The sequence below is a fragment of the Paenibacillus nanensis genome (assembly GCF_003583765.1).
Lineage (GTDB): Bacteria > Bacillota > Bacilli > Paenibacillales > Paenibacillaceae > Pristimantibacillus > Pristimantibacillus nanensis.
Genome location: NZ_QXQA01000023.1, coordinates 1 through 57671, shown reverse-complemented (window position 1 = coordinate 57671; position 57671 = coordinate 1). Strand labels below are relative to the sequence as shown.

Annotated in this window: 51 protein-coding genes (1 of these 51 running past the window's edge); 3 read left to right on the top strand and 48 right to left on the bottom strand. The window is 49.7% G+C overall.

The annotated features are described in order from the left end of the window. Positions 1–2628: the end of an SdrD B-like domain-containing protein gene (locus tag D3P08_RS25265; protein ID WP_119602906.1), read on the top strand. Its footprint begins 3498 nt before the window's first position; 2628 of the gene's 6126 nt are visible here — the last part of the coding sequence; its start codon lies beyond the left edge, outside the window; it ends in the stop codon at positions 2626–2628. A 63-nt stretch (positions 2629–2691) separates the two neighbouring features. On the opposite strand, the gene D3P08_RS25260 is transcribed toward D3P08_RS25265, so the two are convergent. The 5 genes from D3P08_RS25260 to ftsE form a co-directional block, all read right to left on the bottom strand. Next, entirely contained in the window at positions 2692–4086 is a 1395-nt protein-coding gene (locus D3P08_RS25260) for a PDZ domain-containing protein (protein ID WP_240647744.1), read from the bottom strand. 14 nt (positions 4087–4100) lie between these two features. Continuing rightward, on the bottom strand, positions 4101–5564 hold the full coding sequence (locus D3P08_RS25255; RefSeq protein ID WP_119602904.1) for a S41 family peptidase: 1464 nt from the start codon (positions 5562–5564) through the stop codon (positions 4101–4103). A gap of 150 nt (positions 5565–5714) precedes the next feature. Continuing rightward, the gene (locus tag D3P08_RS25250) at positions 5715–6947 is read right to left on the bottom strand and encodes a murein hydrolase activator EnvC family protein (protein ID WP_240647743.1); all 1233 of its coding nucleotides are present in this window, start codon (positions 6945–6947) and stop codon (positions 5715–5717) included. Positions 6948–6962: 15 nt separating this feature from the next. Then, positions 6963–7880 carry a permease-like cell division protein FtsX gene (gene ftsX, locus D3P08_RS25245; RefSeq protein ID WP_119602903.1) on the bottom strand — a complete coding sequence of 306 codons (918 nt, stop codon included), beginning with the start codon at positions 7878–7880 and terminating at the stop codon, positions 6963–6965. Then, positions 7870–8556 carry a cell division ATP-binding protein FtsE gene (gene ftsE / locus D3P08_RS25240; RefSeq protein ID WP_119602902.1) on the bottom strand — a complete coding sequence of 229 codons (687 nt, stop codon included), beginning with the start codon at positions 8554–8556 and terminating at the stop codon, positions 7870–7872. Before ftsE ends, ftsX begins: the two co-directional genes overlap by 11 nt. 210 nt (positions 8557–8766) lie before the next feature. Here ftsE and D3P08_RS25235 point away from each other — a divergent pair, with 210 nt between their 5' ends. Continuing rightward, on the top strand, positions 8767–10212 hold the full coding sequence (locus D3P08_RS25235; protein WP_119602901.1) for a VanW family protein: 1446 nt from the start codon (positions 8767–8769) through the stop codon (positions 10210–10212). Positions 10213–11009: 797 nt separating this feature from the next. Here D3P08_RS25235 and D3P08_RS25230 read toward each other — a convergent pair. Next, on the bottom strand, positions 11010–11423 hold the full coding sequence (locus D3P08_RS25230) for an Lrp/AsnC family transcriptional regulator (RefSeq protein WP_119602900.1): 414 nt from the start codon (positions 11421–11423) through the stop codon (positions 11010–11012). Positions 11424–11551: 128 nt separating this feature from the next. Here D3P08_RS25230 and D3P08_RS25225 point away from each other — a divergent pair, with 128 nt between their 5' ends. Next, a complete protein-coding gene (locus tag D3P08_RS25225) occupies positions 11552–11986 on the top strand; it encodes a hypothetical protein (protein ID WP_119602899.1) in 435 nt (144 codons plus the stop codon). Between the two features lie 74 nt (positions 11987–12060). Here the strand turns inward: D3P08_RS25225 and argH are convergent, their stop codons facing one another. The 42 genes from argH to D3P08_RS25015 form a co-directional block, all read right to left on the bottom strand. Then, a complete protein-coding gene (gene argH / locus D3P08_RS25220; protein WP_119602898.1) occupies positions 12061–13476 on the bottom strand; it encodes an argininosuccinate lyase in 1416 nt (471 codons plus the stop codon). 192 nt (positions 13477–13668) lie between these two features. Then, entirely contained in the window at positions 13669–14904 is a 1236-nt protein-coding gene (locus tag D3P08_RS25215; RefSeq protein WP_119602897.1) for an argininosuccinate synthase, read from the bottom strand. A 32-nt stretch (positions 14905–14936) separates the two neighbouring features. After that, on the bottom strand, positions 14937–15893 hold the full coding sequence (gene argF, locus D3P08_RS25210) for an ornithine carbamoyltransferase (RefSeq protein ID WP_119602896.1): 957 nt from the start codon (positions 15891–15893) through the stop codon (positions 14937–14939). 211 nt (positions 15894–16104) lie between these two features. Then, positions 16105–17286 (bottom strand): acetylornithine transaminase, encoded by a 1182-nt coding sequence (locus tag D3P08_RS25205; protein WP_119602895.1) that lies wholly within the window; start codon positions 17284–17286, stop codon positions 16105–16107. A gap of 3 nt (positions 17287–17289) precedes the next feature. Further along, positions 17290–18093, bottom strand: a complete 804-nt coding sequence (gene argB / locus D3P08_RS25200; RefSeq protein ID WP_119602894.1) for an acetylglutamate kinase — start codon at positions 18091–18093, stop codon at positions 17290–17292. Between the two features lie 34 nt (positions 18094–18127). Then, positions 18128–19372 (bottom strand): bifunctional ornithine acetyltransferase/N-acetylglutamate synthase, encoded by a 1245-nt coding sequence (argJ, locus tag D3P08_RS25195; protein ID WP_119602893.1) that lies wholly within the window; start codon positions 19370–19372, stop codon positions 18128–18130. Between the two features lie 48 nt (positions 19373–19420). Further along, positions 19421–20470, bottom strand: a complete 1050-nt coding sequence (gene argC, locus D3P08_RS25190) for an N-acetyl-gamma-glutamyl-phosphate reductase (RefSeq protein ID WP_119602892.1) — start codon at positions 20468–20470, stop codon at positions 19421–19423. Between the two features lie 208 nt (positions 20471–20678). Next, on the bottom strand, positions 20679–21548 hold the full coding sequence (locus D3P08_RS25185) for a YitT family protein (protein WP_119602919.1): 870 nt from the start codon (positions 21546–21548) through the stop codon (positions 20679–20681). A 132-nt stretch (positions 21549–21680) separates the two neighbouring features. After that, positions 21681–22788, bottom strand: a protein-coding gene (prfB, locus tag D3P08_RS25180; protein ID WP_119602891.1) for a peptide chain release factor 2 whose coding sequence is annotated in 2 segments (ribosomal slippage) — positions 21681–22715 and positions 22717–22788 — 1107 coding nt in all. Because the reading frame shifts where the segments join, the coding sequence is not laid out codon by codon here. A gap of 24 nt (positions 22789–22812) precedes the next feature. Continuing rightward, positions 22813–25326, bottom strand: coding sequence for a preprotein translocase subunit SecA (secA, locus tag D3P08_RS25175; RefSeq protein WP_119602890.1), 2514 nt, complete (start codon positions 25324–25326; stop codon positions 22813–22815). 156 nt (positions 25327–25482) lie between these two features. Next, entirely contained in the window at positions 25483–26028 is a 546-nt protein-coding gene (gene hpf / locus D3P08_RS25170) for a ribosome hibernation-promoting factor, HPF/YfiA family (protein WP_119602889.1), read from the bottom strand. A gap of 208 nt (positions 26029–26236) precedes the next feature. Continuing rightward, positions 26237–27130 carry a polysaccharide deacetylase family protein gene (locus D3P08_RS25165; RefSeq protein ID WP_119602888.1) on the bottom strand — a complete coding sequence of 298 codons (894 nt, stop codon included), beginning with the start codon at positions 27128–27130 and terminating at the stop codon, positions 26237–26239. A 303-nt stretch (positions 27131–27433) separates the two neighbouring features. Beyond that, complete coding sequence (locus tag D3P08_RS25160; RefSeq protein WP_087569424.1) at positions 27434–27631, bottom strand: cold shock domain-containing protein; 198 nt, start codon at positions 27629–27631, stop codon at positions 27434–27436. Between the two features lie 146 nt (positions 27632–27777). Further along, positions 27778–28491 (bottom strand): phosphocholine cytidylyltransferase family protein, encoded by a 714-nt coding sequence (locus D3P08_RS25155; protein ID WP_119602887.1) that lies wholly within the window; start codon positions 28489–28491, stop codon positions 27778–27780. An 8-nt stretch (positions 28492–28499) separates the two neighbouring features. Then, positions 28500–29654: a phosphonopyruvate decarboxylase gene (gene aepY / locus D3P08_RS25150; RefSeq protein ID WP_119602886.1), complete on the bottom strand. Its 1155-nt coding sequence runs from the start codon at positions 29652–29654 to the stop codon at positions 28500–28502. Next, entirely contained in the window at positions 29655–30956 is a 1302-nt protein-coding gene (gene aepX / locus D3P08_RS25145) for a phosphoenolpyruvate mutase (RefSeq protein WP_119602885.1), read from the bottom strand. A gap of 15 nt (positions 30957–30971) precedes the next feature. After that, on the bottom strand, positions 30972–32099 hold the full coding sequence (locus tag D3P08_RS25140) for a phosphonoacetaldehyde reductase (RefSeq protein ID WP_162848599.1): 1128 nt from the start codon (positions 32097–32099) through the stop codon (positions 30972–30974). 4 nt (positions 32100–32103) lie between these two features. Continuing rightward, positions 32104–34188, bottom strand: a complete 2085-nt coding sequence (locus tag D3P08_RS25135; protein ID WP_119602883.1) for a sulfatase-like hydrolase/transferase — start codon at positions 34186–34188, stop codon at positions 32104–32106. Positions 34189–34211: 23 nt separating this feature from the next. Continuing rightward, positions 34212–34919 carry an acylneuraminate cytidylyltransferase family protein gene (locus D3P08_RS25130; protein ID WP_119602882.1) on the bottom strand — a complete coding sequence of 236 codons (708 nt, stop codon included), beginning with the start codon at positions 34917–34919 and terminating at the stop codon, positions 34212–34214. A 1-nt stretch (position 34920) separates the two neighbouring features. After that, positions 34921–35970, bottom strand: coding sequence for a nucleotidyltransferase family protein (locus D3P08_RS25125; protein ID WP_119602881.1), 1050 nt, complete (start codon positions 35968–35970; stop codon positions 34921–34923). Positions 35971–36103: 133 nt separating this feature from the next. After that, positions 36104–37174: an N-acetylneuraminate synthase gene (neuB, locus tag D3P08_RS25120; protein ID WP_119602880.1), complete on the bottom strand. Its 1071-nt coding sequence runs from the start codon at positions 37172–37174 to the stop codon at positions 36104–36106. Then, the gene (gene neuC, locus D3P08_RS25115) at positions 37171–38349 is read right to left on the bottom strand and encodes a UDP-N-acetylglucosamine 2-epimerase (protein ID WP_119602879.1); all 1179 of its coding nucleotides are present in this window, start codon (positions 38347–38349) and stop codon (positions 37171–37173) included. The genes neuB and neuC overlap by 4 nt, the downstream gene beginning before the upstream one ends. Before the next feature lie 21 nt (positions 38350–38370). Continuing rightward, positions 38371–39546 (bottom strand): LegC family aminotransferase, encoded by a 1176-nt coding sequence (locus tag D3P08_RS25110; protein ID WP_420819058.1) that lies wholly within the window; start codon positions 39544–39546, stop codon positions 38371–38373. A 12-nt stretch (positions 39547–39558) separates the two neighbouring features. Beyond that, positions 39559–40566, bottom strand: coding sequence for an NAD-dependent 4,6-dehydratase LegB (locus tag D3P08_RS25105; protein ID WP_119602878.1), 1008 nt, complete (start codon positions 40564–40566; stop codon positions 39559–39561). Positions 40567–40589: 23 nt separating this feature from the next. After that, positions 40590–42839, bottom strand: coding sequence for a motility associated factor glycosyltransferase family protein (locus D3P08_RS25100; protein WP_162848598.1), 2250 nt, complete (start codon positions 42837–42839; stop codon positions 40590–40592). Positions 42840–42874: 35 nt separating this feature from the next. Beyond that, complete coding sequence (locus tag D3P08_RS25095; RefSeq protein ID WP_162848597.1) at positions 42875–45124, bottom strand: motility associated factor glycosyltransferase family protein; 2250 nt, start codon at positions 45122–45124, stop codon at positions 42875–42877. Positions 45125–45238: 114 nt separating this feature from the next. Further along, positions 45239–45565 carry a hypothetical protein gene (locus D3P08_RS25090; protein ID WP_119602875.1) on the bottom strand — a complete coding sequence of 109 codons (327 nt, stop codon included), beginning with the start codon at positions 45563–45565 and terminating at the stop codon, positions 45239–45241. Further along, the gene (fliS, locus tag D3P08_RS25085) at positions 45565–45963 is read right to left on the bottom strand and encodes a flagellar export chaperone FliS (RefSeq protein WP_119602874.1); all 399 of its coding nucleotides are present in this window, start codon (positions 45961–45963) and stop codon (positions 45565–45567) included. The genes D3P08_RS25090 and fliS overlap by 1 nt, the downstream gene beginning before the upstream one ends. Before the next feature lie 32 nt (positions 45964–45995). Continuing rightward, a complete protein-coding gene (gene fliD / locus D3P08_RS25080) occupies positions 45996–47474 on the bottom strand; it encodes a flagellar filament capping protein FliD (protein ID WP_119602873.1) in 1479 nt (492 codons plus the stop codon). A gap of 18 nt (positions 47475–47492) precedes the next feature. Next, positions 47493–47849 (bottom strand): flagellar protein FlaG, encoded by a 357-nt coding sequence (locus tag D3P08_RS25075; RefSeq protein ID WP_162848596.1) that lies wholly within the window; start codon positions 47847–47849, stop codon positions 47493–47495. Positions 47850–48000: 151 nt separating this feature from the next. Beyond that, the gene (locus D3P08_RS25070; protein ID WP_119602871.1) at positions 48001–48768 is read right to left on the bottom strand and encodes a flagellin N-terminal helical domain-containing protein; all 768 of its coding nucleotides are present in this window, start codon (positions 48766–48768) and stop codon (positions 48001–48003) included. Positions 48769–49097: 329 nt separating this feature from the next. After that, the gene (locus D3P08_RS25065) at positions 49098–49865 is read right to left on the bottom strand and encodes a flagellin N-terminal helical domain-containing protein (protein WP_119602870.1); all 768 of its coding nucleotides are present in this window, start codon (positions 49863–49865) and stop codon (positions 49098–49100) included. Between the two features lie 200 nt (positions 49866–50065). Then, positions 50066–50308: a carbon storage regulator CsrA gene (gene csrA / locus D3P08_RS25060; protein WP_119602869.1), complete on the bottom strand. Its 243-nt coding sequence runs from the start codon at positions 50306–50308 to the stop codon at positions 50066–50068. Positions 50309–50310: 2 nt separating this feature from the next. Then, entirely contained in the window at positions 50311–50754 is a 444-nt protein-coding gene (fliW, locus tag D3P08_RS25055; protein WP_119602868.1) for a flagellar assembly protein FliW, read from the bottom strand. Between the two features lie 92 nt (positions 50755–50846). After that, complete coding sequence (locus D3P08_RS27135; protein WP_147381853.1) at positions 50847–51416, bottom strand: DUF6470 family protein; 570 nt, start codon at positions 51414–51416, stop codon at positions 50847–50849. 3 nt (positions 51417–51419) lie between these two features. After that, on the bottom strand, positions 51420–52343 hold the full coding sequence (flgL, locus tag D3P08_RS25045) for a flagellar hook-associated protein FlgL (RefSeq protein WP_119602866.1): 924 nt from the start codon (positions 52341–52343) through the stop codon (positions 51420–51422). A gap of 26 nt (positions 52344–52369) precedes the next feature. After that, positions 52370–53908 carry a flagellar hook-associated protein FlgK gene (gene flgK, locus D3P08_RS25040; protein ID WP_119602865.1) on the bottom strand — a complete coding sequence of 513 codons (1539 nt, stop codon included), beginning with the start codon at positions 53906–53908 and terminating at the stop codon, positions 52370–52372. A gap of 15 nt (positions 53909–53923) precedes the next feature. Next, entirely contained in the window at positions 53924–54421 is a 498-nt protein-coding gene (locus D3P08_RS25035; protein ID WP_119602864.1) for a flagellar protein FlgN, read from the bottom strand. 17 nt (positions 54422–54438) lie between these two features. Next, complete coding sequence (flgM, locus tag D3P08_RS25030; protein ID WP_119602863.1) at positions 54439–54717, bottom strand: flagellar biosynthesis anti-sigma factor FlgM; 279 nt, start codon at positions 54715–54717, stop codon at positions 54439–54441. Positions 54718–54813: 96 nt separating this feature from the next. Further along, on the bottom strand, positions 54814–55230 hold the full coding sequence (locus D3P08_RS25025) for a TIGR03826 family flagellar region protein (RefSeq protein ID WP_119602862.1): 417 nt from the start codon (positions 55228–55230) through the stop codon (positions 54814–54816). A 102-nt stretch (positions 55231–55332) separates the two neighbouring features. Then, on the bottom strand, positions 55333–56271 hold the full coding sequence (locus tag D3P08_RS25020) for a ComF family protein (RefSeq protein WP_119602861.1): 939 nt from the start codon (positions 56269–56271) through the stop codon (positions 55333–55335). A 4-nt stretch (positions 56272–56275) separates the two neighbouring features. Continuing rightward, positions 56276–57671: ATP-dependent helicase ComFA (locus D3P08_RS25015; protein ID WP_119602917.1), on the bottom strand; the 1396-nt coding region annotated here is incomplete at its 5' end.

Here is a 57671-nt window from a genome sequence, read left to right as displayed (position 1 = left end):
GATTACGTCGTTGAATTCCAGTGGCCTTACGATTACGAGCTTACGAAGGAAGTTTCCGGATCTCCTGATACGGACTCGAATCCTCTGGACGACGATAACAAAACGAATATCATTACATTGGACAGCAGCAACAATTTTACCGATTGGACAATCGACTTGGGGCTTGTAGCCAAAGGCGAAATCGGCAACTATGTATGGCTCGACCGTGACCGCGACGGTCTGCAGGATGCCGGGGAACCAGGACTTAATAACATTGAGGTTATTTTGTTCAAAGAAACCGGCGGCGTCCGGACCGAGGTCGCGCGGACGATCACAGCCAACAGTCCGTCCACAAATACACCGGGTTACTATCTGTTTGACCAGCTCGTATCCGGCGATTATTACGTCCAATTTAACGTGCCGATAAGCTATGAAGTGACAACGGCAGAAGCAGGGTCGGATGACGAGCAGGACTCCAACGCAACGGACCCGGCCGGCGTCACCGACAAAATCACGATCGGACCTGGCAGCTGGATCGACCATAGCATCGATCTGGGTCTTCAAGGCAAAGGCAAAATCGGCGATTATGTATGGTTCGATACGAACGATAACGGCGTACAAGACAGCGACGAGGACGGTATCGCGGAAATCGAAGTAAGACTGTACAAAGAGAACGGAAGCGGAACGCGTGAGCTGATCGAGACGCAAAAAACCGACAGCAACGGCTGGTACTTGTTCGATCATCTCGAGCAAGGCGACTATTATGTATGGTTCCAGACGCCTTCGATCTATAAGCTGGCGAAGTCTGAATCGGCAGCCGCTACGCCTGCAACCGACTCGAACAAAATTCACGAAACGGGCTCCGACCAAGGCTTCACCGTGAACAAAATTACGATCGGCGGGCTGCAGCCTTGGGAAGATTTGACGATCGACCTTGGCTTCACCGGCAAAGGCGCGATCGGCAACTATGTATGGCACGACCGGAACCGCGACGGCATTCAGAACGAAGGAGCCGAGCACGGCATTAACGGCGTTACCGTTTCCCTTTATAAGGGTTCGCCAACCGGCACGCCGTACCGGACGGATGTGACCAAAACCGAAAACGGCCAGCCGGGCTATTACAGCTTCACCGAGCTGCCTGAAGGCACTTATTATGTGAAATTTGATTATCCGGAGCAATACGAACAAACGATAGCGGAAAGCGACGAGGATGCGGAGAACGGATCCAACGCGCTGAACGCCTCCAATACGACCGGAGCCATTGTTATCGGGGAAAATGCCAGCCCGTTCGGCTGGGTAAACCCGAGCATTGACCTGGGGCTTGTCGCGAAAGGCAGCATCGGCAACTACGTTTGGCTCGACCGCAACCGCAACGGCATCCAGGACGAGGCAGCAGAGGAAGGCTTAAACGGCATTACGGTTAAGCTTTATAAAGACAGCGCATCCGGAACCGCTTATGCGGAAACCGTAACGGCCGACGGACCGGACGGCAAACCGGGCTACTATCTGTTCGATAATCTGGCCAGCGGAGACTACTACGTGCAAATCATGCTGGATGACAGCCACGAAGTAACGCTGGCGAACCAAGGCAGCGGGGATCAAGCCGATGGCAGCGATTCGAACGACGTTAATGCGCAGGGCTTCACCTCCGTTATTCCAATTGCCGAGAACGGGCCAAAAGGCTGGAACGATTTGACGATCGACTTTGGAATCGTCCGCAAAGGCTCGATCGGCGACTACGTCTGGTTAGACAGCAACACTAACGGCAAGCAAGACGAGAATGGGGACGCAGGGTTTAACGGCATAACAGTCAAACTCTACGATTCGAACAAGACGTTAATTGCCGAAACAAAAACGGCTACCAAAGCCGGAAAACAGGGTTACTATTTATTCGATCATCTGGTTGAAGGCGACTACTACGTACAATTCGATACGCCAGCCGGTTATATTACGACCACAGCAGGAGCGAACGGCGTTCAACCGGACGAAGACTCCAATCCGGTCTTCAACGGATTTACGGAAGTTATTTCGATCGGTCCGGGCACGACTTGGGGCGATATGACCATCGACCAAGGATACTATTTTATCCCGTTTATTCCAGGACCGGCACCGACGCCGACACCGACTCCGACTCCGGGACCGGAGGAGAGCGTACCGCCGGGAGAAACGGAAGAGCCAAGCGCAACTCCGTCTCCTACGCCAACGCCTGCTCCTACGCCGACACCGGGAGGAACACCGAAACCAACTGTACCGTCTCCTACTCCAATTACGGAAACGACGAAGGAGGAAACACCGGTCCAAGGCGAGGTGGACGTTCCGAAAGGCGGCGATACCAAAATCGGAACGCCTCCAGCGAACGGCAATGTGACCGTAACGCCTGACGGCAAATGGGTGTACACCCCGAAACCGGGCTATACCGGAAAAGACCGCTTCTCTGTCATTGTCCGCAACGAAAGCAATGAAGAAGAAGAACTATGGTTTGAAATCGATGTCGACCCGATTCCGAAAGGCACGGTTGACGTGACGCCGGACATCGATAACCTGCCGAAAACCGGCCAGACCGACTATACGCTACTGTACTTGCTTGGCGCAGCCTTAATTGGCGGCGGCGTATTGCTCAGACTGTACGGAAAACGCAGAACTCGTTAATCATTCGCTTAATAAACAAGAACAAGGGCCGCTCCAGTGGAGCGGCCCTTGTTTTATTTTTGATTACAAATTCGAGGCTTCGGATTCCGTCCGCCCTCTTCGGTTCGCGGCCTTCAGCCCGCGGATCAGCGCCAGCAAGGATGCCGGTCCGTTCGCTGCGTAATAATTCGCCTGTTCGTCCGGCGCCAAAATAACGCCAAGCTGATGATGCTCACCCGCATATCGGGCGCGCTGCGCAAACTTCAGTTCGCCTTCCGTGTTGTAGACCTCAAGCTTGCAGAACGCCGAGTTGACGGCAAGCGCCTCGTACAGCTCTTCCTTCGAGAAGACGCGTCTACCGTTCACTTTATGCAAAGTCTCTCCGGCGAGCAGTCCCATCGCTTCCGCGGGCGTCCCCGGCACGATGCCCAGTATGCGCAGCCCGCGCGCGTCATGGACATACAGCGGCGTTCGCTTTGACTCCGCCAGCTTGCTGCGCCATATTAGCGCCTCATGCAGCACGAAGGACAAGACCGCGGCCAGCGGCAGGAGCGCCGGCTGCCACCAAGCCGCTATTGCCGCGGCTCCCAAAATTATGCTGTAAGCAAGCAGCCCCTGCGCCGCATGCTTGGCTTTCGCCTTCGGAAGCATGGCGCGCGTCATTTCCGTCATCCCAATGACCATCGGGAGCGCCACTATCGTCCACCCCTGCGACCAGTCCGCGCCGAACAACGGCGTCCATGGCAGCGTTAATGTGGACGCATGGCCCGCGGCAGCCGAATCGGCAACCGGCGCTAGAAGGAACAGCGGCACCGGCCAGAAGCCCTGCAGCATATAGCCGCCGACCAGCTTGCCGCGCTTGCCTTCAAGGAACAGCGGCGTTGACAGCCGGTCGCCATGCAGCTTTACGAGAAGCGCCTCCGCCAAATGAAGGAGCGCGACGAGCAGCAGCAATCCGGAGCCGTCGATGCCCTCAAGCGAGGCTGCCGCAGCGCCAAGCCAGTCCGCCCGCTCCGCAAGGGGCGTAAAGCCGACGATCCACTGCAGCAGAAGGATGATCCCCGCGCTATAGGCGAAGCATAGATATCGTATCCGAATGATCATAAGCAGCGCGGCCACTGCCCACAGCCATATGACGGCGGTTCCCGACAGCGTCGCGCCGATAAAAGCGCCCGCAAGCGACGCCGCGAGCCCCGCCAACAAGCCCATCAGCACCGCCTTCGCCGTGAGGCCGATCCAATTATGAAGCTTAACGGCAAACAGCTGCCGTTCCATTCTCATTTGCCTGCTGTACTGAAGGATGATGAATAAAACCGCGATATAATAAAAAGGTTGTATCAACAGCTGTAAGACCGCTTCTCCTAGCAGCTCCAGCATAGCCTGTGCCGTATCCAAGGCGTACACTCCCCTATCCGCTTTCGTATCGGTCAAGTAGAAAAAAGGGCTGACCTCGACTCGCGAAGCCAACCCTTTTATCATTCGACACGGCCGCGTTATTTCCTGCCTACGGCTTTGACCGCTTCCAGCAGCTGCGTGTCATTCTCTTTGTTCTGGATCCACTTGATGACGGCCTGCTCCAGCGTTTGCGCCGTTTTCCCGTCGATCTCCCCTGTTACCGGCAAACGATGCTCCGACTGGAACTTTTTCACGGCATCCGCCGTTTCTTCGCCGAAATAGCCGTCCTCGCGCTTCGGCTCGTAGCCCAGCCCATGCAGCATAATCTGAGCGCTGCGCACCTGCTCGCTTAAGCTGTCCGGCTTCAAGGTTTCCTTCAAATTCAACCTCGCAACCGTGTAAATATCCGGCGGCTCCACTACAATATCCGGCTTAATGCCCTTCTCATGGATCCAATTGCCGTTAGGCGTCAGCCACTTCGCGATCGTCATCTTCACGAGGCTTCCGTCTCCAAGCGCCTTATTGTAGCTGACTTGAACGGTGCCTTTCCCGAACGACTGCTCGCCGATTACCGTAGCGCCGGCCGCCTCCTGCAAAGCGCCGGCTAAAATCTCAGACGCGCTTGCGCTGCCTTTGTTCGTAAGCACAGCGATCGGATACGGCTTCTGCTCGCCGCCCTTCGCCAGCGTCTTCTCGCGGTTGCCGTTCCGGTCCTCGACCTGGACAACCGTCGAGCCTTCCTTCATCATAAGCTGCGATATTTCGATGACCACCGGCAGCACGCCGCCCGGATTATTGCGGACGTCGAGCACCAGCCCCTTGATGCCCTGGCCCTCAAGCTTCTTCAGCTCTTCCTTAAACCGCTTCGCCGTATTCAGCGAAAACTGCCGGATTTCAATAACGCCGATCCCGTCCGGCCTCAGCGTGCCGTATACCGTCTCAACGTCGATATCATCGCGAATCAGCACCACTTGAATCGGCTCCGCAAAGCCGCTCCGTTTCACGACCAGCTTCGCCTTTGTTCCTTTGGGCCCGCGAATCTTCGCGACCGCCTCCTGCAAGCTTAAGCCGTCCAAGCTTACTCCGTTGACGGACACCAGCTCATCCCTAGCCAGCAGACCTGCATGCTCGGCAGGCGAGCCTTTGATTGGAGAGACGACGATAATCTTTCCATTCTCCGTCGTTACCTCCGCGCCGATCCCGGTAAAGCTGCCTTCGATCGATTCCGAGAAATGCTGCGCGACTTCCTCCTCCATATAGACGGAATAAGGGTCGTCCAGCGCCTCCATCATGCCGCTGATCGCGCCGTCCAGCAGCTCGTCCCGATCGACGTCTTCATAATATTTGGTCTCGATGAGCTCAATGACCGCATTCAGCTTACTCAGCTCATCCTTATTCAGCCGGTACTCGCTTCCGTCTCCCGCTGCCGCGGCGGCAACGGCCGCGCTTCCCTTCTCTTCGCGCGGCTTCAGCCATTGATCGGCCATCGTAAGCGTCACCAGTACGGAGGCGATCATGGTCATCAAGACAAAAGTGAAAACAGTACGTCCCTTGAAATACACCTCGGTACACCACCTTCATTAATTTCCAGCTTACAAGACCATCCTAGTATATGACAAGCGTACAGTAATTATTTGCCGGTTACCAATCTTATGGCACCTTCTTGCGTAAGAAGGCAGCCCTGTCGCTTACGGGCTGCCTTCTCTCAAACGCTATTTCAAATAACCGCCCGGATTAACCGGAACTTCGTTTTTACGAACTTCAAAATGTAAATGAGGCCCTGTCGAATTACCCGTGCTACCCACTTCTGCGATTTTGTCGCCCTTCTCTACGTTATCCCCTACGTCGACCAATAGTCCGCCGTTGCGAATATGGCCGTACAGCGTCCACAGCCCGTTGCCGTGGTCAATGATGACACAGTTGCCGTATCCGCTCCACCATTGCGATACGATCACGACGCCCGCTTCCGCCGCATAAATCGATGTGCCTTGCGGCGCGCCGAAGTCGATGCCGGTGTGCGTGTGCTTCGCGCCCGTAATCGGATGCACCCGCGTGCCGAAATTCGACGTGACGCGTACGGTGCCCTTCAGCGGCATGCCGAGCTTGCCGCCCGTGTAAGGATTTTTGATCCGGTTTTTCTCCGCGTTCAGCTTGGATACCTTCGAAGCCAGCGCGACGAGCAGCTGCTCCTGCTCCTCGCTGATCAGCTCAAGCTCTTCAAGCGTCTCCGACAATTGGTCGAGGTTCTCGTTGTAGCTTGCGATCAGCACTTCTTTGTCCGCTTCCTTCTTGACCAGCTCCGCCTGCTGGAGCTCCAGCTCCTGATAGATCGCTTCGAGCTCGGCGTACTGCGTCTCAATCTCGGCTTTCTTCTTTTCCACGGCCTCTTTTTCTTTTTTCAGCTGCTCCACCATGTCGCGGTCAGAGTTCAAAATCGTCTGCAGCGCATCGAAACGGTCCAAGAAATCCGAGAAGCTGGTGGCGCTAAGCAGCACGTCCATATACGATACGAAGCCGTTCGTATACATCGTTCTCATGCGCATTTCGAGAAGCTCCTCGCGTTCGACAACCCGCTTCTCCGCTTCCTCGAGCTCCACGCCGCTTTGAACGAGCTCCTCTTGCTTCGCATCCTTCTCGGCCTGCTTCTTATTTTTTGCAATTGCGATTTTATCGATCTCTTTCATCAGCGATTTGATTTCCGCTTCAAGATCTTCTTTTTTCGCCGAAATCGTCTGCTTTTTCTGCTCCGCGTTTCTGGCTTCGCGTTCCGCTTCCGCGGCCCTGCGCTCCGCTTCCCGAATCTGCTTGTTCGCTGCCGCAATATCCTTCTCGATTTGCGCGAGAGAAGCCGCTTTGACTTCCCCGCCTCCGGCCGGCTGTACGGTAAATACCGCAAACAGCGCCGCCGCGATCAATAACGCGCTTATCCTTTTCATCTTCTTCATCTCTGAACACCTCACCTACACTTTCAAATACTTGCGTACCGAAATGGTGCTGCCCCAAATGCCGATCAAGGTGCCGATAATCAAAATCAAGGAGGCCGCCATCATGCCGGCTTCCTTCATCGGCACAAGCTGAATCAGCATAAGCGACAGATCTAGCTGCGTCAGCTTAATAATCTGTCCGTAGCAGATAAGAACAACGACCGTCGTCAGAACGGAGCTGACAAATCCGATGAGCGCTCCTTCAATAAAGAACGGCCAGCGGATGAACGCGTTCGTCGCTCCTACCAGCTTCATGATGCCGATTTCTCTGCGTCTAGCGATAATCGTCATCTTGATCGTGTTCGAGATGAGGAACATCGCCGTTATCCCTAGTCCCACAACAATAACCAAACCGATGTTGCGGACCGCATTTGTAATTTTAAACAGCTTCTCTACGTAGCCTTCGCCATACTTGATTTTGGAGATCGGGTTCGTGCCGTCCGCTTTATTAATGGAATCGATCTGCGCCGCAACCGCTTCAACGGTCTGCGGATCATACACGTCCACGACATAAGAGATCGGCAGCGGATTGTTCTCGTTGTTGTAACCCTCGAGCCAATCGCCGTTTTCCTCGCCCATGGCCTCCTTCAGAATCTGCAAGCCTTCCTCTTTGGAGACGACGGTTACTTTGCTGACTTCGGTAATGTTGCCGATTTTGGTCTGAAGCTCCGTTACTTTCGCTTCCTCCACATTCGTCTGCAGGTAAACCTTGATTTGTACTTTGCTTTCAATCTGGTCCGCCATAAAGTTGACATTCATGGCCAGCAGGACGAAAATGCCGAGAATAAACAGCGAAATGAAAATCGAGCTCATCGAGGCAAAAGACATCCAGCCGTTCCGAATGATGTTTTTCGCGCCTTCGCGCAAATGACGGAGAATCGTGCTAAATTTCATAGCCGTACTCTCCTCTCGCTTCGTCGCGAACGATGTTGCCGTTCTCGATCGCAATAACCCGCTTGCGCATGTTGTTCACGATATCCCGGTTATGCGTCGCCATTACAATTGTCGAACCTCGGAAGTTGATCTCCTCGAGCAGATTCATAATGCCCATGGACGTCTCGGGGTCCAGGTTCCCCGTAGGCTCGTCCGCGACAATGACCGACGGATTATTGACTATTGCCCGGGCAATCGACACCCGCTGCTGCTCGCCGCCCGACAGTTGTGAAGGCAGAGAAGCGTGCTTATGCTTCAATCCGACAAGATCCAGCACTTCCATCGTCCGCTTCTTAATGATCCGGCGCGGAGCCTCGATTACCTCCATCGCGAACGCTACATTTTCGTAGACGGTCAGCTTCGGAAGCAGTCTGAAATCCTGGAATATAACGCCGATATTTCTTCTCACGTACGGGATTTTGCGAGGCTTCAGCTTGCCGATATTAAAACCGTTTACCGAGATTTGCCCTTTGGTCGGCACTTCTTCCCGGTAAATCAGCTTCATAAATGTTGACTTGCCTGCGCCGGACGGGCCGACGACATAAACAAACTCATTTCGATCTATACGAACCGACACGCCGCGCAGCGCATGGGTGCCGTCGGCGTACGTCTTCCATATGTCGTGCATTTCTATCACGTTATCACATCCTGTTTATAGTCAGTTCTACTATTTCGACAGCGTATGGCTAATTCCTTCAACAATCCGCTTTTTTCATGATTCTCATTATCCGGCTGTTTGTCGAAAAACATTACCATTTACCGCCTATTCCGCTCCTGCTTCCGTCATTGCGCCAGCCGTTCCCGCATATGCTGTAATACTGTTTTCTTAGAGGAAGGGTGTTCGGGGATGGGAAAGCTGCGAATTTTCGTCATATCGCTTGTGTCGGTTTTGGCAGTGCTTGTTGCGGCCGGTCTCGTGCTGCTGTGGAAATATGCGGAGCAGGATGTGGTGCCCCAAGGGGTCAAAGCGGGCGAGATTGCGATTGGCGGGATGCCGATCGACGACGCGGTCGCCTTACTGGACCGGTATGAAGACGCGCTGGCCAAAAGGAGCATTACCATAGAAGCCAATCAGGCGGCAAAGGACCAAAAGCAATGGAGCGTCGCCGAGCTTGGCTACAAGGCGGAATTTGCGGGAGCCAAAGAAGCGCTGTTGAAGCTAAGGGAAGGAAGCTTGTGGGATCGGGCTAAGTACCGGTATTCGTTTCAAAAGAGCTTTCCGCTTAGCCAAAGCTGGGACCGGGCGGCGTTCGAGTCCGCTTTGCGCCAGCAGTGGAGCTGGATTGAAAGCAATGAGCCCCGTAATGCGGAGAGAGAAATAACGGAGGATGACGAGGTGCGGTACACGCCTCATACGGACGCCTATAGGCTGGACTTAGACGGGTTAGTCGAGCAGGTGAACAGCTGGGCGGTGGTGAAGCCAGGCGAGGTCAACGAGGAATGGACGGATGAGAAGCGGTCTTTCACGGCGGAGCTGCCCATCACCGTTATTCATCCTGAGGTTACGCTGGAAGAGCTGCAGGAGGAAGGCATCGACCGGCGGATCATGTCGTTTACGACGGACTTTGCAACAAGCGCGGAAGGCCGCGCGCATAACGTTACGATAACGGCTGAAAGCTTGGATGGATGGTATTTGAAGCCAGGAGAAGTTTTTTCCTACAGCGAACTGATTGCCAAGGTGGAAAAAGACCACGAATATCGCGAAGCGCCCGTCATACTGAATGGCAGACTGGTGCCAGGGATCGGCGGCGGCATTTGTCAGGTGTCCAGCACCCTGTATCAGACTGTGCTGAGGGCAGGCCTGGAAATCGTGGAGCGCCGCAACCACTCCTTGCCCGTCGCTTACTTGCCGCTCGGTCATGACGCGACGTACGCAACGGACGCCATTGACTTCAAATTCCGCAACTCGACAGGCAAGGCGCTGCTCATACGCACCGAGGTCAAGGACCGGAAGGTAACCGTCAAGCTGTTCGGCACGATGCCGGAGAATGAGCGCTATGACATCGAGTCGGTTACACTGAGCACCGTTGAGCCCGGAACGCAGCAAAAGGTGAACCCTGCCCTCCCCGTCGGCAAAACGGTCGTCGTGGAGCAAGGCAAGCCGGGCTACGTCGTGGAGACGTACCGCACCTTGGTGCGTGACGGCGAAGTCGTGTCACGCGAGCGCGTATCGAAGGACACGTACCGCGCGCAGCCGACCCTGATCGAGGTCGGTCCCTCCTCGCCGGACGCTACGCCTCAGCCGCCAGCGTCTCCCGCTCCTGGCGAGGGGCTCGTCGAGGACGGGGTGTGAGGGGATAGCTCTTTAAGCTCTAGTTATGCGATTTAGTGGCGCCTCGCGTGCTTATTTCCTCGGCTCGAGCTGCTTTGGTTGATTTTAGCTCGTGTGGCGTTACTATTCGCGCTTTGGAGACGCTTCTGCCGATTTAAGCTCGTGTGGCGGCACTACTCGTTCTCTGGAGTCGCTTTTGGCGATTTAGTGGCGTCTCGCGTGCTTATTTCCTCGGATGGTGCTGCTTTTGCCGATTTAAGCTCGCGTGGCGTTACTACTCGCGCGCTGGAGTCGCTTTTGGCGATATAGTGGCGTCTCGCGTTGCTTATTTCCTCGGATGGTGCTGCTTATGTGGATTTAAGCTCGTGTAGCGACACTAATTGCTCTATGGAGACGCTTCTGCCGATTTAAGCTCGTGTGGCGGCACTACTCGTGCTCTGGAGGCGCTTTTGGCGATTTAGTGACGCCTGGCGTGCTTATTTTCTCGGCTGGAGCTGCTTTTGCGGGTTTAAGCTCGTGTGGCGTGACTACTCGCGCGCTGGAGTCGCTTTTGGCGATTTAGTGGCGCCTCGCGTGCTTATTTCCTCGGATGGTGCTGCTTTTGCCGATTTAGGCTCGTATGGCGATACTATCTGCTTTTTGGAGTCGCTTTTGGCGATTTAGTGGCGTCTCGCGTGCTTATTTCCTCGGTTGAAGCTGCTTTTGCGGATTTTAGCTCGTGTGGTGGCACTATTCGCGCGCTAGAGACGCTCTTGCGATCTGGTGGCGCCTCAACTGCCTGGGAACCTGCCGCATAATCGCAACAAGACAAGTCTGGACTAGATGACTTGGCCGATGGAGATATTGATCTTGTAATGCCCGAACTCCAAGATTTTGTCGAGCAGGATGGAGAGCTCGTGGTGGTCCGCGACATGAACCTTGAGCAGAAAACAAGGCTCGCCGCTTACGCGGTGGGCTTCTTTTATTTGTTCGAGACCTTTAATGAATTCCTGAAATTTCGTATGCTTGTAATCCTTCATCATGACGGTGACAAATACGCACATGCCGTTGCCGATCCGCGCCTCGTTCACTTTCACCGTATAGCCTTCGATGACGCCCAGCTCCTCCAGCCTCTGAATGCGGTTCGCTACAGCCGCGCCTGTCATATGAATCTGCTCGCCAATCTGCTTCCACTGCACCCTGGCATTTTCTCGAAGAATTCGGAGGATGGCTAAATCGATATGGTCGATCATTTCCTTGCATCCTTTCATGGATAAAGTCGAATGGCCAAAACGTTTTATTCGCGCTATTCAAGCGTTTTCCTCTTTCCCTTACACTGAAGCAGCAAGATCCAAAATGGGAATCAAGGGAGGAGAAACAGATGAGACGAATCTGGTTTATGGCTTCCATAGCCGCGCTCATCGTGATCGGAGCAGCCGCTTGTGCGAACGGCGGTGCAGAAGAAACACAAAGCAACGGCAACCCGGTAAAACAGGAGGATAGCCGTCCGGGGCCGTCCGCATCATCAAAGCCGTCCTATACGTTAAGCGGAGAAGTAACGGAGCAAAACGGCGTCTTTTTTGTAACCGTAGAGACGGACTTCAAGCTAACAAAAGAAAACTACGGCGGTTCACCCGTTGAAGGAGAAGGACATGTCCATTTCTATCTGAACGAATCGCTTATCGGACCGATTACCAGCGAGGATCCTTTTGAGATTAAGCACGCCATAGACGGAACGAACAACATCAAGCTCGAGCTGGCCAATCACGACCACTCTACCTTCGGCGTGACGTATGATCTCTCCTTCGACAAGTAAACGCGCAACCGGCATTTCCAACAAAAAAAGCCGCGAATGGCAACGTAGTTGCTGCCCATTCGCGGCTTTTCGTCTTATCTGCTGCGCTCCAGGTAATTAGCGACCCAAGCTGCGGTTTCCGCCAGCGAGGCGTCGGCCCGGCCGATCGCGGCAAGCACCTGCTCTTTCGCTGTGCCGCCGTAGACATTACGGGCGTTCACGACCTGCTCCGGCTGAAGCACCGCATAGATGCTGTTATCGAACAGGCTGGAGAACTGCTTGAATTCATCCAGCGTCAGGTCCAGCAAATACTTATTCTGCTCGATGCAGTACAATACCGTCTTGCCGATTACTTCGTGCGCCTGGCGGAACGGCATGCCCTTGCCGACGAGGAAGTCGGCGATGTCCGTCGCATTCGAGAAGTCTTGGTTGACCGCTTGGCGCATACGGTCTCCGTTCACCTTCATTGTCGCGATCATCGGCGCGAACAGCTGAAGCGCGCCCTGCAGCGTCTTCACGGTGTCGAACATGCCTTCCTTGTCCTCCTGCATGTCCTTGTTGTACGCCAGCGGCAAGGACTTCAGCACGGTGAGGAGGCCCACGAGATTGCCGTAGACGCGGCCAGTTTTACCGCGGACAAGCTCCGGCACGTCGGGATTTTTCTTCTGCGGCATAATGCTGCTGCCCGTACAGAACGCGTCGTCCAGCTCCACGAAGCGGAACTCCGTGCTGGACCACAGAATGAGCTCCTCGCTCAAGCGGGACAGATGCATCATGATGATGGAGGCATGCGACAGGAACTCCAAAATAAAATCGCGGTCGCTCACCGCATCCAAGCTGTTTTCGTACACGGCGTCGAATTTCAGCTCTTTCGCCACAAAATGGCGGTCAATCGGGAACGTCGTGCCCGCCAGAGCGCCTGCTCCGAGCGGCAGTACATTAATACGCTTGTAGCTATCCTGCAGACGCTCGATGTCGCGGCCGAACATCGATACGTACGCCATCAAATGATGGGCGAAAAGAATCGGCTGCGCGCGCTGCAGATGCGTATAGCCCGGCACAATCGTATCCGTATTCGCTTTCGCCTGCTCAACCAGCGCGGACTGCAGCTTGTGCAGCATATCCACGAATTCGACGACGCGCTTGCGCAGCCACAAGTGCATATCCGTCGCGACCTGGTCGTTCCGGCTGCGGCCGGTATGCAGCTTGCCGCCCACTGGACCGACATCGTCGATCAGCGTTTTTTCGATATTCATATGAATATCTTCATCGCCGATCGAAAACTCGATGTCGCCGCGTTTGATGCGTTGCATGACGCGATGCAGGCCGTCCTTAATTTTCTCCACATCGTCGGCCGGCAGAATGCCCTGCTTGCCCAGCATCGTCACATGCGCCAGACTGCCTTGGATATCCTCCTCGGCCAGCTCCTTATCGAACATGATCGATGCCGTATATTCCTCAACCAGTTGGTCTGTCTTCTTCGTAAAACGACCGCCCCATAGTTTACTCACCGTTAACCAGCACTCCCTTCCGGACGCAAGGGAACGGAAGCTTGCCGGATGCGAAGCGAGACAATTAGACGCTTCATGGCAACCAGAGAGCGGGTTATTCGCGCAGTACATGCTGCCGCATCCCGATCTTGCTTGCGAAGCGCCAATCGCTCCCTCCATCTGTCCAGTCAAGCTTCCGCCCTTATCCGGCTATTAGTTTTTGCTTTGCTCGACGCCAGAAGAAACTTTCAGCCGCAGCGCGTTCAGGCGGATAAAGCCCGTTGCGTCGCCTTGGTCGTAGGCTTTCGAAGGATCCGCTTCCATCGTTGCGATGTCCGGATTGTACAGGCTGACCGGGCTTTTGACGCCGGCGCCGATGACGTTGCCTTTGTATAGCTTCAAGCGGACAACGCCGCTCACGTTTTTCTGCGACTCGGTCACAAGAGCCTGCAGAGCAAGACGCTCCGGCGCGAACCAGAAGCCGTTGTACACGAGCTGGCTGTACTTCGCGATCAAAGAGTCGCGCAAATGCATCACTTCGCGGTCCATTGTGAGGGACTCCATTTTGCGATGCGCCGTGAACAGGATCGTGCCGCCCGGCGTCTCGTATACGCCGCGGCTCTTCATGCCGACGAAGCGATTCTCCACCATGTCGACGCGTCCGATGCCGTGCTTGCCGCCCAGCTCGTTCAGACGTTCCATCACTTCCAATGGGCTCATCGCCTGGCCGTTAATCGCGACGCAATCGCCTTTTTCAAAAGTCAGCTCCACGTACTCCGCTTGATCCGGCGCGCGCTCAGGCGATACGGACAGCACGTACATGTCCTCGTTCTCTTCCGCGCTCGGGTCGAACCAAGGATCCTCAAGCATGCCGCTCTCGAAGCTGATATGCAGCAGGTTGCGGTCCGTCGAATACGGCTTCGCCGCCGATGCCGTAACCGGAATGCCATGCTCCTGCGCGTACGCGATCATCTCGGCGCGGCCGGGGAACCGCTCGCGGAACGCTTCCAGACGCCAAGGCGCGATGACGTTAATCTCAGGCGCAAGCGCCGCAGCCGTCAGCTCGAAGCGAACCTGGTCGTTGCCTTTGCCCGTCGCGCCGTGCGCGATTGCCGTTGCGCCTTCCGCACGGGCGATGTCCACCATGCGCTTTGCGATCAGCGGACGCGCGATGGATGTGCCGAGCAGGTATTGCCCCTCGTACATCGTTCCCGCTTGGAACATTGGGAAAATGAAGTCTTTTGCAAACTCCGCTCTTAAATCGTCGATATACACTTTGGATGCGCCCGTCGCCAAAGCTTTGGCTTCAAGTCCGTCCAGCTCATCCTTCTGTCCGATATCCGCCGTGAAGGCGATAATCTCCGCGTCATACGTTTCCTTCAGCCATTTCAAAATAACGGATGTATCCAAGCCGCCGGAATAGGCCAGCACGATTTTTTCTTTTGCCATACTCTCCACTCGCTCCCCTTCGGAAAATAAAATTAGGACATAATCGCCGCCATGATCGCTTTTTGCGCATGGAGACGGTTCTCTGCTTGGTCAAAAATAATCGATTGCGGCCCGTCGATGACGCTTTCGCTCACTTCTTCGCCGCGGTGCGCCGGCAGGCAGTGCATGAACTGGAAGTCCTTCTTCGCGTACTTCACGAGCTCGTCATTGACCTGATAGTTCGCAAAAGCGATCTCGCGCTCCTTCTGCTCCGCTTCCTGCCCCATGCTCGCCCACACGTCCGTGTAGATGATGTCGGCGTCCGCAATCGCTTCTTTTGGATCGTGGCATACGACGATGCGCGAGCCCGTCTCGGCCGCATTATCCATCGTCTGGCGAACAATATCCGCGTCAGGCTCATAGCCCTCAGGCGTTGCGATGGACATATTCATGCCTAACTTCGCGGCGCCCATCATCAGCGAATGCACCATGTTGTTGCCGTCGCCGATATAGGCGATTTTGAGCCCTTCCAGCTTGCCCTTCTTCTCGTAAATCGTCTGGAAGTCGCAAAGCGCCTGGCATGGATGCGACAGATCGGTAAGGCCGTTAATGACCGGAATCGTTGCGCCTCTCGCCAGCTCAACTACCTTGCGGTGCGCGAATGTGCGGATCATAATGCCGTCGAGGTAACGGGACAGCGTCTGCGCCGTATCCCAGATCGTCTCGCCGCGTCCGATCTGCAAATCGTTGCCGCTCAGAAACAGCGCATGGCCGCCGAGCTGGTACATCCCAACCTCGAACGATACGCGCGTGCGCGTGGAAGACTTCTCGAAAATCATGCCAAGCGTCTTGCCCTTCAAAATGTGGTGCGTTTCGCCGGCTTTCTGCATTCTCTTCAGCTCAATCGCCAAGTCGATCAGATAGTGAAGCTCTTCCTTCGTAAAATCGACCAGCATCAGAAAGTCGCGGCCCTTCAGGCTGTGCGCGATCTCTTGGTTCAATAATTGCATGAATATTAACCTCCTAAAGGTTTTGCGGAGCAAAACCACTTCGTAAGCATAGGCTAGGGTTTACAGGGTAAACCCACTTCGTAAGCAAAACCATTTCGTAAGCATAAGCTAAGGGTCTGCGGTAGCAAGTCTACTTCGTAAGTATCGGCCAAGGTTTACAGGGTAAACCCTCTTCATAAGCATGGTCTAAGGTTTGCGAGGCGCAAACCTGTTATGCCAGCAGCTCCGCCAAGATGGCCACCGCTTCATCGATTTCTTCTTTCGTTACGAGCAAGTTAGGCAGCAGCCGCAACACATTCGGGCCGGCGCTTAGGACGAGCAGCCCTTTCTTCTGCGCGGCGGAGATGATGTCCCCCACCGGACCCGCGCACTCGATGCCGACGAGCAGGCCGAGTCCGCGCACTTCCTGCGCAAAGCTCGATCCCGCCAGCTTCTCGCGAAGCTGCGCCATCAAGTATTCGCCTTGCTCCGCCGCTCTCGCAGGAAGGCTTTCGCCCACAATTGTCTCGACCGTCGCTTTCACAACCGCCGTCGCGATCGGCGTGCCGCCGAAGGTCGAGCCGTGGCTGCCGGCGGTGAAGCCTTCGCGCAGCTTCTCCTTCGCGACCATCGCGCCGACCGGGAAGCCGCTGCCGAGTCCCTTCGCCAGCGTAAAAATATCCGGCTCGATGCCGAAATGCTCATACGCGAACAGCTTGCCTGTGCGTCCCATGCCCGTCTGGATCTCATCGACGATCAGCAGGATGCCCTCGCGCTTGCAAAGCTCCGCGACCTGCTTGATATATTCGCGGTCGACCGGATGAATGCCGCCCTCAGCCTGCACCAGCTCTAGCATGACAGCCGCCGTTTTGCCGCTGACGGCCGCCTCAAGCGCCGCCATATCGTTCAGCCGGATCGTCGTAAAGCCTTCCGGCAGCGGCGCAAAGCCTTCCTTCACCTTCGCTTGTCCGGTCGCCGTCAAAGTCGCAAGCGTGCGGCCATGGAACGATTGCTCGAAGGTAATGATCTCATAGCGCCCGTTCTTCTGCACAAGCTGCTGATAGCGGCGAGCCAGCTTAATGGCCGCCTCGTTCGCCTCCGCGCCCGAATTGCAGAAGAACACCGCGTCGCCGCAACTGTTATCCGTGAGCAGCTTGGCTGCCTCTGCCTGATTCGGAATTTGGAACAAGTTCGACACATGCCACAGCTGGTCCAGCTGCTTTACCAGCGCTTCCTTAATGCGCGCCGGAGCATGGCCGAGGTTCGTAACCGCAATGCCGCTCACAAAATCTAAATACCGGTTCCCCGCGTCGTCCCACACTCGGCTTCCTTCGCCCTTCACCAGCGTAATGGGAAAACGCGCGTATGTAGGCAGCAGCGATGCCGCGGCCGTCGCCGTTTGATTGTCGCTCATTAATTACACCCGCCCTTCCTTGCTTTGTACGATGCTGGTGCCGACTCCGCCTTCGCGCACCGCGCGCGTCAGCACGCCGGCCTCTTGTCCGCTCACGATAACAACCTCGCGCACCTTGCCTTGGATGCACTGAATGGCCGCTCTAACCTTCGGAATCATACCGCCGTAAATTTCGCCGGATGCGATCATCTCTTCGATTTCCTCTACGGAAACCGAAGGAAGGACTTTCTTCTCGCCGTTTACCGTCTTCATAATCCCCGGCACATCCGTTACGACGATCATCCGCTCGACCCCGAGATGGGACGCTACCGCGCCGGCCGCCGTATCGGCGTTAATGTTATAACGCTGGCCGCTGGCATCGATGCCGATCGGCGCGATGACTGGAATATAGTCCATCGCCATAACGCCTTCGATGATGCCCGCCTTCACATCCGTTACGTCGCCTACGAATCCGATCTCGTCTGCATTCGCCACCGGCTTCGCCTGAATCAAGCCGCCGTCCACGCCGGATAAGCCGAGCGCCTGGGCGCCGTTCAACCCGATCTTCCGGACGATCTCTTTGTTGATGTGTCCCGCCAGCACCATCTCCACGACATCCAGGACGTCGTCGTTCGTCTTGCGCAGGCCATTTACAAATTCCGTCTCGATGCCCAGCTTCGTCAGCGTCTCCGAAATGGCCGGACCGCCGCCGTGCACGATGACCGGCTTTACGCCGGAGCGCTGCAGCTCGCGCAGCTCCCCGAAAAACTCATCCGGCAGCGCCGCAAGCGTGCTGCCGCCGCATTTCATGACAAACCGTTGTTCCATCGCCGCTTCTTCTCCTATCCCCGCCGCTGTCCGCTTACGTGCGGTACGCCGCGTTAATGCGGACGTAATCATAGGTCAAGTCGCAGCCCCAAGCTGTCGCCGCGCCTTCTCCCATATGCAGATCCACTCCGATTACGACCGTATCGCCTTTCAAATATTCCAAAGCAAGCTCCTCGTCGAACGCTACAGGACGGGATTGCTCAAGCGTCACAATGTCGCCGATGCGAATGTCGACCGTCGCCGGGTTCACTGGCTGGCCTGCGCGGCCAACCGCCGCGATAATGCGGCCCCAGTTCGCGTCCGCGCCGAATACCGCCGATTTCACGAGCGAAGAGCCAATAACCGTCTTCGCGATCGCGGCAGCCGCTTCATCGCTCACCGCGCCGCGCACCTGCACCTCGACCAGCTTCGTCGCGCCTTCGCCATCGCGCGCGATCGCCTTCGCCAGCACCTCGCATACATAACGCAGAGCCGCGGCGAACGCGTCCCAGCCCTTATGGTGCGGAGTAAGCTCGTCATTGCCGGCAAGTCCGCTTGCCATCGCAACGAGCATATCATTCGTGCTGGTGTCGCCGTCTACCGTAATCATATTAAATGTCAGGTCGGTCGCTTGACGCAGCAGCGTATGCAGCGCCTCGCTTCCGATCTTCGCGTCGGTTGTCACAAAGCCCAGCATCGTCGCCATGTTCGGATGAATCATACCGGAGCCTTTGGCTGCGCCGGCTACCGTGACCTTCTTGCCGTCGATCTCAAGCTCGACGCATATCGTCTTTTGGACAAGATCCGTCGTCAGAATCGCCTGGCTGAAGCCGTCTGCTCCTTCTATGCTTCCGGTCAGCTGAGCAGGAAGGCTGTCGATGCCGGAGCGAACCTTATCCATTTTCAAATTCTCGCCGATAACGCCCGTGGAAGCGACCGCCACTTGCTCCGCCGTGACGCCGATCGCTTCCGCGAATCTTGCGCGCATCTCATAAGCATCCGCTTCGCCTTGCTCTCCCGTGCACGCATTCGCGTTCCCGCTGTTAACCAGCACCGCGCGCAGCAGGCCGCCCGCTCCGATGCTTTCCTTCGTTACCTTAATCGGCGCCGCTTGGAACACGTTAGTCGTGTATACGCCCGCAGCCGCGGCAGGCACCTCGCAGACGATCGCACCGAGATCGTGGCGGGTTGTTTTTTTGAGACCGCAATGAAGACCGCCTGCGCGGAAGCCTTGCGGCGATGTGATCGAGCCGTCTTCCACAACTTTAAACGGCTGCGACGAAATGATGTCCTGTCCCATTATGAGTCCAATCTCCTTTTTACCAGGGGGTATATATAAGTAATCGCCTTACGGATAAACAGGAACAAACTGCAGACCGAGCGTCTCCTCCCAGCCCATCATCAAGTTGAGGTTTTGAATCGCCTGACCCGCCGCGCCTTTCACCAGATTATCGATGACCGATACAATCGTAATCCGGTTCGTGCGCTTGTCGAGCGCAAAGCCGATGTCGCAATAATTGGAGCCCCATACTTCCTTCGTCGCCGGCCACTGGCCTTCCGGACGAATACGCACGAATGGACGGCCCGCATAGAAGCTTTTATAGAGCTCGATAAAATCGCTCTGCGACCGTTCGCCCTTCACGCTTGCGTACATCGTCGACATAATGCCGCGCGTCATCGGCACGAGGTGCGTCGTAAACGTCGTGACGACCGGCGCGCCCGCCGCGTCCGACAGCACCATCTCGATCTCCGGAATGTGCTGATGCTGGTTCACTTTATACGCTTTGAAATTTTCGTTCAATTCGGAATAATGAGTGCCGAGCGAAGCGCCTCTGCCCGCGCCGGATACGCCGGATTTCGCGTCGATAATAATCGTAGACGGATCGATGAAGCCTTCTTTTACCGCAGGGATCAGTCCCAGCAGCGTCGCCGTCGGGTAACAGCCCGGGTTGGAAATAAACGACGCGCCTTTCACATTGTCGCCGTAAATCTCAGCCAGCCCGAACACGGCCTGCTTCAAATACTGCTCATCCGCGGCAGGCTTCTTATACCACGCTTCATACAAAGCCGGGTCCTTCAGACGGAAGTCGCCCGACAGGTCAATGACCTTCAGCCCAGCCTCAAGCAGCTCGGGAGCGAGCTTTGAAGCTACGGCAGGAGGCGTCGCCAAAAAGACAACCTCCGCCTTCGATTTAATCGTCGCCGCGTCCACATCGTCAAGCAGCTCTTCATGGATGCCCGTTAAATGCGGATAACCTTCCGTAATCGGCGTACCCGCGCTGGAGGACGAAATGACCGAGGTCACCTCCGCCAGCGGATGCGATGCCAACAAACGTATCAACTCAACGCCGCCGTAGCCGGTTGACCCGACGATCGCTACGCCTATCTTCTTGCTCATCCTGCATCTCTCCTCACTCTCGCGAAGCAAGCCTTGCTTCGCCAGCATCATCTCTATGTACATAAAAAAATCTGAATATTTCAGCTACAACTTTTAATTGTACATCAAACGGTAGCGGTTGGAAATATAAGTTCGTCTGCATTATTATACAGCGATATTAATATTAATACAATGATCTATCGCCTGGATTTCCTTGCCGATTCCCGCATCAGCTCTCCAGCTTAAACCCTTGCCCCAGAACCTCCGCCGTATTGCTGATAATGACAAAAGCGCCCGAATCGATCGCCCGGACCAGCTGCTTCAGCTTCGGCACTTCATTTTGCCCGACAACGACCATCAGCACTGTTCTGCCCGCTCCTGTATAACCGCCGTGACCATCCAGCCGCGTTAAACCGCGGTCCAAATCATGCAAAATCGCTTCCGCCACTTCCTCCGTCCGCTCGCTAATAATGAAAGCGACCTTGGAGAGCTGCAAGCCGTTTTGCACAAAATCGATCGTTTTGCTCGTCACGAACAAAGCAATAAGCGCGTAGAGCGACACCTCCGGCGAAAAGATAATGCCTGCCGCAATAATGACGCAGCCGTCGAAGCATACAACGGCCAGGCTGTACGGCAAGCCCGTATACCGGTGCAGAATCTGCGCCGCCAAGTCCAGCCCGCCCGTCGAGCCGCCTCCTCTGAACACGAGACCCAGACCAAGTCCAACCCCGATGCCGCCGTAGATCGCGGCCAATATCGGATTATCCGTCGGCGCCGGCATATGCGCCGTAAGCAAAACAAACAAAGGCAGCACGACCGTGCCGAGCAGCGTCTTCGCTCCGAACTTTTTGCCAAGCAGCAGCAGCCCCGCGATAAATAGCGGGATGTTCAGCGCCCACTGCGTCAGGGCCGGCATAATCCCCGTCAGCTCCTGCACCAGAATCGATATGCCGGACACGCCGCCCGAGGCTATGCCGTTCGGCACCAAAAACAAATTAAAGCTTAGCGCCACGATCAGCGAGCCCAGCAGCAGCTGCAGCATATTCCACACCAGCTGAGCCTTTGGATTTGTTTGCTTTAACCGATCACCGCGTCTCATCTTTCCCACTTGCACTCAAATCATCCCCTTATTCCAAAAAGAAGAGTTCCACACCATTACAGTGTCGGAACTCTTCCTATAGGCTATGCATTATGATAACTCGGCGACCCAAACGCCGCCTTTTTACATTGGTTACTCTTGACGAATCTGATTGCGCAAATACGCGTCGATAAAGGCGTCCAGGTCGCCGTCCATCACAGCGCCGACGTTGCCCGTCTCCATCCCCGTACGATGGTCCTTCACCATGCTATACGGGTGGAACACGTAGGAGCGGATTTGGCTGCCCCACGCAATATCCGATTGCACGCCGCGAATTTCCGCAAGCTCCTTCATCTGCTCTTCGATCTTCCGCTCATACAGCTTCGACTTCAGCATCTTCATCGCGCGTTCGCGGTTGGCGATCTGCGACCGCTCCTGTTGGCAGGCGACGACGATGCCGGTCGGGATATGCGTGATCCGGATAGCCGACTCCGTCTTGTTGACGTGCTGGCCGCCCGCGCCGCTGGCGCGGTACGTGTCGACCTTCAAATCCTCCGTGCGGACTTCGATTTCAATATTGTCATCGATTTCCGGCATAACGTCGCAAGATGCAAACGACGTATGGCGGCGGCCCGCCGAATCGAACGGCGAGATGCGGACCAGGCGGTGAACGCCTTTCTCGGCCTTCAGATATCCATAAGCGTTGTAGCCCTTGATCAGCATCGTAACGCTTTTGATCCCCGCCTCATCGCCGTCCTGATAGTCGAGCACTTCCACCTTAAAGCCTTTTTTCTCGGCCCAGCGGGTGTACATCCGGTAAAGCATCATGCCCCAGTCCTGGGACTCCGTTCCGCCCGCGCCCGGATGAAGCTCTACTATCGCGTTCAGCTTATCGTACGGCTGGTTCAGCAAAAGCTGCAGCTCGAACGCGGATACCCGCTCGGTCAGCTTGGAGACGCCCTCCGCCACTTCCGTCTGCATCGCTTCGTCGTTCTCTTCTTCGGCGAGCTCCAGCATCATCTGGAGCTCCTCCTGATCGTTATTCAGCCGGTCGTATTGCTCCACGACCGATTTCACCGCGTTCAATTCCGAAATAATGCTTTGCGCGCGCTCATTGTCATCCCAAAAATCAGGCATCGACATCTTCTCTTCGAAGTTTGCGATCATCTCCTGCTTCAGGTCTAAGTCAAAGAGACCCCCTGAGCTCTTGGAGACGCTTCGCCGTTTCGCGCAAATCTTGCTTCACTGATATATCCAGCATGGCTTAGCTTCACCTCAAATTCTATTACTGTCCGGCACCATGGCATTGCTTGTATTTCTTGCCGCTTCCGCAAGGGCACATGTCGTTCCGCCCCGCCACTGCCTGGCGTTTCACCGGACGCTTCTCCGCCTGCTCGCCGCCGCCGCTTGTCGACGTCGTTTGGCCTTTTACGACTTCCTGACGCTCCAGGTTGCTCTCGACGCGAGCTTTCATAATATATTTCGAGACTTCCTCTTGGATCGACTCGATCATTTCCTTGAACATTTCGTAGCCTTCGAACTGGTACTCGCGCAGCGGATCCGTGCCGCCGTAAGCGCGAAGGTGGATACCTTGACGCAGCTGATCCATCGCGTCGATATGATCCATCCACTTGCTGTCTACCGCGCGAAGCACGACAACCTTCTCGAATTCGCGCATCGTTTCGGCGCCAAGCATTTCTTCGCGTCTGTCGTACAGCTCGGTAATTTTGCCAAGCAGGAATTCGACGATCTCTTCCTTCTCTTTGCCCCAGATGTCATTCTTGGAAATCGAGCCTTCCTCAAGCAGGTTCGCGTGCGCGTAGTCCACAATCGCTTGGTGTTCCCACTCCTCCGGAATATCCTCCGGACAATGAGCCTCTACCATGCGCTCCACAACAGGCTTGATCATCTCCATAACCTCGCCGCGGATATCCTCGGACTCCAGGATGTCACGGCGCTGCTTATAGATCACCTCACGCTGCTGGTTCATCACGTCATCATATTGCAGGACCACTTTCCGCGTGTCAAAGTTGCTGCCTTCTACCCGCTTCTGCGCGGACTCGACTGCTCTGGAAATCATCCGGCTTTCGATCGGCTGATCCTCGTCGAGGCCAAGACGGTCCATCATCGCCATAATATTGTCGGAGCCGAAGCGGCGCATCAGCTCGTCTTGAAGCGACAGGTAAAATTGCGAGGAGCCCGGGTCGCCTTGACGTCCCGCGCGGCCGCGCAGCTGGTTGTCGATCCGTCTGCTCTCATGGCGCTCCGTACCAATGATATGCAGACCGCCAAGCTCCGCTACACCTTCGCCAAGCAGAATGTCCGTACCGCGTCCGGCCATGTTCGTCGCGATCGTTACCGCGCCCGGTTGACCCGCGCGAGAAATAATCTCCGCCTCTTCCGCGTGGAACTTCGCGTTCAATACTTTATGCTGCACGCCTCTGCGCTTGAGCATCTCCGACAGCTTCTCGGAGTTCTCGATCGAGATTGTGCCGACAAGCACCGGCTGCTTGTTCGCGTGGCGCTGCACAATTTCCTCTACAACCGCCTTGAACTTGCCGTTCTCCGTCTTGTACACGACATCCGGGATGTCCTTCCGGATATTCGGACGGTTCGTCGGCACTTGAATAACGTCGAGGCCGTAAATTTTACGAAACTCTTCTTCCTCCGTCTTCGCCGTACCTGTCATACCCGCCAGCTTACGGTACATCCGGAAGTAGTTCTGGAACGTAATCGTCGCCAGCGTCATGCTTTCGTTCTGTACCTTCAATTGCTCTTTGGCCTCAATCGCTTGATGCAATCCGTCGCTATAGCGGCGGCCAGCCATCAGGCGGCCCGTAAATTCGTCGACAATGACGACTTCGTCTTCTTGAACGACGTAATCCACGTCTCGTCTCATAATGACATTCGCCTTGAGCGCTTGTTGAATATGATGGTTAATGAGCACGTTAGCGTGATCGTACAAGTTCTCGATGCCGAAAGCCCGTTCCGCCTTCTCCACGCCCGCTTCCGTCAGAATGACGTTACGAAGCTTCACATCGACCGTATAATCTTCCTCTGCCTTAAGCCGGCTGACAAAACGGTCCGCAGCATGATACAGCTCCGTCGACTTGGCAGCTTGTCCGGAAATAATAAGCGGCGTTCTCGCCTCGTCGATCAGGATGGAGTCCACTTCGTCAATAATGGAATAGTAAAGAGGACGCTGCACCATCTGCTCCTTGTAGAGCACCATGTTGTCGCGCAGATAGTCGAAACCAAATTCGTTGTTCGTTCCGTACGTAATATCGCAAGCGTAAGCGGCTTGCTTCTCTGCGTGCGTCAGGCCGTGCAGGTTACAGCCGACCGTCATGCCCAAGAAATTGTACAGCTCGCCCATGATCTTGCTGTCGCGCTCCGCCAGGTATCCGTTGACCGTTACAACGTGCACGCCTTTGCCGAGCAGCGCGTTCAAATAAACCGGCAGCGTCGCCACCAGCGTTTTACCTTCACCGGTCTTCATCTCCGCGATCTTGCCCTCATGCAGCACAATACCGCCCATTAATTGCACGTCGAAATGGCGCATGCCCAGAACTCGCTTGGACGCCTCGCGCACTGTCGCAAAAGCTTCCGGCAAAATATCGTTCAGTTCCTCGCCCTTCTCCAGCCGCGCTTTAAACTCACTTGTCTTCGCGCGCAGCTCATCATCCGTGAGCGGCGTAAACTTCGACTCCATGCCATTAATTTCGTCTACCATCTTCTGCAGACGCTTTACCTCGCGCTCGTTCGCGTCTCCGAATATTTTCTTCACCAGTCCGAGCATGGTATTCCCCTCTTTCGGTAGTAAGCTATTTGTTTAAGATTGTAACAGTTTGTAGGACCTGTCGCAATGTCGGGGACAGGCAAATGAAAAGCCCTGTCCTTCGCGGGCAGGGCTGTTGGTTGTATATGGGTTATTTTATGAGTTTCGCCTTAGGTGTCAGCCTTGTTCGATTAAGCCGTATTTCCCGTCGCTGCGCTTGTACACGACGCTTACTTCCTTGCTCTCCGCGTTCGAGAAGACGAAGAAGTTATGCCCAATCATATTCATCTGAAGAATCGCTTCCTCCACGTCCATCGGCTTCAGGGTAAACCGTTTCGTACGGACAAGCTCCAGTTCATCCTCTTCCTCAAGCACGCTGACTGCGGAGCCTTCTTCACGGAACAAGGCTTTCGAGCCGCTGCCCTGTCTGAATTTTCGGTTGACCTTCGTCTTATGTTTTCTGATTTGCCGCTCCAGCTTGTCGACCACCAGATCGATTGAAGCGTACATGTCATCGCTTCTCTCTTCGGCTCTGAGCATGACGCCGACCAGCGGGATCGTCACCTCTACCGTATGTTGTCCTTTCGTCACGGATAGCGTTACTGTAATTTCGGAGGCGATCGGAGCGTCAAAATATTTCTCCAACCGATTAAGTTTCTTCTCGACGTACTCTCTCAAAGCTTCTGTCACCTGAAAGCGTTGTCCTCGAATGTTGTATACCATGGGGCATTCCTCCTTTACTTGCTCTTATTATATCATATGCAGGAGCCCAATTCAAAAGAGTTTTTAGTTTTTTGTGAATTTTCAGAAAATTTGTGGCGAATATGAGAAAGCCCATTAGACCACTTCATTAGAGCGGTAATGAGCTTTATGGGATACTCTATTTTTGAACTGCCTTATTTGTAGAAATAGGTGTCTGTCTCCTTCAGAATCATAGGGTTAGTTCGGTTAGTTCATTACAATCGATCCGCTTGTACCAGAACGAACCAGTATCCTCAATCATCCCTCTTTCCGTCGTGAAAGCTCCCTTAAAGCCGCACGGCAGCAGAAGATCTTTTAAATTTTCTTTCATTAACTCTTTTTTCTCCCCGCCCCCAAACGGAGGCGTATACCATGAAGGCTTGATATTTAATTGCTCCTGCATAAATTGAACACACGGCGCGATTTCATTTGTGAAATAGGCTTGTACATCTCCATCGAATGGGGCGTGATAAACGCTGTGAACACCTAAAGTCATTCCTGCTTGCTTCATAATACGGAATTCCTCAACACCAATGTACATATCGTCGATAAACTTTTGCTTGGAACCAATCAACGAGTATACCAGATGTTCCAAGATATTTTTGCTTTGCTTCGCATCTAAAATAAAATTTAATGTATATTTGATCCATTTTCTTATAGAGGATTTCTCATAAGCATAGGTAGCATCTGCCTTACGCAGCTTCAACAAATCCTCGGCAGTTAAATGAGGACGCAGTTCATCCCACAAGTGATTTTCTTCCACTAACGAAAGAGCTGCATGCACCAAATGAAAAACAGGAACTTCTTGCTCTGCCAACGGACCTGACATGACCGTGAAATAACCCGGGACTCCCTTTCGCCTCATAATGTCAAAGGCGTATTCATACTGGTCTCTCGTCGCGTCATCGAAAGTTAAAATACATTTAGGTTTTGCCGTTTTATTATTCAATTCATCCGGCAATACAAAATCGTGCGTTTTCCCTAGCCGGTCGATCTGCGACTCGAACTCCTTAGGCGAGATGGGAACGCTCCCTTTCCAATCCTCCGGCTCTCTAACGTAATGATACATGACTGCTAAATTCACATGGATGCCCCTTATATAGGAATTCTTTTTTCTTTCAAGCTATTGTTCGAAGCGAAGGAAACGGAAGCTCCCCGTATTTCCAAAATGATGGTTTATCTCATTTATAAATTGTAAAAAAATTCATTCCTTACTTTCCGTTATCACCTTGTATACTCTATATTATATCGGTTATGGCTGTTCTAATTATGAAGATAAAGGGAATGGAATTTAAAACAACAAAAAAAGCCCCGGTCTCCCGGGGCTTTATGTGTGTTAGGCACGTCAATTGAACCATCTATATAGTGGCTAATGATAGCCGGATGATTACAGTTTGACTACGTTTGCAGCTTGTGGACCGCGTGCGCCTTCTACGATGTCGAATTCAACCGCTTGGCCTTCTTCGAGCGTTTTGAAGCCTTCGGATTGGATTGCGGAGAAATGAACAAATACGTCGCCGCCTTGCTCAGTCTCGATGAATCCGTAGCCTTTCTCTGCGTTAAACCATTTTACTTTACCTTGCATTCGCAAACATTCCCTTCATCTTCAAATACTGTGAGGCTTCAATAAGGTCTGGCCCACAAATCGACTATACCACCGAAATCATGGAATTGTCAAACAATTTATTGAAAACGTATACAATCAAGTAACGTCCGTCTATTTGACGTTCTCTATAAGGCATTTCGGCTTAAACAGATGGAATAATCCTCCTCTGTATCGATCTCCATACAAAAACCTTCGTAGTAATGGGGTAGTAGCGTTAATTCGGTTTTCAACAGGTCATTTAATGCATTTTCTGCATATACTGCTATTTTGTCTTGAGCGATATATTCATTAATTTGCTCCAGCCATTGTTTCATAAAACTATACTCCAATCTATACAGCGGGAGCAGGAACTTGCAATCATGAAAAATATTTATTGCGATTTGCAGAATACGGCCTTGAGCAATATGCGCTTTAAAATCTTTCTCCGGCAGTTCCTCACCCGGACTCACCAGTACAGTGTTACGATTGGGCGAACGAAGTAAACCACGCATAACCCCGGACTCGTACACTAAATCCCCATGGAGTAAAATACAATCGCTGTTTATATAGTCGCGAATGAGGTGTAACGAATAAATATAATTCGTTGTCTTGAAGCGGTCGTTATGAATAAATTGAAATTGATATCGGTCCCCATACCTGTGAAGCAGGTAAGACTTTATCGTATCATGAAATTGCCCAGTCGTTAGGACCATGTCACGGATACCGTTATCAGCCAACGAATCAACCTGTTTACTTAAAACAGTATGTCCTTCGCCTAAAGGGAGCAAGCACTTCGGCAGATTTTGCGTTCTGCAGCCCATACGAGACCCGGTCCCTGAATTTAATATAATTGCTTGCATGGTTCACCTCAGGTCAAGACCGACCTAGTCGCCGACTCGATAAAATTCATAAATTCAATTTTGTTCTCAATCGGTGTCGTCTCCGGTCTTCCCAAATCCTTTCTAGACATAGCATTCACTTTGACTTCCACCAAACAGGCGCCAGTATGATTAAGCACCTGCGCCATAATTGCTTTAAGCTCGTCCTCGGTAGATGCTGAAAATACCCTTTTGTACCCACAAGCACGAGCCATATCTGCAATGTGTATGCTTCGCGCACTGTTCGGTTGACCGCCAACCGATTCATGTATCCCATTATTTATAATAATGTGCGTGTAATTCTCCCCGGCGTAATCCCCATTAATAGCAAGCGCCCCCATATGCATGAGCATCGCTCCCTCTCCGTCGATGCAGTAAACGGGCAAATGCTTCTTGGCTAACGATATACCTAGCGCAATTTGTGAGCTGTGTCCCATTGAACCTACCGTCAGGAAATCGCGATTGAGCGGCATTCCTTTACTTTTTCTAAGTTCATATAGCTCCCTTGAAGTTTTGCCGGTTGTCGATACAATAACTGCACTACTCTCAATGGAATCAACAACTAACTCAATTGCCTCTTCGCGTGTCATAGGAAGAGAGCTATAGCCGCTCTTGACCGAATGGACTGGCTCGAATGTATTTTTCTTCACAACCAAAGCAAAAGGCTGCTGCTGCTCAATCATATAAGTCTTCGCTTCCGCAAGCAATTGATCAACCTCTTCAATTTCAGTGGATGCATCGAGAATTGCTGACCGGATTCCAAGTAATTCAAGCATATCCATAGTTAATAAACCCTGCTTTTTATGCTGCGGCTCGTCACTCACGCCTGGTTCCGCCCTCCAGCCGATTATTAACAAAGCTGGAATTCGGTATACCATAGAATCTGTCAAGGATAGAAGGGGGTTAACAAGATTGCCGAGACCCGAATTTTGCAGATAGACGGCACCAACTTTGGACGTCGCTAAATAATAACCGGCAGCAAGCGACAATGCATTCCCCTCATTTGCAGCTATCACGTGGTTGCCTCTTGAGGATTGCTTATCTATAACCTCACATAGAGGCTGCAATAGCGAGTCCGGCACCCCGCTAAAAAAATCAATGCCTGCATCCAATAATCGGTTATAGAATTCAGTCGGGCAAAGCATTTAGTTACCTCCCGGAATAAGCGTCAGAATCTGATTAATTGGCATACAAACCTCATCACATTCGAGCGATCTTTCATGCGTCAGTATTTTAGTAGCGGCATCAACCATTGCTGGATATGCGCTCCGGAGCAGATGATTCGCATAAATAACCATATTCACGCCTAATTCTCTAAGCTCTTCCTCATACATATGATTAAAACTTGTAGGGACGACAACAAGCGGAACACGGTTCGGAAATTTAGCATATTCGCGGCAGAACGTTTTAATTTCCTCTCCATCCTTCTCCTTACTATGAATCATGATTCCGTCTGTTCCCGCTTCAATATAGGCTTTAGCACGGGCAAGCGCATCATCCATACCTGCCTTAAGGATCAAGCTTTCGATTCGCGAAATAATCATAAAATCATCTGTAACAAGCGCTTTTTTACCCTCTTTAATTTTATGACAGAAATTCTCGATTGTATCTTGGCTCTGCTCGACATCTGTACCGAACAATGAATTCTTCTTAAGTCCAATTTTATCTTCAATAATGATTGCAGAGACACCTAATCGTTCAAGTGTCTTTACGGTGTAGACAAAGTGCTCGACAAGTCCGCCAGTGTCGCCATCGAGAATGATCGGTTTAGTCGTAACCTCCAGAACATCATTGATTGTGTTCAAACGCGAGGTTAAATCCACTAACTCAATATCCGGCTTTCCTTTGGCCGTCGAATCGCATAGACTGCTGATCCACATTGCATCAAAGCTTTTTGGTCGGTTGTCTTCTTTAATGACTTTGGTATTCTCAACGATAAGTGCCGTCAGTCCATTATGCGCTTCCATGACCGTAACTAACGGTTTCAGCGCCAAAAGCCTTTTTAGAACACCTCTTCTAAAATCAGGGGTTGTGCTTGATTGCTGCATTAGCTGTTCCAGACGTTTAATGGAATCTCCCTCTGTATACTCGACTTCTATCAGTCTGCCGTCCCATTGGGCTAGTGTCTCAATAACGCGACTTCTCGTTTCTGATTGAACGCCGCTCCTCCAATTATCGCCATGAATAACGAAATCAGGTTTATATTTTAATAAGTTCGGTACATAATCTAGTGATGATTGCTCTACGACTTCACTTACCCCTTTTATATTTTCGATCATCATTTTACGCTCTTCGAACGAAAGGATCGGCATTTTTTTATAAGTCGAAACTACATCGTCAGTTAAAACACCGACAATCACAGTCCCGTACTTCTGCGCTTCCTTAATGACATTAATATGCCCATAATGTAAAATATCGGCACTCATGGCTAGATAGACGGTTTTCATTGCACTTGCTCCATTCTAGTAAATATGATGTAGGATATGGTTTACTTCTTCAACCGTTAATAAATAGGGGTTATTATCCATTCGGCCTTTCGTAAAACATTCCGCTGCAATCGCGGCTAGTTCTTCCTTGTTGACCCCATAGTCTCTAAGCTTGGTCTTAATTCCCGCCCGACTGCATATCGAGTTTACTCGTTCCTGCAGATCGTTAGGCGAATCAATCTTCAATGCCGCAAATAATGCCTTCTGGTCGTTTAAATAAGGCAAATTGTAGAGAAGTATAGAAGCTAAAGTCATCGTTACCGCAATACCATGCTCGATCCCATAACGGAGAGTTAAAGGATACGCCATCGCATGACAGGCCGTTGTTCTAGTATGAGAAAATGCGTACCCTGCATTTAAGCTGCCTAAGGACAGGTTGTTTCGGGCTTCTTCCTTCAATTCCTGATGAAAAAGCTGTTCAAGACCCACTAATATCCTTGACGCCCCTGTTAATGAAAACGCACGAGAGCATTCATTGCTTTCTTTCGCCCAATAGGCCTCTACAGCGTGACATAAAGCATCTAATCCGCTAGTGACGGATGTACGAAGAGTAAGGCTATACGTAAGCGACGGGTCTACCAAAGCAAAGTCGGGATAGAGTGCTGGATGGTCAATCGAATATTTCTTTTGATTATCCTTATCCCAAACCGTCGCCCACTTTGTAAGTTCAGATCCGGAACCGGAAGTCGTTGGGATGGCTACGATTGCCTCATGACCTGGCTGAAAATCGGAAGTCCCGATTATTTTTCGTAAATCCTCCTCCGAATTCAGATCAAGCGAAGAAGCTGCCTTGATTGCCTTAGCCATATCAAGAACGCTTCCTCCGCCTATAGCTATAAACGTATCAAAACGGTAATTTTTCGCTTGTCGATGAATCTCCAGCACATCCGATATATCGGGGTGGCTAGGAATCCGGTCAAATCGGACAATCTTATACCGGCTTATTAAGGGAAGCAGCTTCTCCTCGCACCCTGATTCTTTAAAACTCCTCGATCCGCAAAATAAGGCTATACGCTTGCTTGATAAACTTTCAAGAACTTCTTCCAACTTCGCAAAAGAGCCCGGTCCCCAAATCGCTCTTACAGGGTTATAATAAACATCCATAGCCTTAACTCCGTTTCTGGGAGGTTCCATCAGCCTCGCAAATTGGATCCGTAATCATGAAATGACGAATATGGTCATAAACAAGCTTCTCATAATATGAAGCTTTCTCTACATTCTTGTATGCTTCATCTTCACCTGTTTCTCGATTTAATAATGATACGGAATATGAATCCAAGCGAACCAGACCGTCTTTCCTCACGCTATTTTTTGTCTCGAACCGGAAAGAATGCGTGTTATCCGTGATAGAGGCCTTGTACGATTGTCCAGGGTGCAGGGACTCTGAGAATACATAATTGCGCTCGGCTCGGCCTCCTAATACGGCGGGCAGTTTGCCGTCTATCCCTGAAACTTGCTCGAGACCGCTTAATTGAAGCATTGCTGGGAAAATATCAATTGCCTCTAGCCATTCCGTTGTCTTTCCGGATGGAATTCCTCTCCCCTTCATCATAAGAGGAATTCTGCTCCGGCTTGGATGAAGTACATAATCCTCTTCCGCCAAAAAAGATTGGCCATGGTCGGAATGGAGAACGAGCACCAGTTCATCCTCTTCATACTTTTGGGTCAAGTAATCATAAAGCATCCCAAGATAGGTATCGATCCTTGTAATTTCGAGCTCATATTTTTGAATTTTGCTTTCGTCGAATTTTGTTAATACCGTAGTCGTCCCTTTTTTGTGACTGTTCATTCTTAATGAAATATCTGTTTTGGCTTGCGTGGATAAATTGCATTCGATTTGGTCCGGGACATGATGAAGATCCTCAATGCACATCCATACATAATTGTTTTTATCCTTGAATGTTTCCAGATGCTCAATCGTGTCCATGACAACTTCTCTACAATCCATCCCGCCGAGAAAGTTTTTATATAAAATCCGATCATAACCTTTATAATATCCATAAGTAGGGGTAATTCTCCAGTTATTCCCTATATAAGCAGTGAAATATCCCCCATCCTTATAACATTCTTGCAATAGACGATTGTGATTTTCAAAACTATAGTTGTAAGTTGGGTGATATAAACGGTGGTTTGTCGTGTACTTGCCTGTCGTAATGCTGGCGATGCTAGGCAGCGTCCATTCACTAGTAGCATGACAATTCGTTGCGATCAAACCTTTCTGAAAAAACCGATGCGTATTGGGCATCACTCGCTCTAATCCCTGCTGCTCTAGAAAATCATAAGATAGACCGTCTATGAATATATGAACAACCAGACGCTCTCGTTTCGGTTCATCCTTTAAAGGGATCGGATTGCCAATAAATACAGGGCGATCGGCAGTTACTTTCAAGCTGCCAGCTTCACTAAATCGCAAGTAATGATATTGATTAATCCTTAACTCGCCTGCACGGAAAGGAAAGGATTGTCCGTTTAATTGGAAGCTGACGCCGGTTCCCTCCTCGATAAGCGAAAACGGGACTATAGAATCTTCTTGCAATTCAATAATCCGCTCTGCCGCGCGTCGCCCCTTAAACATCTCCGTTTTGAAATTGAAGTAGTTATTTTTGTCCAGGTTATTTATTAATAAAGAGCCATTTAAGTTGATTAATGCTTCTTCGCTTGTCCCTTCCGCAATTACATGACGAACCCTGCTTTGATTAAACCGGTCCAGAGGAAACCAACGGTCGTCACCTTCTGCCAGGAGCAGCGCGCACGCCTCAATCTCTTGTTTGACTGCTTCGAAGTTTTCTCCGGCTTCTTGCAGGAGCTGCAAACTATATTGATCAAAAACGTTTTGAGCCTCTTGCGTTTGCTCTGCACGATCCGCATATTTAATGGCGTAAACACAGTAACGTAAGCAATCCCAGTAATCACCGAGCGCCGAACAAACAACCCCGTAATTTAAATTCAAATCGAAATGGAACGGAAACTTATTCAACCCTTTAGTCAAAACGTCCTTAGCCTCTTCCAGACGGCCAGCCATAAATAAATAGTTGGCTTTTAATGAATATAAGTTTGGGTCCTCAATATAACCGGCATACTCATTAATTTTTGCAGAGGCGCTCTCTAGGTCGCCACGATTCAGATCATCCTGAATCGCTTGGTTTAATTGTCGCAGCATTTCAATGCTTTGCATAACTTCTGGATTCTGCATGTATGAAAACTCCTTGAGGCTTATTACGGTCTATTACCCTTTCCTTGCACGGTTTGGTATCCGAGTAATAATTCGCATAGTTGAAAATCTAGAATTGTATCAATATCTAGCGATCTTTCTTTCGGCATAATATAGGCAGCCGTTTTGTCTGTTACAAATGATTCCGTCTTTCTCAATTCTTCAATTGCAGAGACATACACGGCGCCGTTAAGCGTATATAATGTCGGTAATTCTTGTCTAGGAAGCGTGCTGGTGCGCCCCATAATCGGTTCAAGCCTGTCCTCGTCCCCCAATCGGAACATCCAATACGGGCTCTTCTCTTGCAGGGATACCGATACAACTGGGGCCGACAATTCAGCAAATCGTTCAATCGAACCGTCTATATCCGCATGATTACGCAATGGCGATGTAGGCTGTAGAAGGACTACAGCATCGAAACCAGGCATTTGGTCGATCGCATGCAAGACAGGTGTAATACCCGGCGTATCGTCTTGTGCCAAAGTTTCTGGACGTTTAAAAGGAACTTCCGCTCCATGCGCCAACGAGATGCGGATAATGTCATCGTCATCGGATGTGACGATAACCTTATCCAAATACTTTGACTTCAAAGCCGCTTCAATCGTCCAGGCGATCAAGGGCTTCCCGGCTAACTGACGAATGTTTTTGCCGGGCACCCCCTTCGAGCCACCTCTTGCCGGTATAATTCCTAAAATTCTTATATCCTTAATCATCTTACACAATTCCCTGTAAATATTCTGAATTCGCTCGTTCAAAATCGTCTAACCGCCCGATATCCATCCAGTACTCTCGGATCGGAAAAGCAGATGTAGCAGCCTCCAGTTGAAGAAGCTTATCAAATAAAGACGGCATATCATAGAAGGTATCCTGCGGTATATATTGCAATGCGTCCGGTGAGAGCACATAAATGCCTCCACTAATAAAGAAACGTTGAACCGGCTTTTCCTCGATTCCTTCGAGACGGTCGTTATTTACTCGCACGACACCGTAAGGCACTTGATATTCATATTCCCTTACACACATTGTGGCTTTACTTTTTGTTTCGATATGAAAGTCTAGAAGCTGTTTAAAGTTCACTTTTGTTAATAAGTCTCCATTCATAACAATGATGGGCTCGTCCGGCAAAAAAGGCAGCAAACTAAGCGCCCCAGCTGTACCTAAACGTTTATTCTCTTGCACATATAGAATTTCGACTCCCCACCTCGAGCCGTCGCCAAAATAACTCATAATCATTTCGGCTTTATAATTAACGGAAATAATAAAACGGTAAAATCCATTTGCGATAAAGTTCTCCAGAATAACTTCCAAAATCGGCTTGGTACCAATTTTCAACAAAGGCTTCGGGCAATGTTTAGTAAGTTCGCCCAATCTGGAACCTAACCCGCCAGCCATTAACACAACCCAGTTATCGTTTCGTTTAAACTTAATCATTTCATCAAGTAATTCAAGCCGGACGACCTTGCCAAGCTTATCGACAATTGGAATTTGCTTCAAATGATAGTTTTTCATTTTTGCGAACACAATCTCGGGACTGTCGTCCTCAGTTGACACGATAGGGCTCGACTGCATAATTAGGCGAACTTCACTGTTAAGTTCTATTCCGCGCAAGATCCCTCTTCTTATATCACCGTCTGTAATTGTCCCGATAAGTCGTTGCTCCTCATCGACCACAAGGGCAATTTGAACAGATCCTTTATCAATTATGAATAGAGCTTCCATTATGGAGGAATGCGGCGAAATCAATAGCCGGTTAATGGATTTCATGTTAGATCCTCCTTCTCATCTCCAAGTCTCTTACATTTTATATCGGATGAAACCTGTTTTTATATAAGAAAATACCGCCAGAAAAGAGCTCTGTGCGGTATTAGAAAATACAGGCATATTCACATTTATTGCATTAGATGATTAAGTCATCGCTATCGTAATCGCGTTCAGCCTTCTTGCCTAGGAGGTCCCAATAGACCCCCGGCGACAAACCGTGCCCCGGGCGCTTTACCGTAAGATTCTCCTCACTAAATGTTTCCCCTTTGGCAATAGGTTTAGCGGCAACGATACTTTTACGTGCAGGTGATACATTACGGAATTCCGAAGCTGTCGGTATCTTAACAGAGTTCCCCATCGCTCGCTCTACATTGCGGATTTGTTGAATCATCGCCGATAATTCTCCCGGCTCCATCGAAGCTTTATGGTCAGGTCCAATCATCGTTTTATCCAGCGTAAAATGTTTCTCAATCAGCTGCGCTCCAAGCGTTACGGCCGCTATCGGAATCTCCGTTCCTACCGTATGATCGGAATAGCCCGTCTTCAGCCCAAAGGCTTGCCGAAGGGTCAGCATTTTGTTCAGATGGACTTCCTCGTAAGGAGCCGGATACTCGGTTGTACAATGCAACAGCGTCACTTTTTCCTGTAAAACCGCTTGGCCGGCGGGTAAGCAATAAGCTTGTCTGAACGCCGTTAAGGATGGAGCCTCCCCGGAATCCAAATAGGAAAAAGCGAGCGCACCTAGCGCATCCTCAATTTCCCCAAGCGTAGACATACCCGTTGATAAAATAATATTAGCCCCGCTTCTTCCCGCATAATAAAGCAAAGGAAGATTTGTAAGATCTCCGGATGAAATCTTCAACGTTTTTAGATTAAACGTTTCTGCTAACAATCGGAGACTAGGCATATCAAACGGCGTCGAGAGGAATGTTATCCCGGCAGAACGGCATTCTTCAATCAGAGCGACATGGTCATGGTGTGATAGTTCCAATCCTTTCAGCATCTCAAGCTGCGATTCCGCAGCTTCCGTTGTCTCCTTCTGATAGTCCGCCTTGGCAGCGTGCCTGCTGACCAATTGTCCTGCTTGAAAGGTTTGAAATTTTATAGCGTCAGCACCTGCCTCGACCGCTGCACGGACAAGCTTCTTGGCCAGGTCCAATGAACCATTATGATTTACTCCGGCTTCTGCAATGATGAAGGTCTTCATATCTTGTCCTCCTGCCATCCAACATCGTAAAACGCTTTTTGAAGGATGCCTTCCAAATTCACGGTTTTTAAGCTTTGTTTAATCCGCGGCGCAGTCATTCCGTCACCATATACGTGATTCCCGCACTTAACGTTTGCTTCAATAAAATGCGGATCTAACGCTGTCGATATCGCTTGTTTTATCGCATCATGATGCTCTTCCGCCTCTATGATACTCCTGCCCTTTATTCTTCCCTTCTGCCTGTTCCCGATATTAACTGTAGGCTTACGGAAGGCTGGAGCTTCAATGATTCCGCTCGAGGAATTACCGATGACCACATCCACATGTTGCAATGCACTTAGATAACGAAGAGTTCCAAGCGAATAGTATGCCGCTGCACGGCCAGGATGTGATTGTACGTAATGATCGATCAACTGACCTATAATTCGCCCGTCAGTATCGGAGTTTGGTTTCGTAAAAATAATTTTTGCGTCGTCGAAATGATCGAGTGCCAAAAGCAACTCTCTAACAAGCTGTTCTGAATCACGCTCATGAAGCGTAACGGGGTGATAAGTCACTAGGAAGTTGCGTTCACCCAGCCTAAAATCAATGGCTTGTTCAAATTCCGATTTGGAAAGCAGCTGCAAACTTCTTATATTGTCCAATCCAATTGCACCGACATTAAATACTCGATCAGGCTGTTCACCTAGCTGAATAACCCGCTTCCGGTAAGTTTCAGTGGAGACATAATGAAGCTGTGACATTTTGGTAATCGAATGCCGAATGGCTTCATCTAGGGCTCCTTCCGTGCTCTCCCCGCCGTGCAAATGAGCAATAGGGATTTTCGCTATCATAGCAGCCTGCGCTGCTGCCATAATCTCATACCGGTCGCCAAGCAAAACAATAATGTCAGGCTTTAAGCGATTAAACACATCCGCAAACCCCAGCAATGCCACTCCCATTGATTTCGTTATACCTATTGGCGTATCGCTTGACAGCAGCATTTCGACCTTATCGTCGATGATAAAGCCATCTTCCAGTATTTGCCTGTATGTATAACCGAATTCAGGCGATAGATGCATACCCGTTACGACTAACTGCAGCCTCATCTCGGAATCCGACTTTATTTCACGAAGTAACGGGAATAATAAACCATATTCCGCTCGCGAACCTGTAACTACGCATATGGTCCTCACTAAAGTCCCAGCCTTTCTTAATTACGATATGAGTTTCGGTCCGCTCGGCACGTTAATTACTCGGAACTCCAATTCTTCCGTGACCGTCATATCCATTTGAGGGCAATGTTTATACATAGGCAAACGATGCATAGGGGTCCAAATCGGGCGAGTCATAAGACCCTCATCATTGGACTGAGCAAGCAGCAGGTCTCTTAAGCTAGCATCCGGCTTATCCAGCAGGATCGCATTCAGCCAATAATTGCTTGACACATATTTTTTTTCTTCAAACCATTCCATTCCGTCAACGGTTGAGAATACTTCCTTATACCGCTGCGCAAGCTTTCTTTTCCGAGATAAATATTCTGGCAGCTGTTCCAGTTGAGCGCAACCAAGAGCAGCGTTAATATTTGGCATGCGGAAATTATAGGCCATCTCATCATGCTGGAAGGCCCAGCGATGAGGCAGCTTCGCGGTTGTTGTAATATGCTTTGCTCTTTTCGCAATCTCTTCATCGGAAGTAAGAATGGCTCCGCCACCGCCGGTAGTAATAATTTTATTTCCATTAAAGCTAAGCGCCGCCGTTTTTCCAAACGTTCCCGTATGCCTGCCTTTGTAATAAGAGCCCAATGATTCCGCCGCATCCTCTACCAGCGCCAGATTGTATTTCTCACACACCTCCATAAGCGTGTCCATTTCAACAGGATGACCGAAGGTATGCATAGGGACAACGGCAATTAATCTACGGCCTGTTATTCGATTATAGACAAATCCGTCCGAATTCCTATGAGCTATATCTTTCAGATACAAATCCAACTTTACAGGATCGACGCCCATAGTGGAGCGCTCCACATCAATGAAATGAGGAACCGCTCCACAATAGCTCACAGCGTTGGCCGTTGCCACGAAGGTTAAAGACGGTATCAATACTTCGTCATTAGCCCTAACCCCCGCGAGCAATAAACTTATATATAAGGCTGAAGTGCCATTCATAACAGCAATTGCATAAGGAGAATCCGTAAATGCCGCAAGATCGCGCTCAAAACGATCTACGTACTGTCCTACGGAAGAAACCCAACCCGTATCCAAACATTCTTTTACGTACTCCCATTCCCGGCCTTGGAACATCGGTTCATGCAATGCTGTAAATTCATTTGTTGCATCTATGACTCTTCGCAGCGCCTCAACAAAAGAGGCCGGTCTACATTCTTCTTTCAAAACCGAACCTCCTTAAATGTTATATCTGCTCGCCTTATATTTCGATACGTTCGCCGGTTCCGAAAACCACTCGATTGTCCTTTCCAATCCTAGCCTGAACCCCTCCCGTCCCGCAAACTCCGGTTTCCACCCAAGCAGCCGATTCGCCTTCGAGTTATCTGCCCAAAGCCGTTCAACTTCACTTTTCTCCGGGCGCACTCGCGTATCCTCGGTAATAATCTCAACGTTGATATTCATGATCTCGCTTATAAGCTTAACGGTATCTCCGATCGAAATCTCAAAGTTGCTTCCGATGTTGATTTCTTCCCCAATGCCATTCTCAGATTCAAGCATCGCAATAAACCCTCGTACTGTGTCTGCAACATAATTAAAATCCCGCGTCGGATGTATCGTGCCCAACTTAATTTGCTTAGTGCCCGAAACCAGCTGAGTTATTATTGTCGGAATAACCGCTCTTGCTGATTGACGGGGTCCGTAGGTATTAAACGGGCGAATGATGCTGACTGGAAGCTGAAACGAGCGGTAGAAAGAAAGCGCCAGTTGGTCTGCAGCAATTTTCGTCGCCGAATAAGGAGATTGGCCCTGTAATGGATGTTCTTCCGTTATCGGAACGAATTTAGCTGTCCCATACACCTCACTGGTCGATGTATGAATAACTTTGGCCACTCCAAGCTCTCGAGCGGCTTGAAGCACATTTAACGTTCCTTTAATATTCGTATCCACATATGTTTCCGGAGAATGGTAGGAATAAGGAATAGCAATTAACGCCGCAAGATGAAGCACCGCATCGCAACCTTTCATCGCTTCCTTCACACCATAAGGATCACGGATATCCCCGGTAAAAACCTCAAATTTCCCTTTGACCTCCTCCGAGCATTCATCCAGCCAGCCCCAAGTATTAAACGAATTATACAATGTGAATGCGCGAACATCGTACCCGCGCCGAACAAGCTCTTCAGTTAAATGAGAACCGATAAATCCATCCGCTCCGGTAACCAGTATTTTACGGTAGTTGTTCATAATACTCTCCTCCAGATTCCGACTCATGACCGAGAGAATCGGTCGATTCCTTCTACCCTGGACTTAGACTCCGATATAATCTCTTGCAAATCTGGACAAAGCTCGAACATGCTCTGAGCCAGAGGCAGCATGAATTTGACATAAAACGCCGTCTGCTCCAATATCGTTTTGGCCGCAATCAGCTTAGGCAGTTCCACTTCAAATCGCTTTAGTTCACCTGCGCAAGCCCGCAAAAATAAACCTTTAAAACAAATGTTGCTTGTTATTTCGCTCCAACTGGAGTCGATTGACGCGATAAGAGATAAGCATTTATTCGGTTTCGTACGAGACGCCTCTTCTAATAGCCCGATCTGGCGGACAATATTTTTCAGATGTTTTGTGCATTCCTGCATCTCCGAGGGCAATCGCTCGAGCTGACTATATACTTGCTTTAGCTTTTCGTCCTTGTATAACGGCAGATCGGCAATTGCCTGAATGAAAATATGGTCATCTATCGTCTTAGCGTTCACACTTTGAAGAACCTCTTCCATATAGCGGAATACAGTATGTTTAATGTTCGCGCCCAAACGGCTCGTATTCACAAATCGAACCCCTGGAAATCGTGCCAGAATGCCCTCAATATCCTTTAGTGTATCCAGCATCGACTGGCTTGTCCGATTCATGGTTCCACTAACATTCTCAACCTGAAGAACCGATTGCCCAATAATATACCCTAAGATGTCATCCGAAAAGTGTTTCGATCCTTCGGCATATACTTTTTCGTTCGGATAAGATAGGTCTTGACCTGCCAGCACGATTTCCTCGCAGCCCATGAATACGGCCGCCTGAATAGCAGTTCCAGTGACTGAGTGGGTTGGCAAAAAAACAGGGGCCTCATCTGTTAAACTCATAAAGTATGTCGTCGTCGTATCATCTTTTATATAAGCATGAAGCAAATGGTCGTCTCTATCTTCAATGATCTTGTAATGCAGCATGGGTGCGAACATTAAGGGGATCTCTTTAATGTCCAGATGATCAAACACACTGACATTCGCTTCCGATCCGTCTATAGAGAATATCAAATGAGGCTTAATCCCATAATGCAGCAAGGACTGAATTGTAGAACCCGCGGCGAATATTAACGCGTGCTTCTTTAATTGACGCAAGATTTCAATGTCATGTTCCAAAGAAGGGCCCGCACCTACAATGACCGCCGTTACGCCCTTAAACGCTCCCTGAAGTCCTGCAATCGAGGGGGTCATAAGCAATTTGGACAAATTGTACATGCTGTTACGCGTCCAGTTCAAGCCAAACTTATTATAATTATGAACAACATTCGCGTTTTTCGTTACAATCGACTTAAGCTCTTGAAAGAAGGCATGCATCTCTTCCGCTTTCAGCCTTCGATATACAGGAAATACGACAATCTCGGGTTCCCTCTGAAAGCTGACATATTCCAACATTTCGCTCTTCTGTTGAGCTGCTTCTCCGACGGTAAAGCCGGCAATATTCAGCGACTTGCACAGCTCCCTGAAATCAATGGCGCGTAGGGCAGCTAACATCACCTGTTCATCCGGCTCATAAAGGTACAAACTGTGTTGAGGATAAACGGATGCATAGCGCAACACAAAGTAACCGCAGCCTACCCCATACATTAGAATTGTGGATTTATTTTTCAGCTTATCGCTCAACTGGGCTACCCATCGATCCGCCTCATGAATCGGATCATATGAGCTATGCAAATGCACAGTTTTTCCAGACGTCCCCACGCATAAAATAGGCAAACCATTTCTAGATAAAATGACGGAGTTTCCGTTATCTTCATAGGGGAATGTACTCAAATAATCGTAAACCTTCGGGAAGGTTTCCTTAAGAAACTCCATATTGAGATGAAATCGCTGTTTTTGATCTAGCAAGGGTTCTCCAAGCTGCTGTAAAAGACGCCGAAACACAGCAATCATCTCATAATGAATGAAGTCACCTGCAGCCGTGAAATTCTCTTCATCGACGAGAATATTTAAAGTTTTAAATTTATCTGAGATATTATGAATCCCTTGCCCGATTGCATCCTCATAAAAATGATAGTTACTTGGTTTATTTTGTTCGTACTCAATAGCCCGTAGCGTTTTATAAAGATCGTCGATACCTTCTACAATCTCGCCGAACTGCTGCCATGTTTCCTGCGTTACGGGTTCATAAAATAAATTCCCAACTGTTTCGCATGCCTCTACCAACTTGGGAAGGAATAATTTAATATCCTCCATCGTGCTTGTTATTGCGTTATCCTGCTCCATTTGGCACCCCCACATTTCCGCTCCTAATTCCCCCGTCAGACCCTGGCTTCCACTCTACGCAAGCCTTCCTCGACAATACTTAACAGTTCAGGCATACGGCTCAGCATTTCCTGAATAAGAGGCTTCATAATCTCCTGTGCAAGTTCTGATTTTCGGATCCAATTCGTTTCCTCAAAGAGCTCCGGCAAGTCTCGCTCAAACTGATGAAGAAGATTTTTAAACAATGTAAAAAACAGAGCCTTGAACGGAACACTCGCGACGACTTGTTTCCATTTGGTATCGATGGCGACAAAAGCTTTCCTGCACTTTTCTTGATTTTGACGGCTTGTAACGACTGTTGTCTCAATAAGCTTCTCAATATCCTTAAGAAGATCCCGGCATTCCTTTATTTCATTGGGCAGTTTCTTAAACCGTGCTCGTATTTCTGCCACCCTCTCGCCTGGATGCTTCTCTATCTTTTCCATCTCACGGACAAAGAAATCCGGGTTAACATGCTTTTCATTGTACCGTTCCCAGACATGCTGCAAGCTCTCCCATTCCGTATGCTTGATTTTGGCACCTTGCTTAGATGTGTTCACAAAGCGAATATCCGGGGTGTAATGCGACAACAAATTTTCAATATCCGCTAAAGTCGATTTCATACTATAAGTTGTCCGATTTTGTTCCCCTTGCACGTTCTCAATATATAATTCGCTCCGACTTACGATGGAATTCGATTCTTCTTTTGAGAAATGCCGCGCTCCAGGCGCATACAAGTCGCCGCCGGGATAGGAGAAGTCCTGTCCCGTAAAAATAATCTCCTTACAGCCCATATAAATAGCCGCTTGTATAGCAGTTCCGGATACGGAGTTATTCGGCGGAAAAACCGGATCGGTGCCGTCAAGATCCATTAAATATTTCGTAACGAAATCATTTGTGAAATGCACGTTTAACAGAAGATCAGGATGATCGTCAATAATTTTATATTTAACCATTGGTGTATAGAGCAGCGGAATATGGTTAATATTTAAGTTTTTAAATGCTCTGTAGTTCGCCTCGCTTCCATCCATTGAAACGATCAAATGAGGCTCGATGCCAAAATGCAGCATAGACTGAATGGTGGTGCCTGCGGCTATAATCAACGCATGATCCTTCAGCTTCCTTAGAACCTCTATATCCTCAGCTAAAGACGGCCCTGCTCCTACAATAACAGCCGGCAGCCCCTCGAACTTATTTTTAAGTCCTAGAATGGAGGGGGAGACTAATGTAGCGCCCATGTTATAGACACTATTCGTCATCCACTCCCAACCGAATTTGTCATAGATCTGCACTTCGCCTTGGTAATGTAAAATAGTCGTTTGAGCATCCGACGAAAACTGCTCCATGTCGCTCTTGTTAATACGATAGTACAACGGAACAGCCACAATATCCGGTGTGCCCTTCATATAGCGAAGAAACCGGTAAAATAGCCGTTTTCTCTGCACCGCTTCATTGCCAACCACAAAATGATCAATATTCAACCGATCAAACAACTTCCTTAGATCGATTCTTTGCATTGCGGTAAGCAGCAAATGCTTGTCTGGCTCATAAATGGTCAATCGATGCTCCGGGAAAGCTTTGGAATAAGCTTCCGCATGATAACCAAGTCCTAATCCATACATTAAAACATACGTTTTCTCCCCCGCATTGGCGCTTATCTTCATAGACCAGCGCTCCGCTTCGGATACGGGATCGTATTGACTGTATAAATAAATCAATCGATCGTTGTCATCAACCATGCCAATATTGGGACACCCGTTATGACTGCAGGTTATTTGATAGTTTGAGTTATCCTGTTTTTCATTTTCCAACACCTTGTAAACGTCGGGAAACGCGCTTTTCAAAAATGTCATATTTCTATAAAATCTTTGTTCGACTACCGTTCTTTCATCGCCCAAAATACAGGTTAATTGTTGAAACAGCGGTATAAGCTCAAACCTAATGATATCACTAGCTCCAGTATAGTTATCATCGTCCATACAATTATTTAATAACTGAAAGTTTTCACTTAACGCTAATACTGTCTGCTCGATGCTTATTGCTAAAGCTTTATAGCTCTTTATCGTATTGGTCTCCGAATAAATGGCATTCAACGTTCTATACAAATCGTCCATGCCTTCAACGATTTCTCCGAATTGCTGCCATGTTGACTCAGTGACTGGTTTATATAGCAATTGCTCAACACTATCGCAAGCTTGAATAAGCTTTGGCATAAACTCCCTAACCTGATCAAGGGTGTCCTCAACTTCCATAACACGCTGGTCCATACACATTCCTCCTTGTTCCTTTCAATAATATCGGTTAATGATAGCATGTACTTAACAGCCTGAAATGATAACAAACCGCCGGAGTCATTTCCGACGGTTTGGTTGTCCTAATGCTTATTCTTTATAATCTACGAAATAACTTTGAGGGGCATAGGCTTGCTCGTATTTTTGCTTTTGCATCCGAGTTACGTTTATTTTCTGCATGGCATTGGATGCTTCATCCTTTAATTCTGTGAATCTCGCTAAAATTGCTTTGTCAAACTCGCCAATTTGACGAAGCATTTTTCTCTCGTCCTCTGTTAGAACGATATCCTTTTTCAATTCATTCAAAACCATATCACGTAAGTCGACTAATAAAATCGACTCTTCATACGTGGTGGAGTCTAACCTTTTCACATATTCTAACGTTTCGTCATACAGCTTTGCTATGGTTATTGACATTAGAAACTTCCAGCTCCGGTCTGCAATTGGCCTACTGACTGTTTCGCGGCCTGTTTCCAAGCCTCTCTAAGCTCAGATAAGTGCTCTAATACTTCGTTAGCCAAGGCCTCATCTTTCTTGACATTTGATTGTATAAGTAGGTGTAACATATACTCATAGATTACAACTAGATTTTTGGATATTTCATAATTATGATTAAGTGAAGCAATAAGTTCATGGATTATCGCTTGCGCCTTCTTTAAGTTATTATTGGCCATCTCATAATTACGTTTTTTAATACCTTCGATTCCTGCCTTTGTAAATCGAATGGCGCCTTCATACAGCATAATAACAAGCTGAGAAGAGGTCGCTGTCTGAACGGATGATTGTTGATATTTCTGATACGGCGAGTTTATCAAGAAAACCACTCCTTCTAGCTTTTAGAAACGAATTAGAAACTGCTAAATGTTGATGCTTGCGAGTTATATTTATTTATAGCTGTCTCCATTGCGGTAAACTGTTTATAGTACTGGTCTTCCTGCCTCTTCAATCGGTCAAGAAGCAAATCCTCACGGGACTTCATCTGTCTAATTTGATTACTTAACAATGAGTTCTCCATGAAGCTCGATGACGGGTCCGAGCTTGTAAGCGATGTTCCAGCCCTTTCTTGCAGACTCGTCAAAGCGGTCATAGCGGAGTCCCTCATTTTGGAAAACACGCCAGTACTGCCTGAAAAAAGTGCTGTTACTTCTTCTGGGTTCGATTCTAGTGCGCTTCTAAGCTTCGTCTCATCTAAAACCAATTTACCCTTCTCCGTATAGCTGCCTGTCGTAATACCGATCGACACGGAAGTGCCATCAGGAAGCTTGATGCCCTTAACAAGTGAAAGAGTTGTTGAACGAAGTTCATTAACAAATTTACTTAACGTACTATCATTTCTGAGCGTTCCGCTTCTTGCCTTCTCTTCCCATAACTCAATCTCTTTATCGGACATTTCTTTCTTCTCATCAGCACTCAATGGTGCATAAGTACGATACTTAGCTTCAGAAAGTTCCTTACCGATAGTACTAATTAAACTATTGTAGTCATTAACAAACGATTTAATCGTCTCCATGATTTTATTCGTATCTTGAACTGCTGTAATAGAAGCCCCATTGGCAGTCGTTGTTTTTGCTTTGACAGTAAAATCAAATCCATTGATCGAAAAACGATTGCTGCTTTGCTTATAGTTGATTCCGTTTACTGTAATTTCGGCATTTTTTCCTTTATTGGTATCATCTACAGATTTAATAAATTCTGATGCAGCACCAATGTCGGTCGAGAAGCCCTCGATATTTAGTCCCGTGTTTGTACCCGGGTCTGTCACTCCTGTCTTTGTCGCTGTTATAGAGAACTTGCCCGATGCAGCGTCGTATAGAGCCGAAGCCTTTGCTGTGCTGCTCTTTGCATTAATAGCTGCTGCTAGATCGCTTAACGTTCCTGTTTTCGCGGCTTTAATCTCAACACCATTTATTTTCACAACAATATTGTCAGCATCTGCCGATGCAAAGCCCAGCTCGCCAAGCGTTTTTTCAACCCCGCCATTCTTGTTATTAAATTCATAGATCGTATTGGCAGCCGTCGCGACTTCAGTGACAGTAACATTAATTCCGCCTGCTGCTTTCGAACCCGTAGAATTCATAGTAAGAGCGTTTGTTTCACCGCTTACCTCAGAAGTTTTTGCATTAATGGCATTCGACAAGTTATATGAAGCTAACTTATTGTTCCGAAAATCTACGATTTTTGAACTCATGGTCCGATAGTCCTCTTGCTGCCATTCTACCTTTGTTCGATTCTTTACCATGTTATCGTAAGTTGTCCGACGAGCTTTCATTAGCTCCTTAACCATACTGTCGACATCTAAACCCGATGCAAATCCCGAAAGTCTCATAAGCGCCTCCTTATTCCACTAAATTTTTTCATCAATAATCAGTCCGTTTAGCTCAACCATTTTCGCAACCATATCCAACAGCTTCTCTTCTGGTATTTCTCGAATGACTTCGCCTGTCTCGCTATTTTTTATTTTGTACATAATGTGATTTGTTTCCTCGTGCACGGAGCGTTCTACCTTTGTTTGTGCACTCTCTAAGGACTTTAAGAATCGTTCTATATTTTTATTGCTTTGTTCATCCGCTGCGCCATGAGCAACAAGATGACTTGTTTGAGCTGAAATCGTTGCTGCCGTCATAGCTTCTTTCGTCGGTCCGCTACCAGTACTTTTCTCAGATGTAAATACCGCCGAAGTGTTTACCGATGTTATATTCATCATCATTTCCACCCCGATTCAAAGTCCTTCTTATGATAATAATATCGGTCTATTCTTGTATGTTTGTTAGACCGAATTCCATTAGTTTAAATAAAAAATATAAAAAAAAGAAACCTTAGACAAGCTAAGGCTTCTTTTTTTGAAAAAATGATTATTGCAGCAGAGACAATACGCCTTGTGGCTGCGAGTTCGCTTGTGCCAACATCGATTGGGAAGCTTGAAGAAGAATGTTGTTCTTCGTCAGGTTCACCATTTCTTTGGCCATGTCCGTATCACGGATACGGGACTCGGAAGCTGTCAGGTTCTCAACCGTAGTACCCAGGTTGTTCGAAGTGTACTCAAGACGGTTTTGTACAGCACCCAGTTTAGCGCGTTCAAGAGCAACGGATTTGATTGCTGTATCAACATCAGTCAAAGACGTTGTAGCAGACAAGCCTGTGAAATCGCCAGTAGCAATGTCGCCAATGCTAATTTTTGTAGCATCCGCATCGGAAGCGATGTCAGCACCACTGTAAATCTGCATGCCATTGAACTTCGTGTTCGCCATGATGTCGTCAATTTGGTTGCCCAATTGGCTCATCTCAAGCTTAATGTTCGATACATCGCTAGTTTCATAAGTTCCGTTGGAGGACTGAACCAGCAATTCTTTCATACGAGTAAGCATGGAGCTTACTTCGTTCATTGCGCCCTCAGCTGTTTGTACGAAGGAGATACCGTCTTGAACGTTCTTTTGAGCTTGCTCAAGACCGCGGATTTGACCGCGCATTTTCTCGGAAACCGCAAGACCAGCAGCGTCGTCAGCCGCACGGTTGATACGAAGACCGGAAGCCAGTTTCTCCATCGATTTGCCGGAAGCAACGTTGTTCATACCCATGTTACGGTGAGTATTCAAAGCAGAAATGTTGTGATTAATACGCATTATAATTTCCTCCCTGAAGTTGGTTAATAAACCCCACATCCTTGTGGTATGCTGAACCAGGTCGGCCGCCCTTTATCAGCTCTATTCTATTTATCGGTTATTTAACGAAGGAGTTTATAGTTTTTCAAAAAAACTCTTGTGTGATATCAACCGTTGAAATGCTGTGGTTACTCCTGTATAGCTACCACTTAGCCGGTCCATACTCTACACAATATATCTGACTTTGAATTCAACTAATCTCTACTTATAAGGAAATGATCATGCACTTGGATGATGAAAAAAAACCCGCGGCACTTGAATCGTGCGCGGGTTTCGCAATGAATCGTATATTATTGAAGCAGGGACAATACGCCTTGTGGCTGCGAGTTCGCTTGCGCCAACATCGATTGGGAAGCTTGAAGAAGAATGTTGTTCTTCGTCAGGTTCACCATTTCTTTGGCCATGTCAGTGTCACGGATACGGGATTCGGAAGCCGTCAGGTTCTCAACTGTTGTACCCAAGTTGTTCGAAGTGTACTCAAGACGGTTTTGTACAGCACCCAGTTTAGCACGCTCAAGCGCAACGGATTTAATAGCTGTGTCAACCTCTGTCAGAGTCGTTGCAGCACTCAGGCCAGTGAAGGAGCTTGTTCCAATTGTGCCGATCGAAATTACTGTAGCGTCAGCATCGGAAGCAATATCAGCGCCAGCATGAATATTTTTACCGTTAAACTTCGTGTTCTCCATGATGTCGTCAATTTGGTTGCCCAATTGGCTCATCTCAAGCTTGATATTCGAAACGTCACTAGCTTCATAAGTTCCGTTGGAGGACTGAACCAGCAATTCTTTCATGCGAGTAAGCATGGAGCTTACTTCGTTCATTGCGCCCTCAGCTGTTTGTACGAAGGAGATACCGTCTTGAACGTTCTTTTGAGCTTGCTCAAGACCGCGGATTTGACCGCGCATTTTCTCGGAAACCGCAAGACCTGCAGCGTCGTCAGCTGCACGATTGATACGAAGACCGGAAGCCAGTTTCTCCATCGATTTGCCGGAAGCAACGTTGTTCATACCCATGTTGCGATGAGTGTTCAAAGCAGAAATGTTGTGATTAATACGCATTATAATTTCCTCCCTGAAGTTGGTTGATTGATGCCCACATCCTTGTGGTATGCTGAACCAGGTCGGCCGCCCTTTATCAGCTCTATTCTATTTATCGGATCATTAATTAAACAGCTTTATAGCTATTAAACATTTTTTCGAAAGAAAATAAACGCCATTCGTATCGATGGCGTTCGTGCAATACCTAGGTCCTATAATTTTTACTCTTTTTTCTTCTGAAAATTGTAGAACTGTGACTTCAGATCTCCAGCGCTGATTTCCGAATGCTTGGCGCTTTTGTTCATTTCCTCAACGGATACATAAAGCTCCTTACGCAAAATGCCGACTTCAGAAGGAGCGGATATGCCGATTTTCACTGTATCGCCATAAACCTCTAGAACCGAAATTTCGATGTTTTCTCCAATTCGTACAGACTCGCCCTTTTTGCGGCTTAAAACAAGCATTTTTAAGCCCTCCTTGACCCTATAATAGGGGAGAATAACGGCTGTCGAATCGAATAGGATCCATCAGCCAAAATATATTGGGTTCCTTGTTTCATTCTCACATTTACAACAACCGGTGCCGCCAAATTGATCGTAGCAGACGCCAACTCATCGCGAACACTTATTATATTCAATATCCTCAAATCACTCTCGGATTTGATATCTAATTCCGATTTTATTAGATCATTCAATTCAAACTCATACTCGGGAAAGAAATCAAATGGCGATACGACGATAAAAGCAAGCCCTCCGTCTTTGATTGACTGTAAGTACATAAACGGACTTTCATTATCTTCTATCAGCAAGAACTCTCGATGATCCTTAAATCCCGGAATACCGTTTTCAAAATGAAGCACATCTTCAGCCTGGTATTCATATTGGCCAAATCTGGTCGTTTCCAAAATCATAGTTGATCACACTCCAATTAATATAAAAAGCTATAGTATCGGCAGTCGATTCTACAGCTTTCCACGCATTATGATCCATTATCCATTGTTTTCTATAAAGTTATATCAATGTTGGGTGCCGTTATTTTGACGGACGGGTACTGCTCCATAAAAGTCCGGACATAACCCCGCCTATATTCGATTTCCGGACGATTTGGCTGTGCACTGATATCTACACCGCCTAAATCCACCTCAATCTCCGGATTTTTTAGTATTGGCTTATAGTCAACATTGTTTGGCGTAGCCGGTCCAAAAATTTTAAGCTTAGGTCTTTCCTTTGTCATACTTTCCTTTGCAAGATCAGCAATTGGATTACCCTCAGCTAATATGTTGCCAATTCGGTTGTATTCTTGCACTGTCGCTTGAATAGCATCTATAGCATATTTCCCATTTTGGTTATATATGCGATTCCAAAAAGGCATGGGCTTTCCACCTGTCAACGCTTCCCAAGTCTTTGATTGATCAACGATTACAACCGCAGGCTCAGAATCGATATGAACTACCGCATCTGTGGAGTTGATCCGAACAGTTGCCGGCGACTGTTTAATCTCATAGTGACCTAACCGACTCTCGATCCCGATACGCGCAGGGGTAGAATGGATTTGAAGTTGTGGTAATCTCATACGCTATCTTAAAAAGTCAACCAACGATTGTTTTATGACTTTAGCGCCTACCGACAAGGAAGCCTGATAAATATTTTCGTTAATTTGGGTATCGATTAGCAGCTTCTCAAAATCCGCATCTTCAACCTTAGACTGGAGATCTGTTAAATTAATTTCCATATCCGATAAACGGTTCTGCATTAATTCAACCCGATTTACGCGTGCGCCAATCTCCGCTTGTGCATTCAAGAATCGGTCCGCGCTTTTTTCAATGTTTGGCAATTCAGCAGCAACACCCGCGTAATCAGTAGAACCTAGAGCACTGATAATACGATCGAGGACAGAGAACACATTATCTCCTGTGCCTGACGTTGACAAATCTGCTGCTCCAAAAACTTGTTCTGCGGTTAGATTAATATCCAGTTTAATTTGATTCCCAACTGCATATTCAATAGTCCCGCTGTCTCCAGAAACCATTCTGGCGTTAAATCCGGGTTTAGATTTATCGAATGGGATCTGATTGAAATTTTCACCGTTAAACACATATTTTCCATTGATTTTACTATTCGCAATATCTATAAGTTGAGTTTTTAACTGCTCAACTTCACTCTTAATATTCGTAAGCGCGACATCAGGATTCGTCCCGTTTGAAGCCTGTGTTGCGAGTTCCTTTACCCTCTCCAGCACATCTCCCGCTTGGGAAAGTACCGTATCGTTGAAATCTAACCAAGATAACGCCGAATCCACATTCTTCTGGTATTGTTCATTTGCGGATAGCTCGGCGCGGTAGCGCAAAGAATAGGTAATGCCGACCGGATCGTCGGATGCCTTGTTGATTTTGCGGCCTGTCGTCGTTTGCTGCTGCAGCTGCTCCATTTGGGACAAGTTGCGGTTCAAGTTGCGCATCAGCTGCATGTGCATCATGCCTTGCGTTACACGTAATGACATCTAAGCAACCTCCTTATTCTTATCGATTATCGGCCTACCGTGCCGGTTCCGTTGATCAGCTTGTCCAGCATTTCGTCGAACGTCGTCATGAAACGCGCTGAGGCGCTGTATGCATATTGATATTTGATCAGATCCGCCATCTCTTCATCGAGGGAAACGCCGCTTATCGATTCGCGGTTGGCATCGACTTGATCAAGCTGCGTCTGCGAGTTCGTCAGCATTCTCTTCGCATCCTGGCTTTGAACGCCCAGCGCGCCGACAACGGCGCCGTAGAAGTCGTTTACAGTCGCGGAAGTTACGCCGCCGCCTGTTGCCGTCTCGTCGAAGGCGAATTTAACGTCCTTAAGCTCGGACATAAGAAGCGCTAGGCCGTTATTGCCTTTAATGACGGATGTAACGCCTGTTGCCGTATCCGTCGATGTCCGTAGAGACGTCGCAATTTTATTTGCGTCCGCTGCAATAGTCGGATTCAATTGAATGCTTGCAGCCGTGATGCCTGTGGCTCCAGCCTTAAACGTAAAGAAATCTTCACCCGCCGCAGCCGGGTCGGCCAACGTGTACCCTAATTTATGCAGGCCGTTAATCCCCTTAACTGTCACCACTTCATCGGCAGTTGTCGGGGTTGTCGTGCCCGGCTTCACCCAGCCCGCAGGAACAGTAACAGTGAATTCACCGTTAGCCAGCGTGTTCGCCAGCGTATCCAGCTGCTGTTGGAACTCGGTTACATATTTATCGCGGGAAACGATCATGCCATGTACTTCGCCGCCGATCAATGTTCCTCCAAGATAAGCATCCTCCAATGAATCGGCTGTAACAGGCGTTACCGTACCGCCCTCAACCAAGGCTGCTCCGCCGAGCGTTATCGTATAGCCTAGATCCGTCTCCGCCACGTTGACGTTCATGATTTTGGAAAGCTGGTCGGTCATAAGATCGCGTTGGTCGCGAAGATCGTTCGCATCGTCGCCAAGCGATTCGATTTTCCGGATTTCCGTGTTCAACGAAGAAATCGTTTGAAGCAGCGAGTTCGCCTGCGATACCTTCACGTCAATATTGGAGGTCAAGTCGGCATTCAAGTCCGTCAATTGGCGGCTGAGCTCGTTGAACGTCTCCACTAACGATACCGCATTCTCCTGTAAAATCTCCCGTCCCGTTACATTCTCAGGATCCTTGCTGAGATCCGACCACGCGTTCCAAAAATTCTCGAGAACGGTGCGAATACCCGTTTCCGAAGGTTCCTGCACGAAGCCTTCCAGTTTGCTCAACGTATCGGTTTGAATTTCTAGGCTGCCAACGCCATGGTTCTGCTCGCGGTACTGGCTGTCCAGGAATGCGTTGCGAATACGCGTGATGGACGTAAACTCAACGCCTGTTCCGAGTTGTCCCGGAGCGTTAGAACGGTTCAGACCAAAGGCTTCAATCGGGCGAGCTGCGACCATAGAGACCTTCTGGCGCGAATATCCTTCCGTATTGGCGTTTGATATATTGTGCCCCACCGTGTTAATGGCGGCTTGCTGAGTGAATATGCTTCGTTTTGCCGTCTCCAGCGAGTGGAAGGTCGATCTCATGCTCTCATCCCCTTATTATGCCTTGGAGTCAAACCAAGTATTTCGTTTATTGCCGTACATTTGCTGCTGCGGGTGCTGATACACCACGTCTTCGTTCGGATCCTCTATCATTAAGTTGATGGAAAAGTTAATAAAATCGAGCGACTGCTTAATGAGCTGCTGATTCGCCTCGTTCACTTGCTTCAGCTTCGTCAAAATGCTCGTAAGCCGCTCATGAAGTTCTATAAGCTGTTTTTTCTCCTCCGGCTTGTTCACCGATTTGATCAGATCGGACAGTACGCCCGAACGATTGCGGAAGCCGATATCCTTAAAGTACCTGGCTGTCATCAATAGACGGCTCGTTTCCAGCTCATCGGCCTGCGCAGTCAGCAGCTTCTCCTTCTGCGTAATGACGTTAAGCTGGACGATCTCGTTCTTCAGGATTAGAGGCTTCTTGCTTTCCTCGCATTCCAGCAGCTTCTCATACAGCTTCAGCTGCTTCTGAAGCGTATCGATGATGGTCGAAATCGACATTACGCATTCCTCCGCCCTTACTGTGGTCGATTATTCGTTAGGAAAGGCAGAAGCTTCTCCGCGATCTTGCCTGCATCCACATGGTATGTGCCGGATGCGACGGATTGCTTCAGCTGATTAATCCGCTCAGCGCGCTCCGAACTGTTCAGCTTGCTCGTAGTCAGCATCTCCTGAGCCGCAGCCGAAATTTGCACTTCGTCTTTCTTCTTCGCTTTCTTGGCCGTCTCCGCGCGCAGCTCGTTCTGCTTCGCGTATGGATTCGTTGCGCCGATGCGATTGCTTTCGTTTATCTTCAATGTTCTCACCTCATTGGGATCAGCAACTAAAAAAGCCGATTACCTGATACAAGTATTATCGGCTCTCGTTATATTTTATTTAATAGTATCGAGCAATTATCTGTCTTTATACCCACTTAACCCGCGGTATGAGACTCCTACGTTCTGTGTTTTATCAGGCTGCGCCGATTTAGCAGCGTCATCCTGCAGGGTTCTTGCCGCCTTCGTTAAGCGTGTGCGGCAATCATCGCAGAGATGGCTGTCTCGAATTAACGTTCCGCACGATTCGCACGGATAGGACATGTTCGGCGCGTTTACGATGGAAATACGGCCTTCCCGGATAAATTTTGATATCTGCCTGATGGAGACACCGGTTGCGTCCGATACTTCATGAATCGTCGCGCCTTTATTTTCGCGCAGAAAATCTGCGCAGAGCTGGTACTCTTTATCAATTTCCTTCATGCAGGATGGGCAAACATCTCTAATTCCTTTGGCAAACAGCCTTCCGCAACGAGGACAGTTGTCCAAATTCATCGCATCCAAGCCCCCTTCTGGTCCAAATCTCTATATAGTTATATTAACGGATTTCGACAGGAAATTCATTAGCATTATCAACATAAATTAGTGAAATTGTTGTCAGGAACGCGACCATGTCAGGACGTATATCCGCAAGTCATAATTAGCGGATCGAAGTAGCGCAGAGGAGCAAGCCTCAACGGTACTTCCCGTGGTATAAATATCATCCACAAGCAGAATTCGCAGGGCTCGGCGGCGTTCATAGGGGCTCAGCTGCTTAGCAAGCGGGCCTTCCTCTAACTCCCTCAGTTCAGCTTCATCCACACGAAAAAGATTTCGAACATCCCGGAGCCTCTCCGCCCGCGATTTGAAGCTCATTTTTTCGCTGTGGAGCTCGCGGACAAGAAGATGAAAGAGCGGAACGCCAAATCGCTCCGAGAGATGTGCGGCCATCTCCTTCGCTTGATTGAACCCCCGGTCCTCCGCCCGTTGAGCGCTGATCGGCACGTAAGTGATCGCGTCCCAGTAGTCGCTGAGCTGCTGTTTATTAAAAAAGCCATATATTAGACGCCGCAAGCGGCTCTTGCCTTGTTGCTGAATCGGCTCGGACTCGCTAATGTCCTTCGTTAATCGAAGGAGCGGCGGGACAAGCATTTCTGCGAGAACAGGCGCTAGCCGCTCATAGCCCCGGTATTTGTACAACGCGAGCCAGCCGCGCATGACGGAGTCGTACGAAACCGCGCTGCGGTTGACGACAAAATGCCGGTCGGGACGGCGCGTACAGTCTTCGCAAGAAATGCCCCTGCCGCATATGGGACATTTGATCCGTTCCAGCCACGGGATGGCGTCGCAGCAAGCTGCGCATAAGGAATGCCTCAGAGTGTGAAGTATCTCTCCGGCATAGGAACTTGTGCCCGGCCTTGACGCCGCGGCTTTTGCGTTAACAGCCTTGCCGCACACGGCGCAGCCGCTCAAGCTTGGGGCCATTAACGTGATCGACCGGCTTCCAACCGCCTGCGTTTGGGCTAACAAGTGTTGAATGCGCTGAATGAGCCTCATAGCTTCACCCCCCTGTTCGCGGAGCGGCAGTCGACGCGAGCAAAAAACCTCTGTCCTTAGCGATCCGGTTCATGGAGCGAATATGCTTAAAAGCCCGCAGCTGGGACTGATTACGTTCCTTTGCGAAAAAGTACACCAATCCGTTCGGATCCGCCGCATTCCTTCCAGCTCTTCCCGCCATCTGCACCAGGGAAGCTTCATCGAACAGCTTGCCGTCCGCATCTAAAATGAAAACATCGCTTTTGGGTATGGTGACGCCTCGCTCAAGAATCGTCGTCGTAACTAATATGCGAATGTCCGAGCTGCGAAAGCTCATAACCTTTGCGGCCCGGTCCGGATCCTGCGAGGAGGTTGCCGCGACATGCGGGCATTGGAGCCTGCTTCTTATTAGCGCCGCTAATGGTTCGGCCTGTGAAATTTTTTGCACAAAAACAAACAGCTGGGCGCCTCTATTCAGCGACTTTTGCATCGCGGTAATGAGAGCGCCGGGGAGCTTGCCGGTCTGAAGCATAGCATTCACCGTTGGCGCGTTCATCAGCTTGGGCTCCGGCAACGGATGACGGTGGTACCGGACGGGAACTCGCGCATGCGCAAGCGCGCCGCGCTTCGCCGCACGCTGCATATCGCGCGGCGGAGTCGCGGACAGCAGCAGACGAGGCGCTCCGGGCAGGCAGCTTTTATCCGCCGCATACTTTAATAGCGGATCCCCATGGTAGGGAAACGCATCGACTTCATCAAGAATGACCAAGTCAAACGCTTCGTGAAATCGAAACAGCTGATGCGTAGTGGACAGCGTAATATCGCCCCGCTCCCATCTCTGCTCGCTGCCGCCGTATAAGGTGACGACCTCAGCTTCCGGGAAAGCCCGTCGAATACGCGGGTCAAGCTCAAGAATGACATCCCTTCTCGGCGAAGCGATCAGCGCTCTCCCGCCTCTGCTAAGCACCGAATCAACAAGCGGGAAAATCATCTCCGTCTTGCCGGCCCCCGTCACGGCCCAGAGCAGGAAGTTCCGGATATCCGGACGTTCGCCGGATAAACCCGATGAAACCGCTCCGGCTCCGATTGCCGGCTTGCCGGGGAGGTCCCGGGACGGCGACGACTCGATAAAACGAAGCGCTTCCCCGGCCGCATCGAGCTGAGCCGGGCTCAAATTCCATTTCATCAGCCTGTCGCGCAATGAGAATGCAGGGGGGGTTAGGCGCTGGTGCCGATGAGGTATGTAGACGCCCAGCACCAGCAGCTCGCACTCGCGGCTCCGCCCCATATTCAGGCAAGCTTCGCAATAAGCGCACAGGCGCCCGCACGCTAGACACGGCGTGCGCCGCAGCTGCGCCTCCCCGCTGCCGCATCTCCGGCAGCGCAGCCGGCGCCGGGCGTCCGCCCGCCCGCCCCCATGG

Bases quoted from the DNA above. Each gene is read 5' to 3' on its own strand.
- D3P08_RS25260 (WP_240647744.1), bottom strand. From the start codon at position 4,086: ATGATAAAAGGGTTGGCTTCGCGAGTCGAGGTCAGCCCTTTTTTCTAC.
- D3P08_RS25250 (WP_240647743.1), bottom strand. From the start codon at position 6,947: ATGAAGAAGATGAAAAGGATAAGCGCGTTATTGATCGCGGCGGCGCTG.
- ftsX (WP_119602903.1), bottom strand. From the start codon at position 7,880: ATGAAATTTAGCACGATTCTCCGTCATTTGCGCGAAGGCGCGAAAAAC.
- D3P08_RS25235 (WP_119602901.1), top strand. From the start codon at position 8,767: ATGGGAAAGCTGCGAATTTTCGTCATATCGCTTGTGTCGGTTTTGGCA.
- D3P08_RS25230 (WP_119602900.1), bottom strand. From the start codon at position 11,423: ATGATCGACCATATCGATTTAGCCATCCTCCGAATTCTTCGAGAAAAT.
- D3P08_RS25225 (WP_119602899.1), top strand. From the start codon at position 11,552: ATGAGACGAATCTGGTTTATGGCTTCCATAGCCGCGCTCATCGTGATC.
- D3P08_RS25215 (WP_119602897.1), bottom strand. From the start codon at position 14,904: ATGGCAAAAGAAAAAATCGTGCTGGCCTATTCCGGCGGCTTGGATACA.
- argF (WP_119602896.1), bottom strand. From the start codon at position 15,893: ATGCAATTATTGAACCAAGAGATCGCGCACAGCCTGAAGGGCCGCGAC.
- D3P08_RS25205 (WP_119602895.1), bottom strand. From the start codon at position 17,286: ATGAGCGACAATCAAACGGCGACGGCCGCGGCATCGCTGCTGCCTACA.
- argB (WP_119602894.1), bottom strand. From the start codon at position 18,093: ATGGAACAACGGTTTGTCATGAAATGCGGCGGCAGCACGCTTGCGGCG.
- argJ (WP_119602893.1), bottom strand. From the start codon at position 19,372: ATGGGACAGGACATCATTTCGTCGCAGCCGTTTAAAGTTGTGGAAGAC.
- argC (WP_119602892.1), bottom strand. From the start codon at position 20,470: ATGAGCAAGAAGATAGGCGTAGCGATCGTCGGGTCAACCGGCTACGGC.
- D3P08_RS25185 (WP_119602919.1), bottom strand. From the start codon at position 21,548: ATGAGACGCGGTGATCGGTTAAAGCAAACAAATCCAAAGGCTCAGCTG.
- secA (WP_119602890.1), bottom strand. From the start codon at position 25,326: ATGCTCGGACTGGTGAAGAAAATATTCGGAGACGCGAACGAGCGCGAG.
- hpf (WP_119602889.1), bottom strand. From the start codon at position 26,028: ATGGTATACAACATTCGAGGACAACGCTTTCAGGTGACAGAAGCTTTG.
- D3P08_RS25160 (WP_087569424.1), bottom strand. From the start codon at position 27,631: ATGCAAGGTAAAGTAAAATGGTTTAACGCAGAGAAAGGCTACGGATTC.
- D3P08_RS25155 (WP_119602887.1), bottom strand. From the start codon at position 28,491: ATGCAAGCAATTATATTAAATTCAGGGACCGGGTCTCGTATGGGCTGC.
- aepY (WP_119602886.1), bottom strand. From the start codon at position 29,654: ATGCTTTGCCCGACTGAATTCTATAACCGATTATTGGATGCAGGCATT.
- aepX (WP_119602885.1), bottom strand. From the start codon at position 30,956: ATGAAAACCGTCTATCTAGCCATGAGTGCCGATATTTTACATTATGGG.
- D3P08_RS25140 (WP_162848599.1), bottom strand. From the start codon at position 32,099: ATGGATGTTTATTATAACCCTGTAAGAGCGATTTGGGGACCGGGCTCT.
- D3P08_RS25135 (WP_119602883.1), bottom strand. From the start codon at position 34,188: ATGCAGAATCCAGAAGTTATGCAAAGCATTGAAATGCTGCGACAATTA.
- D3P08_RS25130 (WP_119602882.1), bottom strand. From the start codon at position 34,919: ATGATTAAGGATATAAGAATTTTAGGAATTATACCGGCAAGAGGTGGC.
- D3P08_RS25125 (WP_119602881.1), bottom strand. From the start codon at position 35,970: ATGAAATCCATTAACCGGCTATTGATTTCGCCGCATTCCTCCATAATG.
- neuB (WP_119602880.1), bottom strand. From the start codon at position 37,174: ATGAAGACCTTCATCATTGCAGAAGCCGGAGTAAATCATAATGGTTCA.
- D3P08_RS25105 (WP_119602878.1), bottom strand. From the start codon at position 40,566: ATGAACAACTACCGTAAAATACTGGTTACCGGAGCGGATGGATTTATC.
- D3P08_RS25100 (WP_162848598.1), bottom strand. From the start codon at position 42,839: ATGGAGCAGGATAACGCAATAACAAGCACGATGGAGGATATTAAATTA.
- D3P08_RS25095 (WP_162848597.1), bottom strand. From the start codon at position 45,124: ATGGACCAGCGTGTTATGGAAGTTGAGGACACCCTTGATCAGGTTAGG.
- D3P08_RS25090 (WP_119602875.1), bottom strand. From the start codon at position 45,565: ATGTCAATAACCATAGCAAAGCTGTATGACGAAACGTTAGAATATGTG.
- fliD (WP_119602873.1), bottom strand. From the start codon at position 47,474: ATGAGACTTTCGGGATTTGCATCGGGTTTAGATGTCGACAGTATGGTT.
- D3P08_RS25075 (WP_162848596.1), bottom strand. From the start codon at position 47,849: ATGAATATAACATCGGTAAACACTTCGGCGGTATTTACATCTGAGAAA.
- D3P08_RS25070 (WP_119602871.1), bottom strand. From the start codon at position 48,768: ATGCGTATTAATCACAACATTTCTGCTTTGAATACTCACCGTAACATG.
- D3P08_RS25065 (WP_119602870.1), bottom strand. From the start codon at position 49,865: ATGCGTATTAATCACAACATTTCTGCTTTGAACACTCATCGCAACATG.
- csrA (WP_119602869.1), bottom strand. From the start codon at position 50,308: ATGCTTGTTTTAAGCCGCAAAAAGGGCGAGTCTGTACGAATTGGAGAA.
- fliW (WP_119602868.1), bottom strand. From the start codon at position 50,754: ATGATTTTGGAAACGACCAGATTTGGCCAATATGAATACCAGGCTGAA.
- D3P08_RS27135 (WP_147381853.1), bottom strand. From the start codon at position 51,416: ATGAGATTACCACAACTTCAAATCCATTCTACCCCTGCGCGTATCGGG.
- flgL (WP_119602866.1), bottom strand. From the start codon at position 52,343: ATGTCATTACGTGTAACGCAAGGCATGATGCACATGCAGCTGATGCGC.
- flgK (WP_119602865.1), bottom strand. From the start codon at position 53,908: ATGAGATCGACCTTCCACTCGCTGGAGACGGCAAAACGAAGCATATTC.
- D3P08_RS25035 (WP_119602864.1), bottom strand. From the start codon at position 54,421: ATGTCGATTTCGACCATCATCGATACGCTTCAGAAGCAGCTGAAGCTG.
- D3P08_RS25025 (WP_119602862.1), bottom strand. From the start codon at position 55,230: ATGAATTTGGACAACTGTCCTCGTTGCGGAAGGCTGTTTGCCAAAGGA.
- D3P08_RS25020 (WP_119602861.1), bottom strand. From the start codon at position 56,271: ATGAGGCTCATTCAGCGCATTCAACACTTGTTAGCCCAAACGCAGGCG.